53 protein-coding genes (1 of these 53 running past the window's edge) are annotated in these 55,330 nt (G+C 71.7%); 28 read left to right on the top strand and 25 right to left on the bottom strand.

Annotated features, from left to right (window positions below; all coding sequences use genetic code 11):
* Nucleotides 1–1,287: the 5' portion of a signal recognition particle protein gene (gene ffh / locus JI742_RS04605; protein WP_201824357.1), read on the bottom strand. Its footprint begins 108 nt before the window's first position; 1,287 of the gene's 1,395 nt are visible here — the first part of the coding sequence; the start codon lies at nt 1,285–1,287; its stop codon lies off the left edge, out of view.
* 77 nt (nt 1,288–1,364) lie between these two features.
* Between ffh and JI742_RS04610 the strand changes: the two genes are divergently transcribed.
* The 8 genes from JI742_RS04610 to JI742_RS04645 all read left to right on the top strand — a co-directional run bounded on the left by JI742_RS04610 (nt 1,365) and on the right by JI742_RS04645 (nt 11,844).
* On the top strand, nt 1,365–2,177 hold the full coding sequence (locus JI742_RS04610; protein ID WP_201824361.1) for a cytochrome C assembly family protein: 813 nt from the start codon (nt 1,365–1,367) through the stop codon (nt 2,175–2,177).
* Between the two features lie 12 nt (nt 2,178–2,189).
* Nucleotides 2,190–2,447 carry a PP0621 family protein gene (locus JI742_RS04615; RefSeq protein ID WP_201824363.1) on the top strand — a complete coding sequence of 86 codons (258 nt, stop codon included), beginning with the start codon at nt 2,190–2,192 and terminating at the stop codon, nt 2,445–2,447.
* Complete coding sequence (locus JI742_RS14120) at nt 2,422–4,188, top strand: sensor histidine kinase (RefSeq protein ID WP_201824365.1); 1,767 nt, start codon at nt 2,422–2,424, stop codon at nt 4,186–4,188. Before JI742_RS04615 ends, JI742_RS14120 begins: the two co-directional genes overlap by 26 nt.
* Before the next feature lie 8 nt (nt 4,189–4,196).
* Entirely contained in the window at nt 4,197–5,861 is a 1,665-nt protein-coding gene (locus tag JI742_RS04625) for a sigma-54-dependent transcriptional regulator (protein ID WP_201824367.1), read from the top strand.
* Nucleotides 5,858–6,469 (top strand): 1,6-anhydro-N-acetylmuramyl-L-alanine amidase AmpD, encoded by a 612-nt coding sequence (gene ampD, locus JI742_RS04630; RefSeq protein WP_201824369.1) that lies wholly within the window; start codon nt 5,858–5,860, stop codon nt 6,467–6,469. Before JI742_RS04625 ends, ampD begins: the two co-directional genes overlap by 4 nt.
* Nucleotides 6,470–6,927: 458 nt before the next feature.
* Nucleotides 6,928–9,810 (top strand): ribonucleoside-diphosphate reductase subunit alpha, encoded by a 2,883-nt coding sequence (locus tag JI742_RS04635; RefSeq protein WP_201824371.1) that lies wholly within the window; start codon nt 6,928–6,930, stop codon nt 9,808–9,810.
* Nucleotides 9,811–9,942: 132 nt separating this feature from the next.
* Nucleotides 9,943–11,139, top strand: a complete 1,197-nt coding sequence (locus tag JI742_RS04640; RefSeq protein WP_201824373.1) for a ribonucleotide-diphosphate reductase subunit beta — start codon at nt 9,943–9,945, stop codon at nt 11,137–11,139.
* 198 nt (nt 11,140–11,337) lie between these two features.
* Nucleotides 11,338–11,844 (top strand): histone, encoded by a 507-nt coding sequence (locus JI742_RS04645; RefSeq protein ID WP_201824375.1) that lies wholly within the window; start codon nt 11,338–11,340, stop codon nt 11,842–11,844.
* 120 nt (nt 11,845–11,964) lie between these two features.
* On the opposite strand, the gene JI742_RS04650 is transcribed toward JI742_RS04645, so the two are convergent.
* From JI742_RS04650 to JI742_RS04700, 11 genes are all read right to left on the bottom strand, one after another.
* The gene (locus JI742_RS04650) at nt 11,965–12,879 is read right to left on the bottom strand and encodes a carbohydrate kinase family protein (RefSeq protein WP_201824377.1); all 915 of its coding nucleotides are present in this window, start codon (nt 12,877–12,879) and stop codon (nt 11,965–11,967) included.
* A 26-nt stretch (nt 12,880–12,905) separates the two neighbouring features.
* Nucleotides 12,906–13,934 (bottom strand): zinc-ribbon and DUF3426 domain-containing protein, encoded by a 1,029-nt coding sequence (locus JI742_RS13850; protein ID WP_236676783.1) that lies wholly within the window; start codon nt 13,932–13,934, stop codon nt 12,906–12,908.
* Nucleotides 13,931–14,839, bottom strand: coding sequence for a 50S ribosomal protein L11 methyltransferase (gene prmA, locus JI742_RS04660; RefSeq protein WP_201824379.1), 909 nt, complete (start codon nt 14,837–14,839; stop codon nt 13,931–13,933). Before prmA ends, JI742_RS13850 begins: the two co-directional genes overlap by 4 nt.
* Before the next feature lie 13 nt (nt 14,840–14,852).
* Nucleotides 14,853–16,202, bottom strand: a complete 1,350-nt coding sequence (accC, locus tag JI742_RS04665; RefSeq protein ID WP_201824382.1) for an acetyl-CoA carboxylase biotin carboxylase subunit — start codon at nt 16,200–16,202, stop codon at nt 14,853–14,855.
* A 94-nt stretch (nt 16,203–16,296) separates the two neighbouring features.
* Nucleotides 16,297–16,758, bottom strand: a complete 462-nt coding sequence (accB, locus tag JI742_RS04670; RefSeq protein WP_201824384.1) for an acetyl-CoA carboxylase biotin carboxyl carrier protein — start codon at nt 16,756–16,758, stop codon at nt 16,297–16,299.
* A 72-nt stretch (nt 16,759–16,830) separates the two neighbouring features.
* Nucleotides 16,831–17,274 (bottom strand): type II 3-dehydroquinate dehydratase, encoded by a 444-nt coding sequence (gene aroQ / locus JI742_RS04675; RefSeq protein ID WP_201824386.1) that lies wholly within the window; start codon nt 17,272–17,274, stop codon nt 16,831–16,833.
* A 181-nt stretch (nt 17,275–17,455) separates the two neighbouring features.
* Nucleotides 17,456–18,019 (bottom strand): TlpA disulfide reductase family protein, encoded by a 564-nt coding sequence (locus JI742_RS04680; RefSeq protein WP_201824388.1) that lies wholly within the window; start codon nt 18,017–18,019, stop codon nt 17,456–17,458.
* On the bottom strand, nt 18,016–18,606 hold the full coding sequence (locus tag JI742_RS04685) for a hypothetical protein (RefSeq protein ID WP_201824390.1): 591 nt from the start codon (nt 18,604–18,606) through the stop codon (nt 18,016–18,018). Before JI742_RS04685 ends, JI742_RS04680 begins: the two co-directional genes overlap by 4 nt.
* 10 nt (nt 18,607–18,616) lie before the next feature.
* Nucleotides 18,617–19,435 (bottom strand): monofunctional biosynthetic peptidoglycan transglycosylase, encoded by an 819-nt coding sequence (mtgA, locus tag JI742_RS04690; protein WP_434057629.1) that lies wholly within the window; start codon nt 19,433–19,435, stop codon nt 18,617–18,619.
* Nucleotides 19,366–20,265, bottom strand: a complete 900-nt coding sequence (gene aroE / locus JI742_RS04695) for a shikimate dehydrogenase (RefSeq protein WP_201824394.1) — start codon at nt 20,263–20,265, stop codon at nt 19,366–19,368. Before aroE ends, mtgA begins: the two co-directional genes overlap by 70 nt.
* Nucleotides 20,262–22,292 carry a ribonuclease catalytic domain-containing protein gene (locus JI742_RS04700; protein ID WP_201826364.1) on the bottom strand — a complete coding sequence of 677 codons (2,031 nt, stop codon included), beginning with the start codon at nt 22,290–22,292 and terminating at the stop codon, nt 20,262–20,264. The genes aroE and JI742_RS04700 overlap by 4 nt, the downstream gene beginning before the upstream one ends.
* A 229-nt stretch (nt 22,293–22,521) precedes the next feature.
* Between JI742_RS04700 and JI742_RS04705 the strand changes: the two genes are divergently transcribed.
* On the top strand, nt 22,522–23,586 hold the full coding sequence (locus tag JI742_RS04705; protein ID WP_201824396.1) for a hypothetical protein: 1,065 nt from the start codon (nt 22,522–22,524) through the stop codon (nt 23,584–23,586).
* A gap of 42 nt (nt 23,587–23,628) precedes the next feature.
* Here JI742_RS04705 and fabG read toward each other — a convergent pair whose 3' ends face one another.
* From fabG to thiD, 6 genes are all read right to left on the bottom strand, one after another.
* The gene (gene fabG, locus JI742_RS04710) at nt 23,629–24,387 is read right to left on the bottom strand and encodes a 3-oxoacyl-ACP reductase FabG (protein WP_201824398.1); all 759 of its coding nucleotides are present in this window, start codon (nt 24,385–24,387) and stop codon (nt 23,629–23,631) included.
* Between the two features lie 78 nt (nt 24,388–24,465).
* Nucleotides 24,466–25,239 (bottom strand): YqiA/YcfP family alpha/beta fold hydrolase, encoded by a 774-nt coding sequence (locus JI742_RS04715; RefSeq protein WP_201824401.1) that lies wholly within the window; start codon nt 25,237–25,239, stop codon nt 24,466–24,468.
* Nucleotides 25,240–25,333: 94 nt separating this feature from the next.
* Complete coding sequence (locus JI742_RS04720; protein WP_201824403.1) at nt 25,334–25,693, bottom strand: YbaN family protein; 360 nt, start codon at nt 25,691–25,693, stop codon at nt 25,334–25,336.
* 57 nt (nt 25,694–25,750) lie between these two features.
* The gene (gene mpl / locus JI742_RS04725; protein ID WP_201824405.1) at nt 25,751–27,145 is read right to left on the bottom strand and encodes a UDP-N-acetylmuramate:L-alanyl-gamma-D-glutamyl-meso-diaminopimelate ligase; all 1,395 of its coding nucleotides are present in this window, start codon (nt 27,143–27,145) and stop codon (nt 25,751–25,753) included.
* Between the two features lie 112 nt (nt 27,146–27,257).
* Complete coding sequence (gene hemL / locus JI742_RS04730) at nt 27,258–28,577, bottom strand: glutamate-1-semialdehyde 2,1-aminomutase (RefSeq protein ID WP_201824407.1); 1,320 nt, start codon at nt 28,575–28,577, stop codon at nt 27,258–27,260.
* Nucleotides 28,578–28,645: 68 nt separating this feature from the next.
* Nucleotides 28,646–29,671 (bottom strand): bifunctional hydroxymethylpyrimidine kinase/phosphomethylpyrimidine kinase, encoded by a 1,026-nt coding sequence (gene thiD / locus JI742_RS04735; RefSeq protein ID WP_236676784.1) that lies wholly within the window; start codon nt 29,669–29,671, stop codon nt 28,646–28,648.
* Between the two features lie 169 nt (nt 29,672–29,840).
* Here thiD and JI742_RS04740 point away from each other — a divergent pair, with 169 nt between their 5' ends.
* From JI742_RS04740 to JI742_RS04755, 4 genes are all read left to right on the top strand, one after another.
* The gene (locus JI742_RS04740) at nt 29,841–29,993 is read left to right on the top strand and encodes a rubredoxin (protein WP_182665027.1); all 153 of its coding nucleotides are present in this window, start codon (nt 29,841–29,843) and stop codon (nt 29,991–29,993) included.
* Between the two features lie 99 nt (nt 29,994–30,092).
* Complete coding sequence (locus JI742_RS04745; protein ID WP_201824410.1) at nt 30,093–30,587, top strand: chemotaxis protein CheW; 495 nt, start codon at nt 30,093–30,095, stop codon at nt 30,585–30,587.
* Nucleotides 30,584–32,323, top strand: a complete 1,740-nt coding sequence (locus tag JI742_RS04750) for a hypothetical protein (RefSeq protein ID WP_201824411.1) — start codon at nt 30,584–30,586, stop codon at nt 32,321–32,323. Before JI742_RS04745 ends, JI742_RS04750 begins: the two co-directional genes overlap by 4 nt.
* Nucleotides 32,324–32,343: 20 nt before the next feature.
* Entirely contained in the window at nt 32,344–35,472 is a 3,129-nt protein-coding gene (locus JI742_RS04755; protein WP_201824412.1) for a hypothetical protein, read from the top strand.
* Here JI742_RS04755 and JI742_RS04760 read toward each other — a convergent pair.
* Both JI742_RS04760 and JI742_RS04765 read right to left on the bottom strand, forming a co-directional pair.
* Nucleotides 35,454–35,924 carry a tRNA (cytidine(34)-2'-O)-methyltransferase gene (locus JI742_RS04760; RefSeq protein WP_201824413.1) on the bottom strand — a complete coding sequence of 157 codons (471 nt, stop codon included), beginning with the start codon at nt 35,922–35,924 and terminating at the stop codon, nt 35,454–35,456. The two genes, JI742_RS04755 and JI742_RS04760, sit on opposite strands and share 19 nt — an antisense overlap.
* 21 nt (nt 35,925–35,945) lie before the next feature.
* Nucleotides 35,946–36,713, bottom strand: a complete 768-nt coding sequence (locus tag JI742_RS04765; protein WP_201824414.1) for a ComF family protein — start codon at nt 36,711–36,713, stop codon at nt 35,946–35,948.
* A 135-nt stretch (nt 36,714–36,848) separates the two neighbouring features.
* Between JI742_RS04765 and JI742_RS04770 the strand changes: the two genes are divergently transcribed.
* From JI742_RS04770 to JI742_RS04800, 8 genes are all read left to right on the top strand, one after another.
* The gene (locus JI742_RS04770; RefSeq protein ID WP_201824415.1) at nt 36,849–37,784 is read left to right on the top strand and encodes a methyltransferase domain-containing protein; all 936 of its coding nucleotides are present in this window, start codon (nt 36,849–36,851) and stop codon (nt 37,782–37,784) included.
* Nucleotides 37,785–37,907: 123 nt separating this feature from the next.
* A complete protein-coding gene (locus tag JI742_RS04775; protein WP_350309625.1) occupies nt 37,908–38,453 on the top strand; it encodes a DUF2244 domain-containing protein in 546 nt (181 codons plus the stop codon).
* A gap of 100 nt (nt 38,454–38,553) precedes the next feature.
* Entirely contained in the window at nt 38,554–39,669 is a 1,116-nt protein-coding gene (coxB, locus tag JI742_RS04780; RefSeq protein ID WP_236676925.1) for a cytochrome c oxidase subunit II, read from the top strand.
* Nucleotides 39,670–39,696: 27 nt separating this feature from the next.
* Nucleotides 39,697–41,322, top strand: a complete 1,626-nt coding sequence (ctaD, locus tag JI742_RS04785; RefSeq protein WP_201824418.1) for a cytochrome c oxidase subunit I — start codon at nt 39,697–39,699, stop codon at nt 41,320–41,322.
* A 28-nt stretch (nt 41,323–41,350) separates the two neighbouring features.
* Nucleotides 41,351–41,476, top strand: coding sequence for a cytochrome oxidase small assembly protein (locus JI742_RS13855; protein WP_236676785.1), 126 nt, complete (start codon nt 41,351–41,353; stop codon nt 41,474–41,476).
* Nucleotides 41,477–41,482: 6 nt separating this feature from the next.
* Complete coding sequence (locus JI742_RS04790; RefSeq protein ID WP_201824420.1) at nt 41,483–42,169, top strand: cytochrome c oxidase assembly protein; 687 nt, start codon at nt 41,483–41,485, stop codon at nt 42,167–42,169.
* On the top strand, nt 42,163–42,417 hold the full coding sequence (locus JI742_RS04795; protein ID WP_350309626.1) for a DUF2970 domain-containing protein: 255 nt from the start codon (nt 42,163–42,165) through the stop codon (nt 42,415–42,417). Before JI742_RS04790 ends, JI742_RS04795 begins: the two co-directional genes overlap by 7 nt.
* Nucleotides 42,418–42,498: 81 nt before the next feature.
* Nucleotides 42,499–43,380 (top strand): cytochrome c oxidase subunit 3, encoded by an 882-nt coding sequence (locus JI742_RS04800; protein ID WP_201824422.1) that lies wholly within the window; start codon nt 42,499–42,501, stop codon nt 43,378–43,380.
* A 114-nt stretch (nt 43,381–43,494) separates the two neighbouring features.
* Here JI742_RS04800 and JI742_RS04805 read toward each other — a convergent pair whose 3' ends face one another.
* Nucleotides 43,495–43,716, bottom strand: coding sequence for a twin transmembrane helix small protein (locus tag JI742_RS04805; protein WP_201824424.1), 222 nt, complete (start codon nt 43,714–43,716; stop codon nt 43,495–43,497).
* Nucleotides 43,717–43,816: 100 nt separating this feature from the next.
* Between JI742_RS04805 and JI742_RS04810 the strand changes: the two genes are divergently transcribed.
* The 5 genes from JI742_RS04810 to JI742_RS04830 all read left to right on the top strand — a co-directional run bounded on the left by JI742_RS04810 (nt 43,817) and on the right by JI742_RS04830 (nt 48,128).
* Nucleotides 43,817–44,560: an SURF1 family protein gene (locus tag JI742_RS04810; protein WP_201824425.1), complete on the top strand. Its 744-nt coding sequence runs from the start codon at nt 43,817–43,819 to the stop codon at nt 44,558–44,560.
* 31 nt (nt 44,561–44,591) lie between these two features.
* Nucleotides 44,592–45,224 carry an SCO family protein gene (locus JI742_RS04815; RefSeq protein ID WP_434057630.1) on the top strand — a complete coding sequence of 211 codons (633 nt, stop codon included), beginning with the start codon at nt 44,592–44,594 and terminating at the stop codon, nt 45,222–45,224.
* A 16-nt stretch (nt 45,225–45,240) separates the two neighbouring features.
* On the top strand, nt 45,241–46,434 hold the full coding sequence (locus JI742_RS04820) for a COX15/CtaA family protein (protein ID WP_201824430.1): 1,194 nt from the start codon (nt 45,241–45,243) through the stop codon (nt 46,432–46,434).
* Nucleotides 46,435–46,513: 79 nt separating this feature from the next.
* Entirely contained in the window at nt 46,514–47,437 is a 924-nt protein-coding gene (cyoE, locus tag JI742_RS04825) for a heme o synthase (protein WP_201824431.1), read from the top strand.
* A gap of 37 nt (nt 47,438–47,474) precedes the next feature.
* Nucleotides 47,475–48,128, top strand: a complete 654-nt coding sequence (locus tag JI742_RS04830; RefSeq protein ID WP_201824433.1) for an SCO family protein — start codon at nt 47,475–47,477, stop codon at nt 48,126–48,128.
* A 54-nt stretch (nt 48,129–48,182) separates the two neighbouring features.
* On the opposite strand, the gene rpoH is transcribed toward JI742_RS04830, so the two are convergent.
* From rpoH to JI742_RS04845, 3 genes are all read right to left on the bottom strand, one after another.
* Entirely contained in the window at nt 48,183–49,124 is a 942-nt protein-coding gene (rpoH, locus tag JI742_RS04835) for an RNA polymerase sigma factor RpoH (protein ID WP_201824435.1), read from the bottom strand.
* 197 nt (nt 49,125–49,321) lie between these two features.
* Nucleotides 49,322–50,227 (bottom strand): glycosyltransferase family 2 protein, encoded by a 906-nt coding sequence (locus JI742_RS04840; protein ID WP_201824437.1) that lies wholly within the window; start codon nt 50,225–50,227, stop codon nt 49,322–49,324.
* Between the two features lie 25 nt (nt 50,228–50,252).
* Complete coding sequence (locus JI742_RS04845; protein WP_201824439.1) at nt 50,253–51,590, bottom strand: glycosyltransferase; 1,338 nt, start codon at nt 51,588–51,590, stop codon at nt 50,253–50,255.
* A gap of 348 nt (nt 51,591–51,938) precedes the next feature.
* Here JI742_RS04845 and JI742_RS04850 point away from each other — a divergent pair, with 348 nt between their 5' ends.
* Complete coding sequence (locus tag JI742_RS04850; RefSeq protein WP_350309627.1) at nt 51,939–52,661, top strand: response regulator; 723 nt, start codon at nt 51,939–51,941, stop codon at nt 52,659–52,661.
* Nucleotides 52,662–52,709: 48 nt separating this feature from the next.
* On the top strand, nt 52,710–54,128 hold the full coding sequence (locus JI742_RS04855) for a sensor histidine kinase (RefSeq protein ID WP_201824441.1): 1,419 nt from the start codon (nt 52,710–52,712) through the stop codon (nt 54,126–54,128).
* Nucleotides 54,129–54,175: 47 nt separating this feature from the next.
* Here JI742_RS04855 and ychF read toward each other — a convergent pair whose 3' ends face one another.
* Nucleotides 54,176–55,270, bottom strand: a complete 1,095-nt coding sequence (gene ychF / locus JI742_RS04860) for a redox-regulated ATPase YchF (RefSeq protein ID WP_201824444.1) — start codon at nt 55,268–55,270, stop codon at nt 54,176–54,178.
* Nucleotides 55,271–55,330: the final 60 nt, after the last annotated feature.

Below are 55,330 nucleotides of genomic sequence, written 5' to 3' on the forward strand. Positions count from 1 at the left end.
GAACTGGTTCAGCAGGCGGTTGACTTCCTGCACCTGCACGCCGGCGCCGGTGGCGATGCGGCGCTTGCGGCTGGCCTTGATCAGCTCGGGCTTGCGGCGCTCCAGCGCGGTCATCGAATGGATGATGCCGACCATGCGGCGCATCTCGCGCTCGGCGCGGTCCATGTCGGCGCCGCCGGCCTGGGCCTGCAACTGCGCCGGCAGCTTGTCCATCAGGGCGCCCAGGCCGCCCATCTTGCGCATCTGCAGCAGCTGGTCGGCGTAGTCGTTCAGGTCGAAGCCGCCCGTCTTGACCTTCTCGGCCAGCTTCTGTGCCTGGGCCAGGTCGACGCCCTTCTGCACCTCCTCGACCAGAGCAAGGATGTCGCCCATGCCCAGCACCCGGCCGGCATGGCGTTCGGCGTCGAAGGCCTCCAGGCCGTCGATCTTCTCGGACACGCCGGCGAACTTGATCGGCGCACCGGTCACGCTGCGCACCGACAGCGCCGCGCCGCCGCGCGAATCGCCGTCGAGCTTGGTCAGCACGATGCCGCTGAGCGGCAGCGCCGCGCCGAAGGCCCGGGCGGTGTTGACCGCATCCTGGCCCTGCATGGCGTCGACGACGAAGAGCGTCTCGATGGGCTTGAGCGCGGCATGCAGGGCGCGGATCTCGGCCATCAGCGCCTCGTCGATCGCCAGCCGGCCGGCGGTGTCGACGATCAGCACATCGAAGTAATGGCGCTTCGCGTGGTCCAGCGCGGCCAAGGCGATGTCGACCGGCTTGTCGCTGGGCTGCGAGGGGAACCACTCGGCGCCAGCCTGGGCGGTGACGGTCTTGAGCTGCTCGATGGCCGCCGGGCGGTAGACGTCGCCCGAGACGGTCAGCACCTTCTTCTTGCGCTTCTCGATCAGGTGCTTGGCCAGCTTGGCGGTGGTCGTCGTCTTGCCGGCGCCTTGCAGGCCGGCCATCAGGATGACGGCCGGCGGCTGGGTGGCCAGGTTCAGCTCGCTGGGGCCGGCCTTGGGCTCGCCGTTCGCGTCCAGCTCGCCCATGGTCCGGGCCAGCTCCTTGTGCACCACGCCGACCAGGGCCTGGCCGGGGGTGAGCGAGCCCACCACCTCCTGGCCCAGGGCCTTGAGCTTCACGCGGGCGATGAAGTCGCGCACCACCGGCAGGGCGACGTCGGCCTCCAGCAGGGCCATGCGCACCTCGCGCAGCATCTCGGCGACGTTGTCTTCGGTGATGCGGGCCTGGCCGCGCATCGTCTTGACGAGGCGACTCAGGCGGTCGGAAAGGGCGGAGGCCATGGGGTCGGGAGCCGGGGAGCGAAGGGGGCCAAGTCAGCGCGGCGCGGCATCCGCGGGGCGCTCAGTACACTGGCTGCATGAGTGTAATTCCCGGTCTTGCGAGCGCAGGGGGGGCCTGGCTGGCCACCGCCAGCCTAGTGGCGGTGCTGAGCTATGCCGCCGCCGTGCTGCGCCCGCGGCCGGGCTGGGGCGGACCGGCCCTGCTCACCGCCTGGCTGGCCCAAGCCGTGGCCCTGCTGGTCCATGCCCTGGGCCTGGGCCTGAGCGATCCGGGCATGCGCTTCGGCTTTGCGCCGGCCCTGTCGCTCACCGTCTGGCTGGTGATCGCCGTCTATGCGGTCGAAAGCCGGGTGCTGCCACTGCCCGGTTTGCGGCGCGGCCTGGCCGGCCTGGGCGTGCTGAGCGTGCTGCTGGCCTGGGTCATTCCGGGCGATCTGCGGCCCGGCCTGTCCTCGCCCTGGGCGCCCTTGCACTGGCTGACCGGCATGGTGGCCTACAGCCTGTTCGCGATCGCGGTGCTGCACGGCATGCTCACCCGCCGCGCCGAGCGGGCCTTGCGCAGCCACGCCCGCCCCGCCAGCGTGGGCGGCCTGCCGCTGCTGCGGCTGGAGAAGCTGACCTTCCATTTCGTCGCGGCCGGCTTCGCGCTGCTGACGCTGACCCTGCTCTTCGGCGTGGCCTTCACCGACTGGCGCTGGGACCACAAGACCATCTTCTCGATGCTGGCCTGGGCGGTCTTCGCCGGCCTGCTGCTTGGCCGCCACACCCTCGGCTGGCGCGGCCGTGTCGCGCTGCGCTGGTTGCACGGCGGCGCGCTGCTGCTGCTGCTGGCCTATGCCGGCTCGCGCTTCGTGTCCGAGGTGCTGCTGGGCCGCGTCGGCGGCGCCTGAGGACCGCCGGCCATGGGTGTCTTCCTGCGGGTCCTGCTGGTCGTCGGCGCGGTGCTGCTGGTGATCAAGCTGCTGAAGTCGCGGCGCAAGCCGCCTGAGCCGCCGCCGCCGGCCCCGGCCGCCCGCCCGGCGGTGAAGTCGCCGGCCGAGATCGTCGCCTGCGCCCACTGCGCCCTGCGCCTGCCGCAGGCCGAGGCGGTTCAGGCCGGGGACGGCCGCTATTTCTGCGGCGAGGCCCACCGCCGTGCGGCCGAGCAGCGCCTCGACTGAGGCGGCCGGGCCCCCGACCGGGGTCGATGCCTCGCGCTTCGACCGCGAGGTCTGGCGCGAAGGCCTGCCACCCGATTCGGGCTTCCTCGGCCGCCAAGCGCGCCGCATCGCCACCGGCGAGGGCAGCGGCTTCGAGCGGCTCTACCGCACCTTCGTCGCAGCGCGCGCCCTGCTCGGCCTCACCCTGCTGCTGACCGGCCTGCTGGCCACCGAGTTCGCCGGCGCCGATCCGCGCATCCTGGGTCTCTGCCTGGCCCATGCCCTGCTGGCCTGCGCGGTCTGGCTGCTGCCGGTGCGCTGGACCGGCCCCATGCTCGACCGCGGCGTGCGCCTGCGCCACCGCGCCTGGCTGGCCACCCTGGGCGTGGACTTGCTGCTCTTCGGCGCCCTGCATGCCGTGGCCGGGGCCAGCCTGAACAGCGCCGCCCTGCTGGTGCTGCCGGCCTTGATGGCGGGTGTGCTGACGCCGCGCCGCCATGCCCTGGCGGTGGCCGCCGCCGCCTCGCTGATGCTGCTGGCCGAGGCCTTGCTGCGCGGCGGCGCCGAGCCGCTGATCGCCCTGAGTCGCGCCGGCCTGGCCGGCGGCGGGCTCTTCCTCGTCACCCTGCTCGTGCACGAAATGGCCGGCCGCCTGGCGCGCGAGGAGCGCACCGCCCGCAGCGGCCTGGAGCTGGCCCGCCAGCAGGCCGAGCTGAACCGCATGGTGATCGAGGAGCTGGAGGTCGGCGTGCTGGTGCTCGACCCGCGCGGCCGCCTGCGCAGCGCCAACCCGGTCGCCCGCAAGCTGCTGCCCGAGTTGCCCGAGTTGCACGGCAGCGCCACCGAGCTGCCGCCGCGCCTGGCCCGGGCCCTGGAGGCTGCCCGCCACGAGGGCCCCTGGCCCGAGGCCGGCCGCGACCTGCTGCCCGCCGAGGGCGAGCCCGGCCCGGCCCTGCGCCTGCGCCTGCGGCCCAGCCGCAGCGGCCACCAGTTGCTGCTTCTGGAGGATCTGCGCGCCGTGCAGTCCCGGCTGCGCGACGAGGGCCTGGCCGCGATGGGCCGCGTCACCGCCGGCATCGCCCACGAGATCCGCAACCCGCTGGCCGCGATCACCCAGGCCAATGCCCTGCTGGCCGAGGATCCGCCGCCCGGCCAGCGGGTGCGCCTGATCGGCATGATTGCCGACCATGCCGCGCGGCTGCGGCGCATCGTCGACGATGTGATGGAAGTGGCTGTCGTGCCGCCGACCGCGCCGCCGCCGCTGGAGGCCCGCGCCGCCTGCGCGGCCATTGCGCAGGACTGGCTGCAGCAGCAGCGCCTGCCGGCTGCGCCCGAGGGGCCGCTGCGGATCAGCCTGCCGGCGGGCCCGCTCTGGCTGCGCTTCGATGCCGAGCACCTGCGCCGCGTGCTGATCAACCTGCTCGACAACGCCCTGCGCCACAGCCGCCACGAGGCCGGCTCGCTCTGGCTGCAACTTCGCGAGGCGGACGCTGGCTGGGCCGAGCTGAGCCTGGCCAGCGACGGGCCGCCGATCACCCCCGAGGTGCAGGCCCATCTCTTCGAGCCCTTCCACTCCACCCGCAGCCGCGGCACCGGGCTCGGCCTGTACATTTGCCGCGAGCTTTGCGGCCGCTATGGCGCCCGCATCGACTACCAGGGCCGCCCCGCGACAGAGCGGCATCCCAAGGTCTTCCGCCTGCTGCTGCGCCGCCTGCCCCAGGCCCCGTCCAGCGCGGCGGCCCCGCCCGAAGCGCGTACCTGACGCCGTCCATGAGCGAGCCCGCCGGCCCCGCCGCCCCGCGCCACCGCCTGCTGGTCGTCGACGACGAGCCGGACCTGCTCACCCTCTACGAGCTGACCCTGCTGCGCGAGGGCCACGACATCGAGACCGCCCGCTCGCTGGAGGAAGCCCGCGAGCGCCTGGCCGCCGCCCGCTTCGACGTGCTGATCACCGACCTGCGCCTGCCCGACGGCAGCGGCCTGGAGCTGCTGCACGAGCTGGAGCGCGCCGGCGACCGGACCGAGAAGAGCATCGTCGTCACCGCCTACGGCTCGGCCGCGCATGCGGTGGAGGCGCTCAAGGCCGGTGCCTTCGACTACCTGACCAAGCCCGTCGACCTGCGCCAGTTCCGTACCGTCGTGGCCTCGGCCCTCGGGCGCGCCCCGGCCGGCGCCGCCCCGTTGACGCGCCCTGCGGCCGCGCCGGCCCGGCCTGCCGAACGCCTGCCCGCCGCGCTGCCGGCGGCTGCGCCCGGCCCGGCGGTCGGCCTGCCGCAGACCGCCTTCGAGCGCCTGCTCGGCCGCTCGCCCGCGATGCGCGCGGTGCGCGAGCGCATCGAGCGCGTGGCCCGCAGCATGGCGCCGGTGCTGGTGCAGGGCGAGTCCGGCACCGGCAAGGAGCTGGTCGCGCGGGCCATCCACGAGCGTTCCTCGCGCGGCGCCGGGCCCTTTGTCGCGATCAACTGCGGCGCCATCCCCGAGGCCCTGATCGAGGCCGAGCTCTTCGGCCACCGCAAGGGCGCCTTCACGGGGGCGCAGGAGGACCGGCCCGGCGTCTTCCAGGCCGCGCAGGGCGGCACGCTCTTTCTCGACGAGATTGGCGAGCTGCCGCTGCCCATGCAGACCCGCCTGCTGCGCGCGGTGCAGGAACGCGCGGTGCGGCCGGTCGGCGCCACCGCCGAGCTGCCGGTCGACGTGCGCCTGCTCAGCGCCACCCATCGCGACCTGGCCGCCGAGGTCGCCGCCGGCCGCTTCCGCCAGGACCTGTACTACCGGCTGAACGTGATCGAGATCCCCCTGCCGCCGCTGCGCGAGCGCCGCGAGGACTTGCCCCTGCTGGTCGAGGCCGTGCTGCAGCGCCTGGCCGCCGAAGCCGGCACCCCCCCGGCCGCGCTGGCGCCCGAGGCCCTGGCCGCCCTGGCCGTTCAGCCGCTGCCGGGCAATGTGCGCGAGCTGGAAAACCGCCTGCACCGCGCCCTGGCCCTGAGCCACGGCGGTCCCCTGGGGCCGGACGACCTGGACCTGCCGCCGGCCCCCGCCGGCGCGGGTGCGGCCGGGGAGCTTGCCGGGCTGGCGCTGCGCGCCGGCCTCGCCGTCGATGCGGACGGCTCGCTCCACTCGCCCACGCCTCCCGCACCGCCCGTATCGCCTGTCGCCCCGCCGCCGCCCACGCCCGAGCAAGTCGCCGCCACCTTCGCCGTCCTGCTGCAGGATCCGGTGCGCCTGCCCGAACGCCTGGAGCCCTGGCTCGACGGCATCGAGCGCCTGCTGCTGGTGCGGGCGCTGGAACTGCACCACGGCAACCGCACGGCAGCCGGCGCCCGCCTGGGCCTGACGCTGCGGCAGATGCGCTACCGCATGGCCCGGCTCGGCATCCTGCGGCCCGAGGACGGGGGCGAGCCCGGCGAGCCGCCGCGCCCCGGGGCGGCGTCGTGAGCGGCCCGCGCCTGGTCGAGGGCTGGTGGTCGGCAGCGGCCCGACGGCCCTCGCCGCACTGGAATGCCCGGCCGCCTGGCGCGGCCATCGAGCTGGCCCTGATCCACTCGATTAGCCTGCCGGCCGGCGTCTATGGCGGGGATGCGATCGAGCGCCTGTTCGCCGGCACGCTGGACCCGGCCGCGCACCCCAGCTTCGAGCCGCTGCGCGGGCTGGAGGTGTCCGCCCACGTCCTGCTGCGGCGCGACGGCAGCCTGCTGCAGTTCGTGCCCCTGCATGAGCGTGCCTGGCATGCCGGCCGCTCCGTCTGGCGCGGTCGGCCGAATGTGAACGATGTCTCGGTCGGCATCGAGCTGGAGGGCCTGGAGGGCCTGGCCTTCGAGCCGGCCCAGTACGCTGCCCTGGCCGGCCTGCTGCGCGGCCTGGCGCGGGCCCTGCCGCTGCGCGAAGTCGTCGGTCACCAGCATGTGGCGCCGGTGCGCAAGGGCGATCCGGGGCCGGGCTTCGACTGGTTGCTGCTGCAGGGTCTGCTCGGTCCGAGCCTTCCGTGTTTACCCGCAATCTGGCCGGCGGGCGAGCTCCCGCCCGCCGGGCCGCCGAAGGCCTGAAGCCAGCGTTCATGCGGCCTGGCGGCCTGGAATCGGCCGCCAAGCCAGCATCCATGCGGCTTCATGGGCCCGGGGCCGCAGCCGGCGTGGCCTGGCCCGCAGGGGCCGGCCCGCGCGGCTTGCCGGGGTGGCGACTTGTGGCGGTCACAAACCACATATAGCGTGGTTGTGCGGGCTGGGGGCGCTAGCTATAGTGGGCTGCATGCTATCCTGCGCCGTATGTTCCCGGCACCCGGCGTCGACTTCGCCGCTTGCGGGGGCCCTTGTTCTTGCGGGTCCTGCGCCCTCTGGCCGGTCCCGCTGCCCGTCTGGCGATCGCCCCCGAGCGGCCGGTCCCCCCACCCCCAAGCTGCTGCGTGCTCGCCCGGGCTGCCTGCCCCGGTGAGGTCGCGGCGTCGGGGCGTTTCACCCCTGTCGTCCCGGCCCTGCGCCGTCCCGACTCCATGAGGATCCTGCCCATGCAAACGAATCCCGCCCCCGCCGCCACCGGCGCCGCCCTGCCGGCCGCGATGCCCGCCGAGCGCAGCGCGCCCGGCTCGGCCTATGCCGGCTACCAGATCATCCGGCGCAATGGCGCGGTGGTCGCCTTCGAGCCGCACAAGATCGCCGTCGCGCTGATGAAGGCCTTCCTGGCCGTGCACGGCACCCAGGGCGCGGCTTCGGCCAGCGTGCGCCAGACGGTCGACGGCCTGACCGAGATGGTCGTGCGCGCCCTGCTGCGTTCGCGTCCGAGCGGCGGCAGCTTCCACATCGAGGATGTGCAGGACCAGGTCGAACTCGGCCTGATGCGCGGCGGCCACCACGATGTGGCCCGCGCCTACGTGCTCTACCGCGAGCGACGCGCGCAAGAGCGCGCCAAGCAGGGCCAGGACCAGCCGCCGGCCGGCGCGCCCGTGCTGCATGTGATGGATGCCGGCCAGCGCCGCCCGCTGGACCTGGGCCGCCTACAAGCCCTGATCGTCACCGCCTGCGCCGGCCTGGGCCAGGAGGTGCAGGCCGAACCCATCTTCGACGAGACCCTGCGCAACCTCTACGACGGCGTGCCCATCGACGAGGTCTTCAAGGCCGCCATCCTGGCCGCCCGCACCCTGATCGAGAAGGATCCGGACTACAACCGCGTCACCGCCCGCCTGCTGATGCACACGATCCGCAAGGAGATCGTCGGCGAGGAGTTGGACCAGCACGCCATGGCCGACCGCTATCCGGAGGCCTTTGCCGAGTTCATCCGCCGCGGCATCGTCGCCGAGCTGCTCGACGAGCGCCTGGCCCAGTTCGACCTGGCCCGCCTCGGCGCCGCGCTCAAGCCCGAGCGCGACTTGCAGTTCGACTACCTCGGCCTGCAGACCCTCTACGACCGCTACTTCCTGCACGTCAGCAAGCGCCGCATCGAGCTGCCGCAGGCTTTCTTCATGCGCGTGGCCATGGGCCTGTCGCTTGGCGAGATCGACCGCGAGGCCCGCGCCATCGAGTTCTACGAGGTGCTCTCGTCCTTCGACTTCATGTCGAGCACGCCGACGCTGTTCAATGCCGGCACCCGCCGCAGCCAGCTCAGCAGCTGCTACCTGACCACGGTGGCCGACGACCTCGACGGCATCTACGAAGCCATCAAGGAGAACGCGCTGCTGAGCAAGTTCGCCGGCGGCCTGGGCAATGACTGGACCCCGGTGCGCGCGCTCGGCAGCCACATCAAGGGCACCAACGGCGAATCGCAGGGCGTCGTGCCCTTCCTCAAGGTCGTCAACGACACCGCGGTCGCGGTCAACCAGGGCGGCAAGCGCAAGGGCGCGGTCTGCGCCTACCTGGAGACCTGGCACCTCGACATCGAGGAGTTCCTGGAGCTGCGCAAGAACACCGGCGACGACCGCCGCCGCACCCACGACATGAACACCGCGAACTGGATTCCGGACCTGTTCATGCGCCGCGTGCTCGAAGGGGGCGACTGGACCCTGTTCAGCCCCAGCACCTGCCCCGACCTGCACGACAAGTTCGGCCATGCCTTCGAGCAGGCCTACACCGCCTACGAGGCCAAGACCCAGACGGGCGAGATCACGCTGTTCAAGCGCCTGCCGGCCAAGGACCTGTGGCGCAAGATGCTCTCGATGCTGTTCGAGACCGGCCATCCCTGGATCACCTTCAAGGACGCCTGCAACGTCCGCAGCCCGCAGCAGCATGTCGGCGTGGTGCACAGCTCCAACCTGTGCACCGAGATCACGCTCAACACCAACGATCGCGAGATCGCCGTCTGCAACCTCGGCTCGGTCAACCTCGCCCGTCACCTCAAGGACGGCCAGGTCGACCAGGCCAAGCTGAAGGCCACCGTGCGCACGGCCATGCGCATGCTCGACAACGTCATCGACATCAACTACTACGCCGTCAAGAAGGCCCGCGACAGCAACCTGCGCCACCGCCCGGTGGGCCTGGGCATCATGGGCTTCCAGGACGCGCTCTACCAGTTGCGCGTGCCCTATGCCTCGGCCGAGGCGGTGGAGTTCGCCGACCGTTCGATGGAAGCCGTCTGCTACCACGCCTACTGGGCCAGCACCGAGCTGGCCGAGGAGCGCGGCCGCTACAGCAGCTACCGCGGCTCGCTGTGGGATCGGGGCATCCTGCCGCTCGACTCGCTGCGGTTGCTGGCCGAGCAGCGTGGAGGCTATGTCGAAGTCGACACCTCGGTCGCGATGGACTGGGACGCGCTGCGTGCCCGCATCGCCGAGCACGGCATGCGAAACAGCAACTGCGTGGCGATCGCGCCGACGGCCACGATCAGCAACATCATCGGCGTGGATGCCTCGATCGAGCCGAGCTTCGGCAACCTCTCGGTCAAGTCCAACCTCTCGGGCGAGTTCACCGTCGTCAATGAATGGCTGGTGCGCGACCTCAAGGCCCTGGGCCTCTGGGACGATGTGATGGTCATGGACCTCAAGCACTTCCAGGGTTCGCTGCAGGCCATCGACCGCGTGCCCGAGGAGCTCAAGCAGCTCTATGCCACCGCCTTCGAGATCGAGCCGGTCTGGCTGGTCGAGGCCGCCTCGCGCCGCCAGAAGTGGATCGACCAGGCGCAGAGCCTGAACATCTACATGGCCGGTGCCTCGGGCAAGAAGCTCGACGAGACCTACAAGCTCGCCTGGCTGCGCGGCCTCAAGACCACCTACTACCTGCGCACCACCAGCGCCTCGCACATCGAGATGAGCACGGTGCAGCGGCGCCAGCTCAATGCCGTGTCCAACGCAGCGGCCCCGCTGGCCGTGGTGGCCCCGGCCACCGTCGGAGCGGCGAGCGAAGCCGCCACCGACATCAAGTTCTGCGCGATCGACGATCCGGGTTGCGAGGCCTGCCAGTGAGGCCTTGAAGCGGACATGCCCCGGTGCCGTGCGCGGACGACGGATCGGGGCCACATTTCAGTCTGAATGCGGCCGACATCGCTTGTTGTTTTGAAGGCCGCAAACCGATAATTCGAGAACAGGAAGTCCATCATGTTGGTCTGGGAAGACGACAAGCGATCCACCCCCGCCGCGAAGCCTTCGACGATGCCGCCCTCGCTGCGCGATGGCCTCGCCGCAACGGCACCGATGAGCCCCATGGTCCGCCCGCTGGATGCGGCCATCGACCGTGTCCTGGCCCCGCAAGCCTCGGCAAGCACCGGGGAATCGGCCCGCCGCGTGAACGTCGCCGACAAGCGCATCATCAACGGCCAGACCGACGTCAACCAGCTTGTGCCCTTCAAGTACAAGTGGGCCTGGGAGAAGTACCTCGCCACCTGCGCCAACCACTGGATGCCGCAGGAAGTGAACATGTCGCGCGACATCGCGACCTGGAAGGACCCCAAGGGCCTGACCGAGGACGAGCGCCGCATCGTCAAGCGCAACCTCGGCTTCTTCGTCACCGCCGACTCGCTGGCCGCCAACAACATTGTGCTGGGCACCTACCGCCACATCACGGCGCCCGAGTGCCGGCAGTTCCTGCTGCGCCAGGCCTTTGAAGAGGCGATCCACACCCACGCCTACCAGTACATCGTCGAGTCGCTGGGCCTGGACGAGTCCGAGATCTTCAACGCCTACAACGAAGTCCAGTCCATCCGCGACAAGGACGAGTTCCTGATCCCCTTCATCGAGGCGATCATGGATCCGAACTTCCATACCGGCACGCCCGAGAACGACCAGCGCCTGCTCAAGAGCCTGATCGTCTTCGCCTGCCTGATGGAGGGCCTGTTCTTCTACGTCGGCTTCACGCAGATCCTCGCGCTGGGCCGGCAGAACAAGATGACCGGCGCGGCCGAGCAGTACCAATACATCCTGCGCGACGAGTCCATGCACTGCAACTTCGGCATCGACTTGATCAACGCGATCAAGCTCGAGAACCCGCAGCTCTGGACGGCAGCCTTCAAGGACGAGATCCGCGCGCTCTTCCTCAAGGCCGTCGATCTCGAGTACCGCTACGCCGAGGACACCATGCCGCGCGGCGTGCTGGGCCTCAATGCCTCGATGTTCAAGGGCTACCTGCGCTACATCGCCAACCGTCGCGCCACCCAGATCGGCCTGGAGGAACTGTTCCCCAACGAGGACAACCCCTTCCCGTGGATGAGCGAGATGATCGACCTGAAGAAGGAGCGCAACTTCTTCGAGACCCGGGTCATCGAGTACCAGACCGGCGGCGCCCTGTCCTGGGATTGAGATCGAGAGACACACCACGGCAGGCCCCACCGAATTCCGAGCCGGACTCCGCCGAGTCCCAAACCGCCCGTCCGGCTCGCTTCCCCATTCGCTGCAACGGAGCGCCCCGGGCCGAGCCCGCGGGCAGAACACCGGACGGCGAGTCGCTGCGGCCCCCTCGTGCCGTGGATGTTTGACCACCTGATCAAGGAGATTTCCATGGCAACTGCGAAGAAGACGGCAACCAAGAAGGCAGCCCCGGCCGACAAGAAGGTCGCGGTGAAGAAGACCGCGGTCAAGTCGGCCGCGCCGGTGGCAAAGAAGGCCGCTGCGAAGAAGACGGCCGTCAAGTCGGCTGCGCCGGTGGCGAAGAAGGTTGCGGCCAAGAAGACCGCGGTCAAGTCCGCTGCGCCGGTGGCGAAGAAGGCTTCCGCCAAGAAGACGGCGGTCAAGTCCGCTGCGCCGGTGGCGAAGAAGGCTGTGGCCAAGAAGGCTGCGGCGAAGAAGACGGCGGTCAAGTCGGCCGCGCCGGTGGCGAAGAAGGCTGCGGCGAAGAAGACGGTGGTCAAGTCGGCCGCGCCGGTTGCCAAGAAGGCCGCGGCCAAGAAGCCCGCTGCGAAGAAGGCTGCCGCCAAGAAGACCGCGATCAAGAAGGCCGCGCCGGCCGCGAAGACCACGCTGAGCCCGCAGGCGGCCTGGCCCTTCCCGACCACGCCCAAGCCCTGAGCCTAGGCTGCGCGCTTCAGGCCGGCCCGGGCGGGCTGCCTGAAAAAAGCAAGACCCGGCGAGCCCTGCTCGACCGGGTCTTTTTCATGGGGCCCGGCAGGGCCCCGCAGGCTCGCTGCCTCAGGCCGTGAGCCCGAGGGCGGCCGGGTCGAGGCTGTGGTTCTGCGGGCCGGCGCAGGCGATTTTGATCGCACCGACGCGGTTGCCCAGTTCGACGCAGCGGACCAGGTCCCAGCCGCGCTCCAGGCCGTAGAGCAGCGCGCCGCGGAAGGCATCGCCGCAGCCGGTCGGGTCGATCACGGCCTCGGCCTTGACGCCCGGCACCAGGGTGCGCACGCCCTGCTGCCAGATCTCGCAGCCTTCGGCGCCCAGGGTGACGATGAGGCCGCGCAAGTGGCCGCACGACAGCGCTTCCAGGCTCAGGCCGACGCGGTCGCTCAGCATCTTGGCCTCGTAGTCGTTCACCGCGACCCAGCTCGCCTGGGCGATGAAGCGCTTGAGGTCTTCGCCGTCGAACATGGGCAGGCCCTGGCCCGGGTCGAAGATGAAGGGGATCTGCGCCTCGGCCAGTTGCTGGGCATGCTGGATCATCGCGTCGCGGCCGTCCGGCGCGACGATGGCCAGCGCGATGTCCCCGCGCTCGGCCGGCACCGCGATGCGGTGCGCGAAGTTCATCGCGCCCGGGTGGAAGGCGGTGATCTGGTTGTTGTCCTGGTCGGTGATGATGATGGCCTGGGCGGTGTAGCCCTCGCCCACCGTCAGCAGCAGGTCGGCCGGCACGCCCCAGCTTGCCATGCGCTCGCGGTAGCCGGCGCCGTCGGCCCCCAGGGCTGCCATCACCCGCGGCTGACCGCCGAGCTTGGCCAGGGTGTAGGCGATGTTGCCGGCGCATCCGCCGAACTCGCGCTTGAGCGTCGGCACCAGGAAGCTGACGTTCAGGATGTGGATCTGCTCGGGCAGGATCTGCTGCGCGAAACGACCGGGGAAGGTCGTGATGGTGTCGAAGGCGAGCGAGCCGCAGATGAGGGCAGACATGGGCGCGTGGGGGCGCGGGGCCCCGTTCAGGGTTGGGGGGCGATCAGCACGCTGAAGCCGCCGGGGCGGGCGCCGTCGGGCAGATCGAAATCGCGTTGCATGCTCAGGCGCTGGCCCGGCGCCAGGGTGGCCGGCAGCGGGGCCAGGCTGTCGCGCTGGCGCAGGTCCGAAGGTTGCAGCACGCGACGTGCCAGCACGCCGCCCAGGCTGTCGTTGAGCGTCAGTTCCAGGGCCGGCACCGGCCGCTCGACCTTGCCCTCGTTCAGCAGGTCGACGATCAGGCGCTGGCGGGTGCCGGTGCTCGCGCCCTCGATGGGCTGGAGCTGCGGCGGCGGGTCGAAGCTGAGGGTACCGCCCGCGGCGGCCGAGGCGCGGCTGGACTTGCCCGTGGCGCAGAACAGCACCGCGCAGACCCGGTCCATCGTCGGGGTCAGCGCGGGCAGGGCCGATTGCAGCGCCGGCCGGAAGGCCCCGGCGATCTGCAAGAGCAGCAGCAGGGCCAGGCCCGTCACGGCCATCCACAGGCTGCTGCGATCGGCCGGACCATCGAGCGGGCGGGCGGGCAGCGGCAGCGGCCGGGGCGGGGCCTGGCGGCGCAGCGCCGGTTCAGTCGCAGCCGCAGCGGGGGCGCCGGCTGCGGCACTGGCGGCCTCGGCAGCGCGCGCCCAGGCGGCTTCGACCTCGGGATCGGGGGTGTAGAGCGACTTCGGTCCGGGCGCCTCCGGATCGAGCCAGCGCGGCAGGCCGGCAGGCTCCGGCGGCACGGCGGGCAGGGGCTCGAGCGGCAGGTCAATCTCCGAGACGGGCGCAGGCGCAGCAGCCGGCTTGGGCGCCGGGATCTCCAGCGTCTGATCGTCGTCGTGGCCGAGCTGGGGCGTCCAGGCCACGGGCACCGGCGGCGGCACCTCATGGTCCAGGTCGAAGAGGCCGTCGAGCGCGTTGAAGACCTCGTGGCAGCGACCACAGCGCACCCAGCCCTCGGAGGGCTTGATCTGCTCCTGCGCAACGCGAAAAACCGTGCCGCAACTGCCGCAGCGGGTTGCCAGGCTGCTCATCGTCGATCGCTCCTTCGGGCGTGCATCAGGATCCAGCCGTCTTCTTCGTCGGCCACGCTCAGCGCGAGGCCATGGGCCGCATAGGCCGCTTGCAATTCCTCGGCCTGCCGGGCCAGGATGCCCGCGAGCACGAGCTGCCCCCCGGGCGCCAGATGGGCCGCCAGCAGCGGGGCCAGCAGCTTGAGCGGCGAGGCCAGGATGTTGGCCAGCACCAGCGGGTAGCGGCCGCAGCCGGGGCCGGCCACATCGGGCAGACCGGGTCGCACGCTGACCCCGTTGGCCTCGGCATTCTGCGCGGTCGAGATGACGGCGGCGGGATCGATGTCCACCGCCAGCGTCTCGCCCGCACCGAACTGCCGCGCAGCGATCGCCAGGATGCCCGAGCCGCAGCCGTAGTCCAGCACCGGCTGGCCCGCGAAGGCCTTGGCATGGGTGGCGATCCAGCGCAGGCACATGCGGGTGGTCGGATGGGTGCCGGTGCCGAAGGCCAGGCCGGGGTCCAGGCGCATCACGGTGCGCGCGGCCGGCGGGGCCTCATGCCAGGTCGGTACGATCCAGAAGTCCGCCGTGATCGGCACCGGCGCGAACTGCGACTGGGTCAGCCGCACCCAGTCCTCGTCCGGCACCTCGACGATGGCCTGCAACTCCACGCCCTGCGGATGCTCGGCCAGCAGCCGGGTGGCGGCCTGGGTGGCTTCGGCCGTGTCGCCGAACAGGGCCTTGAGCACCGAGCGCTGCCAGGCCGGCCGGGGGGCGGGCATGTCCGGCTCGCCGAACAGGGCCTGCTCGGCCTCGGTGTCGGCGTCGGCGTCCTCGACCGAGACGGACAGGGCGTCCAGATCCATCAGCGTGTCGCTGAGGGCCTCGACCTCGTCTTCCGCCGCGATCAGTCGCAACTCGACCATGGGGTGCCTTCGTTCAGCGCTTGTGCTGCTGCATCCACTCTTCGAGGTAGTGGATGCTGGTGCCGCCCTCGATGAATTTGGCATCGGCCATCAGCTCGCGGTGCAGCGGGATGTTGGTCGAGATGCCTTCGATGACGGTCTCATTGAGTGCCGTGCGCATGCGCGCCATGGCCTGCTCGCGGGTGTCGCCATAGGTGATGAGCTTGCCGATCATCGAGTCGTAGTTCGGCGGCACCACATAGTTGGTGTAGGCATGGCTGTCGACGCGCACGCCCGGGCCGCCCGGCGGGTGCCACATCGTGATGCGGCCCGGCGAGGGCGTGAACTTGAAGGGGTCCTCGGCATTTACCCGGCACTCGATGGCGTGGCCGCGCATCTCGATCTGGCGCTGGGTGAAGGGCAGGCGCTCGCCCGCGGCGATGCGGATCTGCTGCTGCACGATGTCGATGCCGGTCACCAGCTCGGTCACCGGATGCTCGACCTGCACCCGGGTGTTCATCTCGATGAAGTAGAACTCGCCGTTCTCGTAGAGGAACTCGAAGGTGCCGGCGCCGCGGTAGCCGATCTTCTTGCAGGCCTCGGCGCAGCGCGCGCCCACCTTCTCGATCAGCCGGCGCGGGATGCCCGGCGCCGGGGCTTCCTCGATCACCTTCTGGTGGCGGCGCTGCATGGAGCAGTCGCGCTCGCCCAGCCAGACCGCATTGCGGTGCTGGTCGGCCAGCACCTGGATCTCCACATGGCGTGGCTGCTCCAGGAACTTCTCCATGTAGACGGAGGGATTGTTGAAGGCCGCACCAGCCTCCGACCGCGTCATCTGCACGGCATTGAGCAGGGCCGCCTCGGTGTGGACCACCCGCATGCCCCGCCCGCCGCCGCCGCCGGAGGCCTTGATGATCACCGGGTAGCCCAGGGCGCGGGCCTGGCGCACGATCTCCTTCGGGTCGTCGGGCAGCGCGCCCTCGGCACCCGGCACCGTCGGCACGCCCGCGCGGACCATCGCGGCCTTGGCCGAGACCTTGTCTCCCATCAGGCGGATCGACTCGGGCGTCGGGCCGATGAAGGCGAAGCCGCTCTGCTCGACGCGCTCGGCGAAGTCGGCGTTCTCGCTGAGGAAGCCGTAGCCGGGGTGGATGGCCTCGGCATCGGTCACCTCGGCGGCCGAGATGATGGCGGGCATGCTCAGGTAGCTCTGCGCCGAGGCGGCCGGGCCGATGCAGACCGACTCGTCGGCCAGGCGCACGTACTTGGCATCGCGGTCGGCCTGGGAGTAGACGATGACCGCGCGGATGCCCATCTCGCGGCAGGCGCGCTGAATCCGCAGGGCGATCTCCCCGCGGTTGGCGATCAGGATTTTCTTGAACATGGGGTCCGGGAGGGCAGCGGGTCGGCGCCGCGCGCCGGAAGGGCGCACGGCGCGGGGACAGGACGGGGGTGGAAGCTCAGCCTGGGGGCCGGCCTCACTCGACGAGGAAGAGCGGCTGCCCGTACTCCACCGCCTGGCCGTTCTCGACCAGGATCTTGACGATCCGGCCGGAAAACTCGGCTTCGATCTCGTTCATGATCTTCATCGCCTCGATGATGCAGATCGGCTGGCCTTCCTTGATCTCGTCGCCGAGGTCCGACAGCGGCTTGCCGCCCGGGCTGGACGAGCGGTAGAAAGTGCCCACCATGGGCGAGGTGATCTTGCGGCCGGTCTCGACCGGCGCGGCCGGCGCCTCGACGGCGACCGGCGCGGCCACCGCCACCGGCGCGGCCACGGCCACCGGGGCCGCAAGCGGCGCCGGTGCGGCCACCGGTGCCGCCGCGACCGGGCTGGCCTTGACGATCCGTACCTTGCCGTCGGCCTCGGTGATCTCCAGCTCTGAGACGTTCGACTCGGACACCAGGTCGATCAGCGTTTTGAGTTTGCGCAGATCCATGTCGGGTTCACTCCAGCGTTTTGTGGTTTCGTGGGGCGCCAGGCCGCCGGCCCCTTGGGACCGGGCGCGGCTTCAGCGCGGCCGGGCGCCGCGTTCGAGCGCGGCGCTCAGGGCCAGCCGGTAGCCGGTGGCGCCAAGGCCGAGGATCACGCCCTCGGCGAGGTCTGAAAAATAGGAATGGTGCCGGAAGGGCTCCCGGCGGTGCACATTGGACAGGTGCACCTCGATGAAAGGGATGGCCACCCCCGCCAGGGCATCGCGGATCGCGACGCTGGTGTGGGTGTAGGCGCCGGGGTTGATCAGGATGAAGTCCACGCCCTCGGCGGCTGCGGCCTGCACCCGGTCGACCAGGGCCCCTTCGTGGTTGCTCTGGAAGCTCTGCAAGCGTGCGCCGGCCGCCCGGGCCTGCTCGGCCAGTCCGGCATCGATCTCCGCCAGCGTCGTGGCCCCGTAGACCGCCGGTTCACGGCGGCCGAGCAGGTTCAGATTGGGGCCGTGGAGGACGAGGATGTGCATGAGATCGTTGCGGATGGACGGAACTTGCCGCCCTTTGCCAGCGCGATTGTGCCAGCGAAGCCGCCAGCCACCGGGCCGGCCCGCCGCATCGGCGTGGGCGGGAATGTACGCGCAAACCCGCGCTTCGCAAGCGCCGGCCGCCCCGGTCCGCCCGCCGCCAGCCCGCCCGGGGCCCGCTTGTTCAGCGCCCCAGCGTGGCCGCCCAGCCCTTCAGTTCGGCCAGCGTGGTCTCGCCGAGCTTGCGCCGCACGATGCGGCCGCTGGCGTCGAAGAGCACGGTGAAGGGCAGGGCGCCCTGGGTGTTGCCCAGCTCGCGCGACATCTCCGTGCCCTCCAGCCCCGCCAGCGCCACCGGAAAGCCCAGCGGCTGGCGCGCCAGGAAGCCGCGCACCGGCGTCGGTGCGTCCACCGCCAGGCCGATCACGCCCCAGCCCTGCGGCCGCATGGCGGTGTGGAAGCGGTCGATCTCCGGCAGCTCCTTGATGCAGGGCGGGCACCAGGTCGCCCAGAAGTTCAGCAGCAGGGGCTGGCCGCGGAAGGTGGCGGTGCGCAGGGTGGCACCGTCGGGCTGAGGCAGCTCCAGCGTCCAGAAGCGCGCCTCGGCCTCGCCCAGGGCGGGGCCCTGCGCGCGCAGGAAGCTGAGGAGCCCGGCGCTGCCGGCGGCCAGCGCGGTCGCCGCGATCAGCAGGCGGCGGCGGCCGCTGCCGCTTGCAGGGGCTTCGGACAGGGGCGGGGTCGCGTTCATGGCGCCGCAGTGTCGATCAGCCGGCGCAGCGCCGCCGCGTCGCCGCGGTCTGCCCGGCCCTGGCGGTCGGGGATCAGCGCGCCGCGCACATCGTCGCGGTCCAGGATGTGCAGTTGCAGCCCGACCCGCTCGCCCAGCGCCGGGCAGGGCAGCAGCAGCCGCAGCACGTCGACCGGCGTGCCGCGCGGCCCCTTGTGCTGGCCCAGCTCGTAGCGCAGGCCCTGGTTCATCAGCTCGATCTCGCAGGCCTTGCCGTCCTCGCAGTACAGGGCGAGCTGGATGTCCGACTGCCGGGTGGCCGTGCCGCGCCAGACGGCGCCCAGCAGCATGGGCCGGAAGGCGGCCAGGCGCTCCATCCAGACCAGGGCCAGCGCCCGCAGCGCGGCCAGCTCGGCCGGCTGGGTGTCGGCATGGAAGATCGCCAGGTGCTCTTCCACCGCGGCTTCGATCTGCGCCTCGCTGGGCAGGCCGGCATGCTCGGCGCCCAGGCTGCGGGCGGCCTTGCGCTTGGCGCGGGCATGGTCGAGGTCTTCCTCGACGATGTAGCGCGCGGCCAGGGCGGCGATCGCGTCCAGGGCGTCGTCCATCAGGGGCTCCTCAGGGCAGCTCGACCGCGCCCATGCGCGCGGCGACGGTGGCGGCGCGGCCGGCCACATAGGGCGAGCTAGGCCGCTTCTCGAAGCGCTTGGGCGCCGGCAGCATCACCGCCAGCCGTGCGGCCTGGCCCGGGCCCAGGCGGTCGGCCGTGCTGCGAAAGTAATGGCCGGCGGCGGCCTCGGCGCCGAACACGCCTTCGCCCCATTCCACATGGTTCAGGTAGATCGCCAGGATGCGGCGCTTATCGAGCAGGGCTTCGAGCATCAGCGTCAGCACCGCCTCCTGCGCCTTGCGCGGCAGGGTGCGTTCGCCGCTCAGGAAGAGGTTCTTGGCGAGCTGCTGGGTGATGGTCGAGCCGCCGACAACCTTGGGCGGCCGGGCCGTCGCCTGGCTGGGCCGGCGGGCCTCGGCCCGGGCCTGCGCACGCTGGTTGCGTTCCCAGGCCTTCTCGATCGCGTCCCAGTCGATGCCGTCGTGCTGAACGAAGCTCGCGTCCTCGGCGGCGATCACCGCGCGCTTGAGGTGCACGCTGATCTCGTCCGCATCGCGCCAGCTCTGGCGCCAGGGCAGCTCGCCGCGGGTCGACAGCAGGCGCCAGGCCTCGCTGCGCTGGAAGGCGGTGGAGGCCGGGTCGATCCAGGCCATGGCCGCGATCCGCAGCGCGAACACGAGCTGCAGCATCAGCCCCGCCAGCAGCAGCAGGCCGGCCAGGCGCAGCAGCGCGCGCGGCGGGCGCCAGCGGATCGTCCTCATGCCGCGTCCACACGCGCCCGCAGCACTTGCAGCACCGGGGCAGTGAGCGGCCGTTGACCGCGCCACAGCAGGAAGGCCTCGGCCGCCTGCTCGACCAGCATGCCCAGGCCGTCGCGGCCCTGCGCGCCGTGGGCGGCGGCCCAGTCCAGGAAGGGCCGGGCGGCCGGGCCGTACATCATGTCCAGGGCCAGCGCGCCGGGCCGCAGCACGCTGGCGGCCACCGGCACCGCCGCGCCGGCCAGGCTGGCGGCGCTGCCGTTGAGCACCAGGTCATGGCCCTGGCCGCAGTCGTCCAGCGGCGCGGCCTGCAGGCTCACGCCGTGGGCGGCGGCCCAGTCGGCATGGCTTTCGACCAGGGCCTGGGCCTTGGCCACCGTGCGATTGGCCAGCACCAGGCGGGCCGGCCGGGTCTCGATCAGCGGGCCCAGCACGCCCGCGCTGGCGCCCCCGGCGCCGATCAGCAGCAGCGATCGGCCGGCCGGGTCGAAGCCCGCATTCATGCAGACATCGCGGACCAGGCCGATGCCGTCGGTGTTGTCGCCCAGCCAGCCGCCCGCGTCGAAGCGCAGGGTGTTGACCGCGCCGGCCCGCGCCGCGCGCGGCGTGGTCTGCGCGGCCAGGCGCAGGGCCTCGAACTTGAAGGGCACGGTGATGTTGCAGCCGCCGGCCGGGCCGGGCGCCGGGCCGGCTTCGGCCTCGCCGGGCTCGGCCGGGGCCTGCAGGCGGCCGGCGGCGAAGGCGCGCAGCGTGTCGGCGAAGGCCTCGGGCGCGCAGTCCAGCCGGCCGTAGCGCAGCGCCTCGCCGGTCTGCGCGGCAAAGGCCGCATGGATGAAGGGCGAGCGGCTGTGCGCAACCGGGTGGCCGATCACCGCATAGCGGCCGGGCGCGGCACTCACGCCGCAGCCTCCGGCGTCGGCGCCGGGGCCGGCTCCGCCTCGTCCAGGTCGATGGCCAGGGCGAGGTGGGTGGGCGCGGCATCCAGTTCCTCGCCAGCGTCCTCGCCGGCCTCGTCGGCGGCCGGGGCGGCTTCGGTGTCCAGGCGGGCGACCAGGCTGGCATGCAGCTCCAGGGTCAGCAGTTCGCTGCCGGTGATGCGCACCCGCACGCGGGCGCCGCGCGGCAGCGGCTCGCAGCCCAGGGCGCGGAAGACCAGGGGCAGGGTGTCGGCCCGCACCAGCCCGTCCTTGAGCACGGTCGCTTCAAGCTCGGTGATCCCGGCCTGCTCCAGGTGGCGCATCGTCCAGTAGCGTTCCAGCCCGTTCTGGAACTGGTTGTAGGCGGCATGCGCGGCCTCGAAGCCGCTGACGATGGCGAACAGCGCGGCATCCTTGGGCTTGAAGGGCGCTTGCAGCGGCGCCATCGTGCCGTGCCGCGCGGCGGCGACGATCTGCCACTGGTTCACCAGGTCCACATAGCGGCGCAGCGGCGAGGTCGCCCAGCTGTACTGCTTGACCCCCATGCCCGCATGCGGCGCCGGCTTGGTGCCCATGCGCACCTTGATGCCCGGCGCCAGGCTGGCCTGGCTGCGGTAGATGGCCGGCAGGCCCATCTCGGCCAGCCAGCCGCCCCAATGGCTGTTGGCCAGGATCATGGCCTCGGCGACGATCAGGTCCAGCGGCGCGCCGCGGCGCCGCTCGCCGATCAGCACCGTCTCGCTGCCGTCGGGCAGGTGCTCGGGGTCCGGCGCCTCGGCACCGGCCGGGATCAGCTTGAAGCTGTAGTCCGGCCGGTTGAAGTTCTCGGGCTTGCCGCGCACTTGCTCGCGCTGCGCCTTCAGGTGCCGGGCCAGGCGCCAGCCGAAGGCCAGCTCGGGACCGAAGGGCAGGCCCTCGGGCGGGCTGCCCGCCGCGGCGGCGTCCAGCGCGGCTTCGGTCACCACCGCGTCCAGCCGGTCGTGGCGCAGGTTGGCGGCGATCGGCACCTGTTCCACCCGGGTCTCGGCGCCCAGCAGCGTCAGCGTGGCCTCGTCGAAGCGGAAGTAGACCGAGACGGCCGCGCAGTCGCGGCCTTCCTGCAGGGTGCAGGCCGCGACCACCGCATCGGGCAGCATGGTGATCTTGTGCCCGGGCATGTAGACCGTCGACAGGCGCTGGCGCGCCACCGCGTCCAGCGCACCGTTCGGCGCGATCGCCAGCGCCGGCGCCGCGATGTGCACGCCGAAGGTGATGGTGCCGCTGCCCAGGCCCTGCACCGAGAGCGCATCGTCGATCTCGGTCGTCGAGGAATCGTCGATCGAGAAGGCCGCCACCGCCGCGCGCGGCAGCGTCTCGGCCAGGGGCTGCGGCTGCAGCTCGGCGGCGAAGCCCGTGCCCTTGGGGAAGTGCTCGAAGAGGAAGCGCTGCCAGTGGAACTGGTAGGGGCTGGCGATCGCCCCGGCGGCGGTCAGCAAGTCCAGCGGCGCGCGCTGCGCCTGCTTGGCCGCGGCGACCACGGCCTTGTACTCGGGGCCGTTCTTGTCGGGCTTGAAGAGGATGCGGAAGAGCTGCTCCTGCACCGGCGCCGGGCAGCGGCCGGCGACCAGCTCGGCCGTCCAGGCCTCGATCTGCGCGGCCTGCGCGGCCTTGCGCTCGATCGCGGCCAGGGCCTGCTGCAAGACCTCGGCCGGCGCCTTGCGGAAGCGGCCCTTGCCACGGCGGTGAAAGTAGTGCGGCGCTTCATAGAGCCGCATCAGCATGGCCGCGCGCTGCACGGCATCGGCCGTGGCGCCGAAGTACTCGGTGGCCAGGGCCTCGAAACCGAATTCCTCCTCGGGTGCGGTTTCCCAGACCAGGTCCAGGTCGATCTCGGCGGCCTGCGGCGGAGCGGCGGCCATCAGCTCGGCCGGCTGCGGCTTGGCAAAGCGCAGCAGCACGTTGGCGGTCTTGACCTTGACCCGTTTGCCGGAATCCAGCTCGACTTGCATCGAGCTGTCGGCTTCGGACATCACACGGCCGGCGAGGAATTTGCCGGCCTCATCGAATAGGGCGTAGTTCACCGCCCGGATTGTCCCATCCGGCCGCCCCCGGGCCGGCCGGGGCGGCGCCGGGCCGCCCAGGGCTTGTTCCCGTTGGATCGGCTTCACGGCTGCGGCATAGTCCAGCGACCTCGCCCCGGCTGCGGAGGTCGGACCCCGCCGTCCCCCCGCCTGCCAGAACCTTCTCCGCCCTTTGCCCATGCACACCCCTGCCCGCTGCCTCGCCCCGTCCCTGCTCGTCGCCATGCTGGCGCTGCCCGTTCTGGGCGCGGCGGCCCCGGTGGCCGTGGATGCGCAGTTCAAGCCGGCCGAAGCTGCACCGCGGGTCTTCAAGGTCGGCAGCGGCAGCGCGCTCAAGGGCCTGCAGAAAGTGGCCCTGACCCAGCTCGCGGTCGAGTTCCTGACTTACGACACCCAGTCGGCCAGCACCTCGCGCTTTGCCACCAGCAACGTGGCCCATGCCCACACCTATTTCCACCTGGGCGGGGTCGGCGAGACCCAGTTCCAGGCCCTGGCCGAGCGCGCCCAGGCCGCTGTGATCGACAGCTTGAAGGCGGCCGGCCTGGAGGTGCTGCCGCCGGCCGAGTTGCACGCCGCCCCCGGCTACCGCAAGCTGGCCGATGCCGGCCAGGCCCTGCCGATGCGCGAATCGGGCCGCGTCGTCGTCGGCCCCGCCGGCACCGCCGTTTATGGCCTGAATCGCGGGCAGATCACCGCGCCCACTGCCCAGCGCAGCAATGCCCTGGGCGCGCTCGGCAACTTGGCCAACATCGGCAGCGGCTTGGGCTCCATGTCGGCCATTCCGGATTCGATGGCGCTGCAGAAGGAGCTGGGCGTCAACGGCTTGATCGAGATCCACCTGCGCGTGCACTTCGTCGAGCTGACGAACGAGAACAAAGGCTTCTTCGGTCGCAACGACGCCGCGGTGGTCAGCGCGCGGGCCTATCCGGTGATCACCGCCACCCATGTCGGCATCCTGACCGGCACCACCTACGCCACGATGACGCTCAAGGACCCGCTGGTGCTTGACCCCGCGGTCTTCGTCGAGGTCAAGGAGCGGCCGACGACCACCGGCGAGGCGGCGGCCGGCGTGCTCGGTGCGGTGCTCAATGCGGCAGCGGCCCTGGCCGGCGGCACCACCAACGCCAGCAAGAGCGCCACCTACGATGCCATCGCCGACCCGGCGCGCTACGAGGAGGTCGTCGGCCAGGGCCTGAAGGCCGTGGCCGAGATGGTGGCGCTGCAGGTCCAGTCCAACCGCTGAGGCGGCGGGCGCCGACCCGGCCGGTACCGGGTCGGGTCGGGCTCAGACGGTCAGGCCGCCGCCCACCTCGATGACCGTGCCGTGGATGTAGCTGGCCTCGTCGCTGGCCAGGAAGGCATAGACGTTGGCGATCTCCTCCGGCTGACCCAGGCGGCGCAGCGGCACGTCGGCGCGCATGCTGTCGAGCACCTTCTCGGGCACGGTGGCGAGGATGGGCGTCTCGACGAAGCCCGGCGCCACGGCATTCACGCGCACGCCCTTGGGGCCCAGCTCGCGGCTCCAGGTCTTGGTGAAGCCGATCACGCCGAACTTGGCCGCCGCGTAATTGGTCTGGCCGAAGTTGCCGTAAAGGCCGACCACGCTGGAGGCATTGAGGATCACGCCCGAACCCTGGGCCACCATGGTGTCGGCCACGGCCTGCGCGCAGTGGAAGACGCCGCGCAGGTTCACGTCGATCACCGCGTCGAACTGGGCCAGCGTCATCTTCTGCAGCCGGGCGTCCTGGGTGATGCCGGCGTTGTTGACCAGCACGTCAATGCGCCCGAAGCGCGCCAGCACCGCCGCCACGGCGGCATCGACCTGGGCGCGGTCGGTCACGTTCACGCTGTGGCCCAGCACCTGCGAGGCGCTGCCGGCGGCCTGGGCCGCCGCCAGGCACTGGGCCACGGCGGCATCGACGGCCGCTGGCTTCAGGTCGGCCACGACCACATGGGCGCCCTCGCGGACGAATTTCAGCGCGGTGGCCAGGCCGATGCCCTGGGCGGCACCGGTGATGAGGCAGATCTTGTTCAGCAGTCGCATGGCAGGCAGGTCGGGGAGGCGTCCGGCGGGGCGGACGTCGTCGGGGAAGGGAAGGCCCGCCCCAGCCGGCGCTCGGCCTCAGGGCAGGCCCGGAGGGTCGCCATCGCCCCGGACGACGTCAAGCCCGAGGAAATGCTGCACCGCGGCGAACACCGTGTCGAAATCGCTCAGCGCATGGTCGCCGCCCTCGCCGATCCAGCAGCGCGCGCCGGCGCAGTGGGCCTGCATCTCGGCGGCGTCCAGCACCTCGTCGCCGGTGGCGATCACGGCCAGGGTCTGCGCGCCCGGCCGGCCGCGGGCCGCCTGCATGGCGGCCAGGTCGGCCACGTCGGCGGCGGTGAAGACGATCTGGGTCGCCGGGTCGTGCCAGGACGGGTGGCTGCCGATGTGGCGCGCCAGGTCGCGGGCCGGGTTCACGGCCGGATTCAGCAGCACCGCGCGGCAGCCGCGCTCCTGGGCGATCAGGTCGGCATAGAAGCCGCCCAAGGAGCTGCCGATCACCGCCATCGAGGCCGCAGGCCAGGCGGCGACGGCATCGCGCACCTGCCGCAGCGCCTGCGCCGGCGTGCCGGGCAACTGCGGGCAGGCCCAGACCAGCGGCCGGCCGGCGGCCTGGAGCGCCTGCACCCGCGCCGCCACCCGCTGCGCCTTGAAAGAGGCCGGCGAGGACCGGAAGCCATGCAGGTAGAGCAGGTGGGTGATCGCCGGGCCGGCCGCGCGCGGCGGTACTTCGGCCGGCCAGCGGGCGGGGCGCGGGGCGGACGCTTCGGCCGGGGCGGGCGAGGCGGACGCTGAGGCTGAGGCAGCCGAGGCGGAAGCTTCGGCTGGGGCGGGCGAGGCGGGGGGCTTCATCGGGGCTGCGTTTCAGCTTGCACTGCGGGAGGCCCGGGGCCCTCGGCGGCGCGAGGGGCGCCCGGGCCGGCCGCGAACGGCGCTTCACACCCTCTCAGGCTTCGGGCCGCGTCGCGATCCACAGGCCGACCGTGGCGCAGGCCAGCGGCGGCAGCACGGCCCAGGCGCCGCGCTCGCGCAGCATCCAGGCGCCCAGCAGGGCGCTGCTCAGCAGCAGGCCCAGGGCCAGGCGCTTGGCCGGCCGGGCGATGGCGCCGCGCTCGCGCCAGCGGCGCAGGTTGGGGCCCAGGCGGGGATGGTCCAGCAGCCACTGCTCCCAGACCGGGTTGGCCTTGGCGAAGCAGGCGGCGGCCAGCAGCACGAAGGGCGTGGTCGGCAGCAGGGGCAGCACCAGGCCGACGAGGCCCAGGGCCAGCGCGATCAGGCCGACGGCGAGCAGCAGGCCGCGCTTCATTGCAGCACCGGCGCGGCCGACCTGCGCTGCGCCCGGCCGGCCGGCCGGCCGCGCCGCTCAGGCCGCGCCATCGCGCGCCAGGGCCTGCAGCAGCAGGCCGTGGATGCCGCCGAAGCCGCCGTTGCTCATGCACAGCAGGTGGTCGCCGGGCCGTGCGGCGCGCGCGATGCGCTGCACCAGGCCCGGCACGTCGCCGACGACGAGGGCGCGATCGCCCAGCGGCGCCAGCGCCTCGGCCGCATCCCAGTCCAGGCCGCCGCTGTGGCAGAAGGCCAGGTCGGCTTCCTCCAGCGCCCAGGGCAGTTGGGATTTCATGGTGCCGAGCTTCATGGTGTTCGAGCGCGGCTCGAAGATGGCCAGGATGCGGGCCTCGCCGACCTTGCGGCGCAAGCCGTCCAGCGTGGTGCGGATGGCCGTGGGGTGGTGCGCGAAGTCGTCGTAGACGGCAATCTCGCCGCCGCCGCGCGGCACCGTGCCGCGCAGCTCCAGGCGGCGCTTCACGCTCTGGAAGCTGCCGAGCGCGGCGCAGGCCGCCTCGGGCGCCACACCGGCGGCCTCGGCCGCGGCGATGGCGGCCAGGGCATTGAGCTGGTTGTGCTCGCCCAGCAGGCCCCATTCGACCCGGCCGGTCTGGCGGCCCGAGCGCAGCACGTCGAAGGCATGCGGCTCGCCGCGGGCGCGCCAGCCGGGCGCGTCGCCGCGCACGCCGAAGCGCTGCACCTCGCTCCAGCAGCCGCGCGCCAGCACGCGCTCCAGTCCGGCTTCGCGCGCATTCACCACCAGCCGGCCGCTGGCGGGCACGGTACGCACCAGGTGGTGGAACTGGGTCTCGATGGCGGCCAGGTCCGGGAAGATGTCGGCGTGGTCGAACTCCAGGTTGTTCAGCACCGCGGTGCGCGGCCGGTAGTGCACGAACTTGCTGCGCTTGTCGAAGAAGGCGGTGTCGTACTCGTCGGCCTCGATCACGAAGGGCGTCTGCGGGCCGACCGTGCCCAGCCTGGCGGAGACGCCGAAGTTCTGCGGCACGCCGCCGACCAGGAAGCCAGGCGCCATGCCGGCCTGCTCCAGGATCCAGGCCAGCATCGAGGTGGTGGTGGTCTTGCCATGGGTGCCCGCCACGGCCATCACATGGCGGCCGGCCAGCACCTCTTCGGCCAGCCACTGCGGGCCGCTGGTGTAGCGGGCGCCGGCATCGAGGATGGCTTCCATCAGCGGGAAGGCCCCCGGCCGGGCGCGCGAGACCACATTGCCGATGACGAAGACATCGGGCTTCAGGTCGAGTTGCTCGGCGCCATAGCCCTCGATCAGGCCGATGCCCAGGGCACGGAGCTGTTCGCTCATCGGCGGGTAGACGCCGGCGTCGCAGCCGGTCACGCGGTGGCCGGCCTCGCGGGCCAGGGCGGCCAGGCCGCCCATGAAGCTGCCGCAGATGCCGAGGATGTGGAGATGCATGGTGCGAAAGATTCTAGGAGTCGGCCCCGTCCGGCCCGGCGGGCACCGCCCGGTGCAGCCCTCCCCCCATGCAAAGCCCGGGCCGCGCGCAGGCGGCCCGGCGGCGGCGCGCTCAGCCGCGCAGCGCCTCGCCCGCGGCGGCCACGGTGGCGGCGATGTCCCCGGCCGTGTGGGCCGCGCTGACGAAGCCGGCCTCGTAGAGCGCGGGCGCCAGGTAGACGCCGCGGTCCAGCATGCCGTGGAAGAAGGCATTGAAGCGCGGGCCGTCGGTGGCCATCACCTCGGTGTAGTTCTGCGGCAGGCCGCCGGGGTGGGCGCTGAAGTCCTGCTCGGGCTTGGGGAAGAAGAAGCCGAACATGCCGCCTTCGCAGTCGCCGACCATGGGCACGCCGGCCGCGCGGGCCGCGCCCGTCAGGCCTTCGACCAGCTCGCGCGTGCGCGCCGTCAGCGCCTCGAAGAAGCCCGGGCGCTGGATCAGCTTCAGCGTCGCCAGGCCGCAGGCGGTGGCCACCGGGTTGCCGCTGAGCGTGCCGGCCTGGTAGACCGGGCCCAGCGGCGCCAGCTTGCCCATCACCTCTTTCGAGCCCGCGAAGGCCGCCAGCGGCATGCCGCCGCCGATGACCTTGCCGAAGACGCTCACATCCGGCGCGAAGCCGGGCAGGGCCTTGGCATAGATCGACTGGGCGCTGCCGAGCGCCACGCGGAAGCCGCTCATCACCTCGTCGAAGACCAGCAGCGCGCCGTGCTGCGTGCACAGCCGCCGCATGGCCTGCACGAAGGGCAGGCTGGCGCGGACGAAGTTCATGTTGCCGGCGATGGGCTCGACCATCACGCAGGCGATCTCGGCGCCGTGCGCGGCGAAGGCGGCTTCCAGCGCGGCCACGTCGTTGTAGGGCAGCACGAGGGTGTGCTGCACCACCTCGGCCGGCACGCCGGCGCTGGTCGGGAAGCCGAAGGTCGCCAGGCCCGAGCCGGCCTTGACCAGCAGCGCATCGGCATGGCCGTGGTAGCAGCCCTCGAACTTGATCAGCTTGCTGCGGCCGGTGGCGCCGCGCGCCAGGCGGATGGCGGTCATCGCCGCCTCGGTGCCGCTGGAGACCAGGCGCACCTGCTCGGCGCTGGGCACGAGCTTGAGGATTTCCTCGGCCAGTTCGATCTCGCGCTCGGTCGGCGCGCCGTAGCTGAAGCCCTCCAGCACGGCGCGCTGCACGGCCTCGACCACCTCGGGGTGGCCGTGGCCCAGGATCATCGGACCCCAGGAGCCTATGTAGTCGATGTAGCGCTTGCCGTCGGCGTCGAAGATGTAGGCGCCCTGGGCCCGCTGGATGAAGCGCGGCGTGCCGCCCACCGCGCGGAAGGCGCGCACGGGCGAGTTCACGCCGCCGGGGATGACGCGCTGGGCGCGTTCGAAGAGTTCGGTGTTGCGGCTCATCGGATCCATCGGTTCAGAAGGGGCAGCGCGGCCGGTGGCATGCGGCGCCGCCGGCCGGCTGCTCGGTCTCAGTGCATGCGGCGCTTGGGCGGCGGCTCGCCATCGGCCGGCAGGCCGGGGCCTCGTGCGGGGGCAGTGTCTTCGCCCTCGGCCCCGGCTTCGCCTTCGGGGTCTTCCTCGGGCAGGGCCCAGAAGAAGCGGTCGGGCACGACGCCGCCCATGCCGGGGCGGAAGCCGGCATCGAGCGACTGGTCGAGGAAGTTCAGCGCCTCGCCCACCGCCAGGTGCAGGTCCTGGCCGGCGGCCAGCAGCGAGGCCAGGGCGGCCGACAGGGTGTCGCCGGCGCCGACGAAGCTGGTGTCGAAGCGCTCGAACTTCTCGCCGGTGATCGCGCCCTGCGGCGAGGCCAGCACGTTGTCCATCCAGCCTTCGCTGCCGGGCTCGCCGGGCTGGGCGCCGCGGCTGGGCGGCAGCGCGATGCCGGTCACCAGCACATAGGGCGTGCCCTTCTCGGCGGCGGCCACGGCCAGTTCGCGGGCCGAGGGCGCGCGCTCGTTGTCCCAGTCGGGCAGCAGCAGCTCGCCCAGGGCCTGCTGGCTGCCGACCAGCACCTCGGCGGCCGGCAGGATCAGGTCGCGGAAGCTCTCCAGGTAGGCCTGCAAGTCATCCTCGTCATCGAACCAGGTGATGGCCGGCAGGTGGGCGACCAGGGGCACGTCCGGGTAGTCGCTCAGCACCTCGGCGACAGCCGAGACGCCCTCGGCGCTGCCGAGGAAGCCGACCTTCCAGGCCGAGATCGTCACGTCCTCCAGGATGCTGCGGGCCTGCTCGACGATGGTGTCGGGCTCCAGGGCCTGGGATTCGAAGACCTCGGCCGTGTCGCGCATCAGGATGGCGGTGATCACCGGCAGCGGGTGCGCGCCCATGGCGGTGATGGTCGCGACGTCGCCGCCGCTGCCGCCGGCACCGCTGGCATCGGCGGCGTTGAAGCTCATCACGCAGGCCGGCGGGGCGTCGGGATCGGTCTCCCCCGGTGCGCCCGGCGCGTCGGGGGCCTCCGGGCTCGGGGGGGCCTCGAACTTGGGTCGGCTCATGGTGGACAGCGCGCCACGGGGCGCTTCAGGCAAGAAAAAAGCCGGCCTTGGGGCCGGCGGACAGGAAGACGGGCCGGCGGGCCGGAAGCCGGTCGAGGGGCCGTCGATACAATCAGGTTCGATTCATTGTAGTGAGCGACCAAGCGCCGTGAGCGACCCTCAAACCTGGATGTGCCTGATCTGCGGCTGGATGTACGACGAAGCCGCCGGTGACCCCGACCATGGCATTCCCCCCGGCACGCGCTGGGCCGATGTGCCGATGAACTGGGTCTGCCCCGAATGCGGGGCGCGCAAGGAAGATTTCGAGATGGTCCAGATCTGAGCGATCTCGGTCCCGCCGCAGCCTGAAGGTGCCGCGGCCCCGCCGGAGCGCGCCCCGCCCGGGCGCCTTCCTTCCCTCCCCCCGTCCCTCCGCCCGCCCATGAGCGGTTCGCCGCCGTCCGACGCCGTGCCGAATCCGGTCGATGCCCCCTGCTGGCTGGCGGTCGAGGCCGGTGGCCATGGCCTGCTGCTGCCTGTCGAGCAAGTGACGGCCGTCCACCGCTGGCAGGCGCCGCAGCCCCTGCCCTGGGGGCTGGCGACGGCCTGGCTGGGCCTCGTCGAGCTGGACGGCCAAGCCTGCCTGGGGCTGGACCTGGGCGCCTGGCTGGGCGGCCCGCCGCTGGCCGGCCGGGTGGCCGAGCCGGTCTGGCTGAGCCTGCGGGCGGCCGGCTCCGACGCGCGCTGTGCCTGGGCGCTGGACCGCGTGGCGGGCCTGCGCAGCGCCCCTGAGCTGCCCCTGGCCGCGCAGGCCGCACCCGGCCCCTGGCCGCCCTTTGCCGGCCCCTGCCATCGCGATGCCCAGGGCCGCGGCTGGCAGGTGATCTGGCCCGAACGCATGCTGACCGACCCCCGCTACCTGGAGATCGCCGCGTGAGCGAGCGTACGTCCCCCGCCGCAAGCCCGGGCATCCGTCGCCTGCCGCCGCCGCCGCGTCGCGCCCCGCGGCGCTTCTTCATGGGCCTGGCCGCCCTGGGCCTGATCGGCCTGCTGCTCTGCGCGGCCTTCGCGCTCAAGGGCCTGAACCTGCATGCCGACCTGCGGGTCGGCCTGGCCGAGTTGAGCGGCCGGGCCGAGGCCCTGCGCCTGCGCGTCGAGCGCGGCGAGGAAGAGGCCGCGCGGGCGGCCCTGGCCGAGCTGGGCCAGACCCTGGACCCGCTGCTGCGCCTGGGCCTGCGCGGCCCGCAGGCCCAGGCGCTGGAGCGCCTGCGCGGCCGCGCCGACCGGCTCTTTCCCGTGGCGCAAGCCGCGTCCGCCCCCGCCGTGCAGGCCGAGCCGGCGGCCTCCGATCCGCCGGCCGAGGCAGCCGCTGCCCCGGCACCGGCCAGCGGCGAGGCCGCCGCCAGCAGCCCGCTTGAGCCGCCGGCCCGCGTCGCCGAGACCAGCCCCCCGCCCGCCCGCGCCGAAGCGGCCTTGCCGCCTGCGCGGTCCATGGCGGACTTCCTCGCCGTGCTGCGCGCCGAGCGCTTGCGTGTGGAGGCCATGCCGCCGCTGCCCTCCGAGCTGCTGGCGCTGGCCCTGATCTCGTTGCTGCTCGTGCTGGGCGGCCTGGGCGGCCGCGGCGCCGCCATCGGCCGCGAGCAGACCGAGCGGGCCGACCGTGCCGAGGCCTTGCAGGTCGAAGCCGAGGACCGCGCCCTGGCCCTGCGCCAGTCCGCCCATGAAAACGATCTGGCCCTGCGCCGCCTGGCGCCGCTGCTTCAGGCCCTGGGTGAGGGCGACCTGAGCCGGGTTCCGCCCCGAGAAACCGAAGACCTGGCCAGCCGCCATGGGGCCCTGCTGGGCGAGGCCCTGGCCGAGCTGCGCCACCTGATCGCCCAGGTGCAGGAGGCGGCCGAGCGCGTGCTGCAGGGCCAGAGCCGCCTTCAGGCTGCGGTGGGCGGCTTGAAGGCGGGCGCCGACGAGCTGCACGCACTGCGCGCGGCGCAGGCCGCGCTGCATGCCCTGGACGGCCCGCTTGCCGCCCTGGGCGGCCCGGCCCGGGCCCTGCGCGAGTTGGTCCAGGCCTGGCCCGACACCCTGGCCGCCCTGCGTGCCCTGCTGGCGCGGCAGCAGGCGGCGGGCGAGCCGGCGCAGGCCCTGGTCCTGGCCCTGGAGGGTCTGCACGCCAGGCTGCAAGTGCTTCAGGCCGACCAGCAGGCGCTGAACGACTGGCGGGCCGAGGCCGGCCGGCTGGGCCTGAACGCCGCCCTGCAGATGGCCCAAGCCGCCGGGCGCCCTCCGGCCGCCCTGGCCCAGGACCTGCTCGAGGCCCTGGGCCGGGCCGACCGCCTGCTGCAACCCTGGCTGGACGCCCGCTCGGCCTTGAGCGCGCAAGTCGAGGCCCAGCTCGACCTGGCCCGCCGCCAGGCCCGCGCCCTGGGCGCCGAGCTGCCGGCGGACTTGCAGGCCCGGCTGCTCGCCAGCGAGGCCCTGGTCGCCGGCCTGCCCACCGATCTGGCCGAAGCCGCCAGCCCGGCGCAGCTTGAGCCGCTGCGCGAGGCCCTGGCCCGCAGCCTGCACGGCGCCGAGGCCCGCCAAGCCGAGCTGGACCAGGGCCTGCGCCTGATCCAGGACCTGGCCACCCAGGCTGAAGGCCTGCGGGCCGCAGTGACCCGCTTCCGGGCCCCCTGAAGCCGGTCGGCCCCGAGCCCATGATTCCCCGCCCCCCTGGCCTGCGCAGCCCGGAAGGTCACGAGCTTCAACAGGCGCTCGAACCGCTGTTCGAGCGCCTGCACGATCTGCTGGCCGGCTCGCTCGCCGGGCTCGACCCGGTCGAAGCGGCCTTGCTCTCGGCTGCCTTCGCCGAGCATGTGCAGCCCCTGCGCGAAGCGGGTGTTCCGGTGGCGGCCCGGCTGCTGGCCCTCCTGCCGCCCCTGCTCGACCCGGGCCTGCCGGCCGAGGCCCTGCCGCGCGCGGCCATGCAGCGCCTGGCCGAAGCCATCGACACTGGCTTGCTGCGCGAGGCGGCGGGCGACCCGCCGGCCAGCATCTGGCCGGCACTGGCCGAGGACGCGCTGCTGCGCGAGCTGCTGGCCCGCGCCGGCCAGGCCCTGCCCAGCCCGGCCGAATGGTGGTGCCCGCCGGAATCGGCCGATTGGCAGGCCCTGCCGACCCCCGCCGCAGCCCGGCCCCTGAAGCTGGATGCGACCACCTTGCAGGCCTTCGAGACGGCCGTGCTCGACGGCCTGCACCCCGGTGGCGCCCGCGCCGCGGCGGCCCCGCAGCGCTTGCAGGCCCTGTGTGCCGGCCTGGCCGCCGCCGCGCCCGAAGCGGCGGTGGGAAGCTGGCGCATGGCGGCCGCCACGATCGAGGCCGAGCGCTGCGGCCTGCTGGCGCCCGAAGCCCTGCCGCCGCGCCTGCCCTCGCGCCTGCTGTCGCAACTGCGCGCGGCGCTGCGCGGCCAGGGCGACACCGCGCCCGTGCCGGCCCTGCCGCCGGCCCTGGCCATCGAGCTGGGCTGGGCCTGCGTCAGCGCGGCCGATCCGCTGGGCGATGAGGCGCCCGAGCTTCAGGCCCTGCGCCGCGCGGCCGGCTGGTTGCCCTGGCACCCGGCCTTCCGGCCCTTGCCGACGATCCGGTCGGTGGCCGACTGGCTGCCGGCCGAGGCGCTCGACCTTCCCGCCCTGGCGCCGCAGGATGCCGCGGACGGCGACGCCTGGCCGGACGACACCCTGCCCATGCCGCTGGCCGAGGCCCCGGCCTTCGCCCCGGCCGTCGCACCCGCGCCGTCGGCCTGGGCCGAGGTGGACCTGGGCTTCGACCCCGAGCCCGAAGCCCCTGCCGAGTCGGACGAGGCGCTGGACGAGGCACTGCTCAAGCCCCTGCCGCGCGCTGCCGCGCTGCCGCCGCCCGCCTTCGGCTCGGCCTTGCCTGAGCTGAGCCTGGACCTGTCCGACCCGCTGCCCGAGGCGCAGGCCGAGCCGCCGGTGCCCCCGGCCGTCGCCGAGCCCCTGCCGGTCGCCCCGACGGCCGACGCGCCGCCGCCCGAAGCGCCGCAGGATGCGCCGCCCGAGGCGCTGGACGACGCGCCGAACCACGCACCGCCCGCGGCCCCAGCCGAAGCGCCGAATGACGCACTGCCCCAGGCCCCGGACGAAGCGCCGCCCCAGGCGCCGGACGATGCCGAAGCCCACCGCCAGATCGGCCCGCTGCGCCTGCCCATCGTCCGCTTCAACCAGTTCCTGCATGAGGCGGACGAATCCTCGCGCCGGCTGAACATGGCCCTGGCCGAGTGGGCCCATGCCGGCTGCGGGGCGCCGGGCGAGGAGGCTTTGCTGGCCGCCCGGCAGCTCGCCGACGAATCGGCCGCCCTGGGCCTGGACGAGCTGGCCGGCCTGGCCGCGCAACTGCTGGCCCTGGGCAGGCAGCTCGCCAGCCTGCCCGCCGACCGGGCCGGGCCGCGCGCCGAAGCCCTGGGCACGCCGGCCTTGCTGGTCGAGGCCGGCGAGCAGCTTCGCCATCTGCTGCATCAGTTCGCGGCCGGCTTCCTGCGCCATCCGCCGGCCGAGATGCGCGAGCGGCTGGACCGGCATCTCGCCGAGCTGCAAGCGCCCCTGCCGCCTGAGCTGCCGGCGGCCGAGGCCGGCCCCTCGGCCGAGGCGGGCGCTGTCTCTGCGGTCGAAGTGCGCCAGGACTGGATCGACTGGCCTACCTGGGCGGCCCGGGCCGGCACGCCGCAGCCCGCGGCCCCGGCCCTGGGTGCGGCACCCGCGCACGGCCCCCTGCTTGCCCTGGCGGCGCCCTTCGATGGCGTCGCCGCCGCCACCCAGGCCCTGGCGGCGGCCCAGCGGCAACTGGCCGGGCTGCTGGCCGGGCCGGGCTCGGTCCTGGATCCCGCCTTGCGCCAGCCGATCCAAGCCGCCTTGCAAGCCAGTCAGCGCGCCCTGCACGCCCAGGCCGGTGCGATCGAGCGCCTGGAGCAGGCCCTGGACACCGCCCGTCGCATGCCCTTCGCCGAATGGGCCGAGGCCTTGCGCGCGCCGGTCGAGGCCGCGGCCCAGGCCCTGGGCAAGCCGATGCGCTTCAGCATCGACGGCGGATCGGACCGGGTCGAGCCCCAGGCCCTGGCCCGCTGGCAAGCTTGGGTCCAGCGCCTGCTGCTGCAAGCGCTGGAGACCGGCCTCGAAGCGCCCCTGGTGCGTGCAGCCGCCGGCAAGCCGCCGGTCGGCACGGTGCTGCTGAGCTGGAGCCGCCGCGGCGCGCACGAGGCCGAGCTGATGGTGGGCGACGACGGCGCCGGCCTGCCCGATCCGGCGCTTGACGCCCTGGCCGACCCGATCCGGGCCCTGGGCCTGAGCCTGCATGTCGAGACCCTGCGCGGCGCCGGCCGCCGCATGACGCTGCGCGGGCCTTGCAGCTTGCCGACCGGGCCCTGGCTGGGCCTGCGCCTGGCGGGCGGGTTGCGGCTGGCGCTGCCCGCGGACCGGATGTCAGCGGCCCAGGATGCCGTGCCGGCCGCCTGGCGCCTGCTTGCCTCGGGCTGCCCGCTGATGTGGCAGGGGCGGCGGCTGCCGGCCCTGGGCCTGGGCGAGGTGGTCCCGGCGGACCGGCTGACGCTTCCCGATCGGCCGCAGATGCTGGCCGTGCAGGCCCCGGTCGGCGAGGGCCTGCTGGCCCTGGAGGTCGCGCCGGTGGCGGTGCAGGCCCTGCAGCAGCCGCTGCCGGCGGGGCTGTCGCGCTGGCCCGAGGCCCTGGGCCTGGGCCGCGATGCCGAGGGCGGCCTGTGGCTGCGGCTCGACCCCGCCGCCATGCGGCGGCTGGATCAGCCCCCGCCGGCGTAATCCAGGCTGCGCCAGGCGTTGAAGACAGCCACCGCCACGGCATTGCTCAGGTTCAGGCTGCGCTGGCCGGGCCTCATCGGCAGCCGCAGGCGCTGATCGGCCGGCAGGCTGTCGCGCAGGGCGGGCGGCAGGCCGGCGCTTTCGCTGCCGAAGACGAGGCAGTCGCCCGCCTGCCAGCGCGGCGCGTCGAAGCGCCGTTGCGCGCGGGTGGTGAAGGCGAAGAGCCGGTCCGGGTCGGGTTGCTCGGCGGTCAGGAAGGCGGCCCAGTCGCGGTGCACCTGCACGGGCGCGTACTCGTGGTAATCCAGGCCGGCGCGCTGAAGCTGGCGGTCGTCCATCGAAAAGCCCAGTGGCTCGATCAGGTGCAGCGCGCAGCCGGTGTTGGCCGCCAGGCGGATGACATTGCCGGTGTTCGGGGGAATCTCCGGCGCGACGAGGACGATGCGGAACATGGCCGGAGTGTCGCCGCCGCTTCAGGCCGGGCCGCCTGCGCCGGGCTCGGGCGTGCGTGCCAGCACCCAGGCCTGCACCGGCTCCAGGCCGGCGGCGTGCAGGCTGCGGCAGGCCTCGGCCAGGGTGGCGCCGGTGGTGATGACATCGTCGACCAGCACCGGCAGGTGCCGGCGCAGCCGGGGCAGGGCCTCGGGCCGGACGAGGAAGGCGCCGCGCACATTGGCCGCCCGGGCGGCGCGGTCCAGGCCGCGCTGCGAGGGATGGTCGATCACCCGTAGCAGCAGGTCCTCGCCCAGCGCCAGGCCGAAGCGCCGCGCCAGGCCGCGCGCCAGCAGGCTGGCCTGGTTGTAGCCGCGCTCGCGCAGGCGGGCGGCCGAAAGCGGCATGGGCAGCAGCAGCGGCGGCGCCGGCCCGGGGAGGGGCTGGCCGTCGAGCACCCCGGCCAGGGCGTCGACCAGGGTGGGCGCCAGGTCCAGCGCGGCCTCGAACTTGAAGGCGGCGATCAGCCGGTCCCAGGGCGGCGCATAGTCCACCGCCACGTGCAGCCCGGCCCAGGGCGGCGGCTGGCGCAGGCAGCTTCCACAGCGCGCGGCCTGCGGCGTCACCGTACCCGCACCCGGACGGCCGCAGCCGGCGCAGCGCCACGCCGGCCGCCCCTGCGCCGCCCGGCAGGCCGGGCAGAGCCGGCCGCAGCGCCCCAGGGCCGCCCCGCGGCAGACGGCGCAGCGCGTGGGCCAGCCCGCCAGGCGCAGGCCCGGGGCTTGCTGGAGCAGGGGGGTGTCGGGCATGGCCGGCGGGGCGGAAGGGGGGCTTCCTATACTGCGCCGCCTTGCGCTGCCCGGGGGTCCCGCATCGGAGCGGGGCACTGGCCACATCCCGCCGCCGTCCCGGCCCTGCCGCGCCTGTCCTGCCTGCCGTCCTCGATGTCTCCCGCCCCGTCCCCCGCGCTTCCCGATCCGGCTTCGCCCGATCCGCTGGCCGTGCAGGCGCACTGGCGGCGCGCTGCGCGCCAGGCCGAGGCGCCCTGGCTGCATGGCGAGGTGGCCCGCCGCATGGGCGAGCGCCTGGGCTGGATCAAGCGCCAGCCGGCCCAGGTGCTGGAGATCGGCGGCTGGCTGGGCGCCGGCCGCGCGGTGCTGCGCGGGGCCTATCCCAAGGCGCGGCTGACGGCGGTGGAGCCGACCGAAGCGCTGCGCGCGCGCCGCGCCGCCCTCATCGAGCGCCGCTGGTGGCGCTGGCTGGACCGCGGGCCCGAGGAAACCGTGCACCGGATCGCGGCCGATGCGCCCCTGCCAGGCCCGGTGGACCTGGTCTGGTCCAACCTGGGCCTGCACTGGTCGGCCGACCCGCAGGCGGACTTCAGCCGCTGGCGGGCCGCGCTGGCGCCCGAGGGCTTCCTGATGTTCTCCGCCTTCGGCCCGGACACCTTGCGCGAGCTGAGCGCCCTCTACCGCAGCCTGGGCTGGGCGCCGCCCGCGCACCGCTACATCGACATGCACGATCTCGGCGACGCGCTGCTGCACGCCGGCCTGGCCGATCCGGTCATGGACATGGACACCCTGAGCCTGGCCTGGCGCGAACCCGCCGACCTGCTGCGCGAGCTGCGCAGCCTGGGCGGCAACGCCTGCCGCGAGCGACCGGCCGGCTGCCGCACGCCACGCTGGCGGGCGCGGCTCGAAGCCCTGCTCGCCGAGCGGCTGCGCGGGCCGGACGGCCGGCTGCAACTGAGCTTCGAGATCGTCCAGGGCCATGCCTTCCAGGCCTTGCCGCGGCCGGTTCGTGGCGCGCTTGCGACGGTCTCCGTCGATCAGCTCCGTGCGAGCGCCCGGCGGACCGGCCGGCCGCCGGGCAGCGATTGAGTCTGGCAAACAGGCTCGGCTAGAATCCGCGCGCCTTTGAACTAGGGGTGGGTTTGACCCCAGCCACGAGGCTGCTGTGCAGAGGAGTGGTTGGAGATGTCGTCAGCGTCGGGTCCTGCAAGCGTGCCGCCGAAGTCCTTGCGATTCGGTCGCCTCTACACCGGAAGCGGGCCTGCTGGCGAAGAATCGGGGACCGCGTCGGGCTGGGCGGCCGAGTGGGTGCTGAAGCGGAATTGCTCTTTGCGGCCGGGCCAGTTGCTGGTGTTCTACCTGTCGCTGTGCCTGGTGTCCCTGCTGATCGCCGGCTACTTCTGGCGGCAGGGCGCCCGGCCGGTGATGGTGTTTGCCGGCATAGAGTTGCTGGTGGTGGGTCTGGCGATGCTGGCCTATGCGCGACATGCGGGCGACCGCGAGCGTGTGGAGCTGGCCGCGGGACGCCTGACGGTCGAGTGGCAGCACGGTGCCCGGTCGGGGCGCATGGAATTTGCCGCGGAGTCGGTGCGGATCGACGATGGCGGGCCCGGTCGGGCCCTGATCGGTCTCTCGGCCCTGGGGCGTGAAGTGAAGGTGGGGCGTCATGTGCGCCCCGAGCTGCGCAGGCAGCTTGCAGAAGAGCTGAAAGCCACACTTCGGTGGGGCACGGGTTGGTCCGGTGCAAACTTGGGCTGAGGTCGTGGGTGGGACAGTGGAAGCGAGCAGGAAGATGACGATCGAAGCGATGTGGGATGCCGCGCGTCGGCAGATGGTCCGGGCCACGGTCGGGGCGTCGATGGCCCTGGGCAGCGGCATGGCGATGGCCCAGGCCGGTGACCTGCCGGGCGGACCCAAGGTCAATCAGCTTGACCTGCATGAGCCGGTCACCTCGATCGCCTCGCAGCAGTACGACCTGCACATCCTGATGCTGATCATCTGTTCGGTGATCTTCATCGCGGTCTTCGGCGTGATGTTCTATTCGGTGTTCAAGCACCGCAAGAGCCTGGGCGCCAAGCCGGCCAACTTCCACGAGAGCACCACGGTCGAGATCATCTGGACGATCGTGCCCTTCCTGATCGTGATCGGCATGGCCCTGCCGGCCACCAAGATCGTGGTCGCGATGAAGGACACCACCAATGCCGACCTGACCATCAAGGCCACCGGCTACCAGTGGAAGTGGGGCTACGACTACCTCAAGGGCGAAGGTGAAGGCATCAGCTTCCTGTCGACCCTGGACAACCGCCAGCGCGTGATGTCCGACACCGGCAAGCCGGAGGGCGACAACTACCTGCTGCAAGTCGACAACCCGCTGGTCGTGCCGGTCAACAAGAAGGTCCGCATCGTCACCACGGCCAATGACGTGATCCATGCCTGGATGGTGCCGGCCTTCGGCGTCAAGCAAGACGCGATCCCCGGCTTTGTGCGCGACACCTGGTTCAAGGCTGAAAAGACCGGCGACTTCTACGGTCAGTGCGCCGAGCTGTGCGGCAAGGAACACGCTTACATGCCGATCCACGTCAAGGTGGTCAGCGAAGAGGAATACACCGCCTGGGTCGACGGCAAGATGAAGGCCGCTGCGGCCAAGGCCGACGATCCGGCCAAGGTCTGGGAAATCGCCGACCTGGCGGCCCGTGGCGAGAAGATCTACGCCGCCAACTGCGTCGCCTGCCACGGTGCCGGCGGTGAGGGCGGTGTCGGCAAGAAGCTTGATGGCTCTGCCCTGGTCCTGGATGCAGACGCTGCCAAGCAGATCGAGGTGATGCTTAAGGGTGCAGGCAACGGCTTGATGCCGGCGTGGCCGCAGCTCTCGGACACTGAGATTGCCGCCGTGATCACCTACACCAAGAACAAATGGTCGAACCAGACTGGCCAGGTTGTCCAACCTGCTGCCATCCTGGCCGCCCGTCAGTAATCCCGCCCGCCGTTAGAGAGGTATTCGATGAGCGCAGTACTCGATTCCCACGGTCACGCCCACGGGCATGATGACCATGCCCACGACCATCCGCACGGCTGGCGGCGCTGGGTCTTCGCGACCAACCACAAGGACATCGGCACCCTGTACCTGCTGTTCAGCTTCACGATGCTGATGATCGGCGGCGTGCTGGCCCTGGGCATCCGCGCCGAGCTGTTCCAGCCCGGCCTGCAACTGGTGAACCCCGAGCTGTTCAACCAGTTCACCACCATGCACGGCCTGATCATGGTGTTCGGCGCGATCATGCCGGCCTTCGTCGGCTTCGCGAACTGGATGATTCCGCTGCAGATCGGCGCCTCCGACATGGCCTTCGCGCGGATGAACAACTTCAGCTTCTGGCTGATGATCCCCGCAGCGCTGATGCTGGTTGGCTCCTTCTTCATGCCGGGCGGCGCCCCGGCGGCCGGCTGGACGCTGTATGCCCCGCTGACCCTCCAGATGGGCCCCTCGATGGATGCCGGCATCTTCGCGATGCACATCCTCGGTGCCTCGTCGATCATGGGTTCGATCAACATCATCGTCACCATCCTCAATATGCGTGCCCCCGGCATGACGCTGATGAAGATGCCGATGTTTGCCTGGACCTGGCTGATCACCGCCTACCTGCTGATCGCGGTCATGCCCGTGCTGGCTGGCGCGATCACCATGACGCTGACGGATCGCCACTTCGGCACCAGCTTCTTCAACCCGGCGGGCGGCGGCGACCCGGTGATGTACCAGCACATCTTCTGGTTCTTCGGTCACCCCGAGGTCTACATCATGATCCTGCCGGCCTTCGGCATCGTGAGCCAGATCGTCCCGGCCTTCGCCCGCAAGAAGCTGTTCGGCTACACCTCGATGGTCTACGCGACCGCGTCGATCGCCATCCTGTCCTTCATCGTGTGGGCCCACCACATGTTCACGACGGGCATGCCGGTCACCGGCCAGCTGTTCTTCATGTACGCGACCATGCTGATCTCCATCCCGACCGGGGTGAAGGTCTTCAACTGGATCGCGACGATGTGGAAGGGCTCGATGACCTTCGAGACCCCGATGCTGTTCGCCGTCGGCTTCATCTTCGTGTTCACGATGGGCGGCTTCACCGGCCTGATCCTCTCGGTCGCGCCGATCGACATCCAGCTGCAGGACACCTACTACGTCGTGGCCCACTTCCACTACGTGCTGGTCGCCGGTTCGCTGTACGCGATGTTCGCCGGCTATTACTACTGGGCGCCCAAGTGGACGGGTGTGATGTATTCGGAGACGCGCGGCAAGATCCACTTCTGGGGCTCGCTGATCTTCTTCAACGTCACCTTCTTCCCGATGCACTTCCTGGGTCTGGCCGGCATGCCGCGTCGCTACGCCGACTACCCCATGCAGTTCGCCGACTTCAACATGCTGGCTTCGATCGGCGCCTTCGGCTTCGGTCTGATGCAGGTCTACTTCTTCATCTTCATCGTGCTGCCCGGCATGATGGGTAAGGGTGAGAAGGCGCCGCAGAAGCCCTGGGAAGCCGCTGAAGGCCTGGAGTGGGAAGTGCCGTCGCCGGCCCCCTTCCACACCTTCGAGAACCCGCCGAAGCTGGACGCCACCGCGACCCGCGTGATCGGCTGATCTGCACACGATCCCGAGGACCGATCCGATGGCTGCCGCTCCGCAGGACCCCAGGCAACGCAAGAGCAATCTGCGTCTGGGCTTGATCCTCGCCTCCGTGGCGGCGGCCTTCGCGATCGGCTTCGCAGCCAAGATCGTGATGCTCGGGGGCTGACGCAGCATGGCCTCCGACAAGACACCGGCCCGCGCGGGCTTCCTGGCCGCGCTGCGCGCGGACAACCTGCGCATGCTGGGCAAGCTCGCCCTCGTGGCCGGCCTGATGTTCGGTTTCGGCTATGCGCTGGTGCCGGTCTACAAGGCCATCTGCACGGCGCTCGGCATCAACGTGCTGACCCTGGCCGAGCAGAATGCGGCGGGCCACCGGGCCAAGGCGCCTCCGCCCAACAGCCAGATCGACCGCGCCCGTACCATCACGGTCGAGTTCGACGCCAACGCCCGCGGGCCCTGGGAGTTCAAGCCGGCCATCCGCTCGATGGACGTGCATCCGGGTGAACTCGTCACGGTGATGTACGAGTTCCAGAATGTGCAGAACCGGACCATGGCCGCCCAGGCCATCCCCAGCTACGCGCCCAAGCAGGCCACCGCGCATTTCAACAAGCTGGAGTGCTTCTGCTTCAGCGAATACGTCCTGAAGCCGGGCGAGCGCAAGCAGTGGCCGGTGGTGTTCTACATCGATCCCAAGCTGCCGCGCGACGTCCGCACCATCACGCTGAGCTACACCTTCTTCGAAGTGGGCGGCAAGGTCCCGGCCGCGCCCGCGGGCGGTGGTCTTCAAGGTCGTGCACCGGCTCAGGCCCTGAGCCTGCTGGCCCTCGCGTCCGAACACCTGGACGTGCAGCCGTGGTGAAGCCCGAAGACACCCTCCCGGACCGTTCGCTGCGCGCCGCGGCCCAGCGCCGGGGTTCCTTCGTCCAGACGGCCAAGGCCGTGGCCTGGTCCTTCTTCGGTGTTCGCCGTTCCAAGGACCAGGAGCAGGACCTGAGTACGATCAATCCCCTGCATGTCATCGTCGCTGGCATCGTCGGCGGGCTGATCTTCGTGATCGCCCTTGTGGTGCTGGTGCGCGCCATCGTCGGCAGCGGTGCAGCGGCTTGATCGGAGAGAGATTGTTTGAGAGGAAGAGCGTCAAGCGGCAGCCGCCGCTGACGGGGAAAGAAGACTGAGTCAGGAGAAAAGATGTCGGCAAGCAGCCACGGGCAGACGCCCTACTACTACGTGCCCGGACCGTCGCGCCATCCGGCGATGGCCGCGTTCGGCCTGTTCTTCGTGATCCTCGGCGCAGGCCAGTGGGTCAACGGCTCGTCCTGGGCGCCGTATGCGGTGGCCTTCGGCCTGCTGTGGTGGGCCGTCGTGCTCAAGCAGTGGTTCGGCGACGCGATCCGCGAGAGCCAGGGCGGCCTCTACAGCGACCGCATCGACGTGTCCTTCCGCTGGAGCATGAGCTGGTTCATCTTCAGCGAGGTGATGTTCTTCGCGGCCTTCTTCGGTGCGCTGTACTGGGCTCGCATGCACGCCCTGCCCAACCTGGGCAGTTTGGAGGGTGCGCTGCTGTGGCCCGACTTCAAGGCCGCCTGGCCGAGCGCGGTTCCCGGCGCCACCGGCGCGCCGGCCGATCTGGTCGAGCCCTTCAAGACCATGGGCCCGTGGCCGATCCCGACGATCAACACCGCGCTGCTGCTGACCTCCGGCGTGACGCTGACTATCGCCCACCACGCGCTGCGCGAAGGCCACCGTGCCAAGACCATCCTGTGGATGTGGGCCACCGTGCTGCTGGGCATCGTGTTCCTGGGCTTCCAGGCCTACGAATACATGCACGCCTATGCCGACCTGAACCTCAAGCTCACCAGCGGCGTCTACGGCTCGACCTTCTTCATGCTGACCGGCTTCCATGGCTTCCACGTCTTCGTGGGCATGCTGATGCTGCTGTTCATCACCCTGCGCTTGCAGAAGGGTCATTTCACGCCCGATCGTCACTTCGGCTTTGAAGGCGCGGCCTGGTACTGGCACTTCGTCGACGTCGTCTGGCTCGGCCTGTACATCGTCATCTACTGGTTCTGAGGCGGCTTGCGGATCGCGTCCTGCGCGATTCCGCCGCAGCAGCAAGAAGGGGCGCCGCGCGGCGCCCCTTTTTCTTGCAGACCCGTGGCCCAAGCCACGGAACCTGCTGCGGTTTCAGGGACTCAGGGGCAAGCCGGTCGGGCGGATCCAGCCCATCTGGTAGCCGATGAGGATGCACAGGAAGAGCGCCACCGACAGGCCGATGCGCCACGTGAGCGCACGGGCCATGCGGCTGGTCTTGGGCTTGCCGTCCCGCCCCTCCCGGAGCATGGCGTGACCGGCGCTGGCCAGCGCGATGAGGATGCCGATGAAGGCGACGACGATCAGGAATTTCATGCCGGCACTTTAGGCCATCGCCCCGCTACCTGCCGGCGGCTCCCTCCATCAGCCCCGAGCGATCACGCCCCTGCTTCCTTCCGTCGCCGCGCTTCGACCCATGTCCGCCCCGTCCGCTCCGCCTGCCTCCCGTCGCGCGCGCCTCGTCGTCACCGTGGCGGCGGTGCTGGCTTTTGCCCTGACGGCCCGACTCGGCGTCTGGCAGCTCGACCGCGCCGATCAGAAGCTCGCCCTGCGCACCGCCGTCGAGCAAGCCGAGGCCCAGCCGCCGCTGGATGCAGCCGGCCTGCTGCCCGGCCCGGACGCGCTGGCCACGCAGTTGCACCGCCACGTGGTGGTCGAGGGCCGCTGGTTGCCCGAGCACACCGTCTTCCTGGAAAACCGGCAGATGGACGGCCAGCCCGGTTTCTTCGTGCTGACGCCGCTGCTGCTGCCGTCTGGCGACGCGCTCGTCATCCAGCGCGGCTGGGCGCCGCGGCACCGCCTCGACCGCAGCCTCACACCCGAAGCGCCGCTGCCCGAAGGCCCCGTCCGCCTGCTGGGACGCATGGCCCCGCCCCCGGCCCGGTTGGTCAGCCTGGGCGACGAGGCCGGCGGGGCGCTTCGGCAGAATCTCGACCTTGCCGAGCATGCCCGCGCCACCGGCCTCGCCCTGCGGCCCTACACCCTTTACCAGCTTGACGAGGCAGCCTCGCCCCAGGACGGCCTGCGCCGCGACTGGCCCCGACCGGCGGTCGGCGTCGACAAGCATCACGGCTATGCCTTCCAGTGGTTTGCGCTGGCAGGTCTCATTTGGGTTCTCTATGTCTGGTTCCAGATCCTCCGACCCCGCCGCCGCCGCTGAGTCGCCCCGGCCCGAGCCCCTGAGCTTCGCCGTGCATGCCCTGGACGTGCCCCAGGCAGAGGCCGCGCGGGCGCGCAGCGGCCGACTCAAGATGCTGGCTGTGCTGCTCGTCTGCGCGGCGCCGGTCATCGCGTCCTACCTCACCTACTACGTCATCCGGCCCGAGGGGCGGATGAACACGGGCGAGCTGATCGAGCCGCAGCGGCCCATCCCGCCGGCAGCCGACCTGCCCCTGAGCACCCTGGCCGGCGAGCCGGTACGGCCCGAGTCGCTGCAGCAGCAATGGTTGCTGATCGCCGTCGGCGGCGGCGCCTGCGATGCACGCTGCGAGCGCCAGCTCTACTTGCAGCGCCAGTTGCGCGAGACCCTGGGCCGCGACAAGGACCGGGTCGACCGCGTCTGGCTGATCGACGATGCCGAGCCGGCCCGCGAGGTGCTGCTGCCTGCGCTGGAGGGCGCCCATGTGCTGCGCGCGCCGGCCGAAGCCCTGAACACCTGGCTGCCGGCCGCTGCCGGCCAGTCGCCCCGCGCGCACTTCTTCCTGGTCGACCCGCTGGGCAACCTGATGCTGCGCTTCCCGGTCGATGCCGACCCGTCCAAGGTCAAGCGCGACCTGGAGCGCCTGCTGCGCGCCTCCAAGAGCTGGGACCGCGCCGGTCGCTGAGCCGCAGGAGCCACGCATGGACACCGTCGATCTCGTGAACTGGTCGCCGCTGGCGCAGATGGCCGGCCTCGGCTTGCTGATTGCCGGCCTGCCGCTCGCCTGGGTGGCCTGGCGTCACCGCAAGGGCGGTCCGGAGGCCCGGCGCCGCGCCCTGGTCTGGGTCACCCTCTTCCTGACCTTCGACCTGGTGCTGTTCGGCGCCTTCACCCGACTGACCGATTCCGGCCTGGGTTGCCCCGACTGGCCGGGTTGCTATGGCGAGGCCAGCCCCCTTGGCGCACGCGCCGAAATCGATGCCGAGCAGAGCCTGCGGCCCGATGGCCCGGTCACCCTCCGCAAGGCCTGGATCGAGATGATCCATCGCTACCTGGCCACCGGCGTCGGCGTGCTGATCATCGCGATCACCGTGGGCCAGGTCCGCGCCTGGCGCGCACAGCGTGGCCGCGGCGGGCCGGCTGAGGGCGAGACCGCCGCCCAGCCCCTGCTGGCGCTTTTCACCCTGGCTTGGGTCTGCCTGCAGGGTGCCTTCGGCGCCTGGACGGTCACGCTCAAGCTCTACCCCGCGATCGTCACCGCCCACCTGCTCGGTGGCCTGACCCTGCTCGGCCTGCTGACCGCGCTGGCGGCCGGGCCGGAGCGCGCCCGCTGGCTGCCGCTGGCTAGCCCGGGCCTGCGGGCCGCCCTGTGGGGCCTGCTGGCCCTGGCCGTGGTCCAGATCAGCCTGGGCGGGTGGGTCAGCACCAACTACGCCGTGCTGGCCTGCACCGACTTCCCGACCTGCCAGGGACGCTGGTGGCCGGCCATGGATTTCGAGCACGGCTTCGCGATCTTCCGGCCGCTGGGCACCGGCAAGGACGGCGATTGGCTGCCCTTCGAGGCCCTGACCGCCATCCACGTCACCCACCGCCTGGGTGCCCTGGTGGTGCTGGGCGCCATGCTGGCAACGGCCCTGATGCTGTTCCGGCGCGGTCCTGAACTGCGCCCGGCGGCGGCCAGCCTGGCCGGCCTGGCGGCCTGGCAGCTCGCGTCCGGCGTGTCCAATGTCGTGCTCGGCTGGCCGCTGCTGGCGGCGGTGGCCCACACCGGGGGCGCGGCGGTGCTCATCATGGTGCTGCTGCGGACCTTGTTGCGCCTGAGCCCGGGCCGCTCGCCGGCTGAAGTGGCCGGGCCTGCGGTCCATCCGGTCCGGGATATGGCCCGCGCTCCCTAGAATCGCGGGTTCGCTCCTGTCCCATCGGCCTGCTGCCGGCGGGGCGCCCCCGGCCCTGCATCGACCTCCCCGAGTCCCTGTGTCCACCCCGCTTTCCGCATCTGCGCTGCCGGCGCCTCCGGCCCGCTGGCGCCAGTTCATGGCGCTGACCAAGCCGCGGGTGGTGCAGCTCATCGTCTTCTGCGCGCTGATCGGCATGCTGCTGGCCATCCCGGGCTGGCCCGGCGCCCGGGGCTGGCAGCGCGTGCTGCTGGCTTCGGTCGGCATCTGGCTGGTGGCCAGCGCGGCGGCCGTCTTCAACTGCATGGTCGAGCAGACCATCGATTCGAAGATGAAGCGCACCGCCTGGCGTGCGACCGCCAAGGGCGAGCTGGGCGTGGCCCAGACCCTCAGCTTCGCCACCGTGCTGTGCGCGGCCGGCATGGCCCTGCTGTGGTTCGAGGTGAATCCCCTGACCGCCTGGCTGACCTTCGCCACCTTCGTCGGCTACGCCATCGTCTACACAGTGGTGCTCAAGCCCATGACGCCGCAGAACATCGTGATCGGCGGCGCCTCGGGCGCGATGCCGCCGGTGCTGGGTTGGGCGGCAATCCGCGGCGAAGTCGGCCCCGAGTCGCTCATCCTCTGCCTGATCATCTTCCTCTGGACGCCGCCGCACTTCTGGGCCCTGGCCCTCTACCGGGTCGAGGACTACGCCCGCGCCGGCCTGCCCATGCTGCCGGTCACCCATGGCAGCGAGTTCACCCGGCTGCAAATCTGGCTCTACACCCTGGTGCTGTTCGCGGCCACGCTGCTGCCCTTCGTCTCGCGCATGAGCAGTTGGCTCTACCTGGCGGCGGCCGTCGCGCTGGGCCTGCGTTTCTGCCAGTACGCCTGGCGCCTGAAGCAGGCCTACAGCGAGCCGCTGGCCCGCGCCACCTTCCGCTTCTCGATCTGGCACCTGTCGCTGCTGTTCGCCGCGTTGCTGCTCGATCACTACCTCAAGCCGCTCTGGCTGGCTTGAGCGGCCTGTGCCCTTGCCTGTTCCGAAAGCCCCCCGCATGAAGCTGTCCGTCGCCTGCCATCCCCGCCTGCGCCTTCTGGCTGCCGGCCTGCTGATCGCGCTGGGCGCCAGCCTGGCGGGCTGCGACGATGCGGGCGGCCCGGGCTCGGCGGCGCCCCAGGCCGGCTCGTCGAGCTTCAAGGCAGTCGACATCACCGGGCTGGACTACGGCAAGTCGCTCAAGCTCAGCGATCCGGAGGGCCAGCTCCGCAGCCTGGCCGACTACGCCGGCAAGCTGGTCGTCGTCTTCTTCGGCTACACCCAGTGCCCCGACGTCTGCCCCACGACCATGGCCGAGCTGGCGCAGGTCAAGAAGCAGCTCGGTGCCGAGGGCGACAAGCTGCAAGCCATCTTCGTCACCGTCGACCCGGAGCGGGACAGCGCCGAATTGCTCAAGGCCTACATGGCCTCCTTCGACCCGGCCTTCGTCGCGCTGCGCGGCACGCTGGACGAGACCAAGGCCGTGGCCCAGGGCTTCAAGGTTTTCTACCAGAAGGTGCCGAACAAGGACGGCAACGAGGGCTACACCCTGGACCACACCGCCGGCGCCTATGTGTTCGACATGCAGGGCCGCACGCGGCTCTTCGTGCGCTACGGCACGCCGATCGAAGCCTGGCTGGCCGATCTGCGCATCCTGCTGGCAGGCGGCTGAGCGGCGCGGCCGTCGCGCCGCGCCCGTCCCGGGGCGGCGGCGGACGCTGAAGGTTCAGACCCCGGCCAGGGCCTTGCGCATCTTCTTCAGCGCAGCCACCTCGATCTGGCGGATGCGCTCGGCGCTGACGCCGTACTCGGCCGCAAGCTCGTGCAGCGTGGCGCCGCCCGAGCCATCGTCGGCCACGTGCAGCCAGCGCGATTCGACGATGCGGCGGCTGCGCGCATCCAGGCCCGACAGGGCTTCGCGCAGGCCGTCGCTCGCCAAGTGGTCGCGATGCGCCAGCTCCAGCATGCGGCTGGGCTCGCTGTGCTCGTCGGCCAGCCAGGCAATCGGCGCGGCGGGGCCGTCCTCGTCGCCTTCCGACGGCTCCAGCGCGACCTCGCCGCCGGCCATGCGGGTTTCCATCTCGATCACGTCCTCGCGCTTGACTTGCAGCGTCTCGGCGACCTGATCGATCTCGGCCTCGCTCAGGCCCTGGCGGTGGCTGTCCCCCAGCTCGGCCCGGGCCCGCAGGCCCTGCTTGATCGAGCGCAGGTTGAAGAAGAGCTTGCGCTGCGCCTTGGTCGTGGCCACCTTGACCAGGCGCCAGTTGCGCAGGATGTAATCGTGGATCTCGGCCTTGATCCAGTGCAGCGCGTAGCTGACCAGGCGCACGCCCTGCTCGGGGTCGTAGCGCTTGACGGCCTTCATCAGGCCGACATTGCCTTCCTGGATCAGATCGCCCTGCGGCAGGCCGTAGCCCAGGTACTGGCGCGAGACGGAGACGACCAGCCGCAGGTGCGAAAGCACGAGCCGGCCGGCCGCAGCGAGGTCGCCGTGGTCGCGCAGGCGGCGGCCGCAGTCCTGCTCTTCCTCGGCACTGAGCATCGGAAGCTGGTTCACCGCGCGGATGTAGGCCTCGAGGTTGCCCAGCGAGGGCACCATGGCCCAGGGGTCGCGCAGGCTCAGCGCGGCGGCGCTGGCAGATGTCGGAATCGGCGTCAGGGGGTTCATCGGCAGTCTCCTCGCCAAGATGTTAGCACTCGGACTTTTTGAGTGCTAAGGCGCGGCAAGCGTTCCGCTGTGCCTGCCCTGGAGAGGTCAATCCAGGCCGGCGGCCCGGGGGACAAGTACTTGGCGCGCGCATCCCGGCTCCGCCCACAGACTTGTCCACAGTTTCCGGGGACAAGTTCCCGGCCCGCGCTGCCGCTTCAGGCGATGCCCTTGGCCCGGTGGATTTCCTCGATGGCCCGCCGCTTGCCGACCAGCAGCGCGCGCATCTGGTAGGCGCGCAGGAAGCGGCGGAACTCAGGGTCCTCGTAGCGCGGCTTGCCGGCAAGCGCGCTGCGCAGCCAGCCCCAGATCACGGCCAGGCTGCCCAGCAGGAAGGGCTTCTCACCGATCCGGCTCAGCGCGCTGGCGCTGAGGTAGAGCAGGCCGGTGCCCATGAAGTACTGGCCGAAGCCGTGGCGCATGCGGCCGGTGTAGATGCTCTGCTGGCTGGACCCCATCGGCCGCAGGTGGATGAAGCGAAGCTCCGGTTCATTCCAACTGCAGGCGATCCAGCCCTTCATCCGGCAACGGTGGCAGTCGATGCCGTCCCACATCACCTCGCGCACGAAGCCGCCGATGTCCTTGAAAGCGCTGACGCGGTAGAACTTGGTCATGCCCAGCGAGGTCTCGTCGCCGTGGTTCTCGTCGCGCAGCGTGCCGTGTTCCTCGACATAGGCCTTGCCGCTGCAGGTGGCGATGCGCGGATTCGCCTCCATGCGCTCGACCAGGATCTCGAAGTAGCGCAGCGGCAGGCGCAGGTCCAGGTCGAGCTTGCAGACGTAATCGAAGTCCTCCGGCACGATGGTTTCGTAGCCGGCGTAGAAAGCCTCGATCACCCCGGGGCCGACGGCGCGACGGCCTCGGTCCTGGCGGGTGACGATGCGGATCCAGGGATGGCGCGCGGCGTACTCGGCCAGGATCTGTGGCGTCTCGTCACTTGAACCGTCGTCGACGATCACCCAGAGCGCCGGCGTGAGCGACTGCCCGACCACGGTGTCCAGGGTCTGCCGCATGTACTTGGATTCATTGCGGCAGGGCGAAATCAGGGCATAGCGGCGGCTCATGGGGGGGCGTCCTGTGGATCAAGGTTCAGCCGTGCCGGGGCAGCGCGAAGGCGGCCAGCAGGCGGTCGATGTTTTGGGCCATGCCGAACTCGGCCATCACATGCTGGCAGCCGTCCCGGCCCAACTGCGCACGCAGTGCGTCGGAATCGATCAGGCGCGCGATCTGCCGCGCCAGGTCGGCCGCGTCGGCCGGTTCGGCCAGCAGGCCGCTTTGCTCGTGCATGACCAGCTCGGGAATGCCCGAAAGCCGGGTCGAAACCACCGGCAACGACTGCGACATGGCCTCCATCAGCACGACGGGGATGCCGTCCATGTCGCCGTTGCGGTCTTCCTTGCAGGCCAGCACGAAGCTGTCGAGCGCGTTCATCCAGTCGGCCACCTGCTCGTGCGAGAGGCTGCCGTCGAAGCGCACGGCCTCGCCCAGGCCGAGGGCAGCCGCCTGGGCCTCCAGCGCCGGCCGCAGCGGGCCGTCGCCGGCCAGGCGCAGGACGACGGCTCGACCCTCGGCGCGCAGCCGCGCAAGCGTCTCGATCAGCACGTCGAAGCCCTTCTTCTCGACCATGCGTCCCAGCGAGCCCAGCACGAAGGGCTGGCCGGCGGCACCTGCCGGCCGCGACCGCGGGCTGAAACTCACGCCGCAGCGCACCAGGCTCAGTTGTGCCGGGGGAATGCCGAGCGCGCGCAAATACTTCAGGTTGTGCTCGGAAATCGTCAGGAAGCGCTTGGCGCGCGCTGCCTTGCGCTGCAGCAGCAAGCCCCGCTCGAAGATGTCGTTGGCATGCGCTGTCACCGTGAAGGGAAGCCCGGACAGCGCCGCGGCATACATCGCAATCTGCGCCGGGACATGCGCGAAGTGCACGTGGAGGTGGTGACAGCCCTCGTCTTGCATCAGCCGAGCCAGACGGGCACCGGCCAGGAACTGGTAGGCCAGCTTCCAACTGGCCGGCTTGAGCAGGCCGCAGGCCACGAGATCGCCCGCCAGTTGCCCGAGCGCGCCGAACAGGCCTGGGCCAAAGCGCGGCAGGCTCAGCAAAGCGCCCAGGGCGAACCGGGCGGGGTGGGTGTCGTACAGAACACGGACCCGCTCGCTCAGGCGGGCCTGGTCGGCAGCCGGGCGCGCCGGCCGGTGCACGGAAATGGGCACAACGCGCAGGCCGCGCCGCTCCACCGCGTGAAGTTCCTCGTAAACAAAGGTGGCGGAGAGCGAGGGAATCTCGGGCGCGAGATAAGCGACGACCTGCTTCAATTCGGTAGCGACAGGGCAGGAGGGGGAGGACACCATGGTGACTCGGTCTGTTTCTGCCTGACACGCATGTGCTGGACACGGGGCATGGCCGGACCCGGAAGCGGCTTGCAGGCCCACGCCCGCTTGGCATGTCATTCGTCGGTCCGTGCAAACCCTCGGGCGATGGTAGCTTGACCGCATTCGGCGTTCGGTGGGATCCGCAGGCGGGTCGACCTGCGACCCGCACAAGCGTGCCGGATGCAGCACATCACATGCCACCACGGGGCCCACGCCGCTTCGGCAGCCCTTGGGCCCATGCGACCCGGCCCTGGCCACCCAGCCAGGTCGCAGGCTTGCAAGCGGTTGACGCCCCGGTCCCGGGCCGCCGCAAGGCCGGCTTGGGACCGGGAGGGCGCTGCTAGAGTGCCGGCTCCCTCACGCGCCCGAATGGGCGCCCGAGACGGCCCGTCCCCAACCCAGCCTGCCGTGACCTCTACGCCCCCCTCGTCTGCTGGCGCCCTGCACATCCTGCTTGCGGAGGACGATCCGGCCGTGGCCGACACCACCTCCCGCGCGCTGCGCTCCCAGGGCTGGTCGGTGGACACCACCGCGCGCGGCGAGCCAGTGCCGGCCTCGCTCAAGTCCGACCCCTACGACCTGCTGATCCTCGACATCGGCCTGGCCGGCATCGACGGTTTCGAGACCCTGCGCCGGGTGCGCGAGGCCGGCATCGAGACCCCGGTGCTGGTGCTGACCGCCCGCGATGCCATCGAGGACCGCGTGCACGGCCTGGAGACCGGCGCCGACGACTACATGGTCAAGCCCTTCTCGCTGGCCGAGCTGGTGGCGCGCGTGCGTGTGCTGACCCGCCGCCACCGCAGCCGCCGCGACAGCGAGCTGACCATGGGCTCGCTGCGCATGGACCTGGTCGCCCAGCGCGCCTGGATCGGCAGCCAGCCGGTCGAGCTGTCGGTGCGCGAATGGGCGGTGCTCGAGTACCTGCTCGGCCGCGTCGGCCACGTGGTCGCGAAGGAGCAGATCCTTCAGTCGATCAGCGGCTGGGGCGAGCAGCTCTCCGAGAACGCCGTCGAGGTCTATGTCTCGCGCCTGCGGCCGAAGATCGAGCCGGCCGGCCTGCGCATCCGCGCCGTGCGCGGCTTCGGCTACCTCGTCGAGGAACAGCCCGAGCTGTTGCCGCCGCTGACCTGATCGCGCCTGCGGGCCGCCGGGCATCCCGCGCGACCCCGCCCGCCTGCCATGTCGCTCAGCCTGCGCGCCCGATTGCTGCTTGGCACCCTGACCCTCACGGCCATGGTGGTGCCGCTGCGGGTGATCATCGACCTGCGCGCCGGCACCCATGCCAGCGAAAGCGCGGCGGATGCCGCCCTGGTCGATCTCGGCCGGGCCCTGGCCGCCATCGTGCCGATGGCGGATGCGCCGCCCCCTGCCAGCGAACCGGGCAGCAGCCAGGCCTTCGAGCGCCTGCTGCGCTCGCACAGCCCCGAGCGCATCTGGTGGGCCTTGAGCGACGCGCAGTCGCGCTGGATGCAGGGCGATGTCGCCATCCGCAGCCTGCGCCTGCCGGGGCCCTGGCCGCCCGAGGCGCCGCGCTGGGGCGATGCCATGCTGGATGGCCAGACCCTGCGCCTGGCCGAGCTGCCGGTCGACTGCATGCAGGCCCAGCCCTGCGTCCTGCGTCTGGCGCAGACCACCCAGCGCCGCCATGCCGCCCGGCGCGAGGCCCTGCACGTCGCGCTCATCCAGGGCCTGGCCACGGCCGTGCTGCTGGGGGGCGGCCTGATCGCCGTCATCGCCTGGACGCTGCGGCCCCTGCGCCGCCTGCGCGCCGACCTGGCGCTGCGCCCCCTGCATGCGCCCCAGCCGGTCGACCGCGAAGGCCTGCCCGACGAGCTCAACCCCCTGCTCGACGGGGTCGACCAGCTCATGCAGCGCGCCGCCGCCGAGCATGAGCGCCAGCGCCACTTCATCGCCGACGCCGCCCACCAGCTTCGCACCCCGCTGACCGCCCTGCGCACCGAGGCCGAGCTGGCCCTGCTCGCCGCTCCCCGGGACCAGGAGGCCGGCGGCGGCCTGGTGCGCCTGCACCGCTCCGCCCTGCGTGCCGCGCGCCTGGCCGACCAGCTCCTGCTGCTGGCCCGCACCGAGGCCAGCCAGGGCGAGCCCGGCGGCGACGAACGCTTCGACCTTCGCGCCGTCGTCCACGATGCCGCGCGCGACTGGGTGCCGCGCGCCCTCGAACGCCATGCCGACCTCGGCTTCCACCTGGAGGAGGCGCAGGTGCTGGGCCGGGCCTACCAGGTGCGCGAGCTGCTCGCCAACCTCATCCACAACGCGCTGGAATACGCCCAGCCCGCCGACGGCTCGCCGCTGCGCATCACCGTGCGCTGCATGGCCCTGGCCGCGCTCGGGGAGCCCGCGCGCGAGGCCCTTCTGGAGGTCGAGGACAACGGCCCCGGCATCCCGCCGGAGCAGCGCGAACAGGTGCTCGAACGCTTCTTCCGCGCACCGGGCGCGCCGGGCTCGGGCAGCGGCCTGGGCCTGGCCATCGTGCGCGACATCGCCCAGGCCCACCATGCCCGCCTCATCCTCAAGGACGGCGAGGGCGGCCGGGGCCTGTGCGTGCGCCTGATCTTCCCGCTGGCCCGGCCCGAGTGAGGGCGTGAGGGCCGCCGCCGGGCCGCCGCGGCGCCCGGCCCGCGGGTTCAGACGTTGAACAGGAAGTTCATCACATCGCCATCCTTGACGATGTAGTCCTTGCCTTCGGCGCGCATCTTGCCGGCGTCCTTCGCGCCCTGCTCGCCCTGGAAGGCGAGGTAGTCGTCAAAGGCAATGGTCTGGGCACGGATGAAGCCGCGCTCGAAGTCGGTGTGGATCACGCCGGCCGCTTGCGGCGCGGTCGCGCCGATGGCCACCGTCCAGGCCCGCACTTCCTTCACCCCGGCGGTGAAGTAGGTCTGCAAGCCCAGCAGCTTGAAGGCGGCGCGGATCAGGCGGTTCAGGCCCGGCTCGTCCTGGCCCATCTCGGCCAGGAAGATGGCGCGGTCCTCGTCTTCCATGCCGGCCAGCTCGGCTTCGGTCTTGGCGCAGATCGCCACCACCGGCGCGTTCTGCTTCTCGGCATAGGCCTTGAGGCGGTCGAGGAAGGGGTTGTTCTCGAAGCCGGTCTCGCTGACGTTGCCGACGAACATCGCCGGCTTGGCCGTGATCAGGCACAGCGGCTTGAGGATGACGCGCTCTTCCTTGCTGAAGTCGATCGAGCGCACCGGCTGTGCCTCGTTCAGCGCGGCCTGGCATTTCTCCAGCACCTTCACCAGGGCGGCGGCTTCCTTGTCGTTGCCGCTGCGGGCGGCCTTCACATAGCGGTGCAGGCTCTTCTCGACCGTGCCGAGGTCGGCCAGGCACAGCTCGGTCTGGATCACCTCGATGTCGGCGATCGGGTCGACCTTGCCGGCCACGTGGATGACGTTGTCGTCCTCGAAGCAACGCACCACGTTCACGATCGCATCGGTCTCGCGGATGTGGCTGAGGAACTGGTTGCCCAGGCCCTCGCCCTGGCTGGCCCCGGCGACCAGGCCGGCGATGTCGACGAACTCGACGATGGCCGGGACGATCCGCTCGGGCTTGACGATGCCGGCCAACGCTTGCAGGCGCGGGTCGGGCAGCTCGACCACGCCGACATTGGGCTCGATGGTGCAGAAGGGGTAGTTTTCGGCCGCGATGCCCGCCTGGGTCAGGGCGTTGAAGAGGGTGGACTTGCCGACGTTGGGCAGTCCCACGATGCCGCACTGGAGGCTCATGGCCGTGTACCTGTCACAGGTGAATGCAAAACATTGATTTTAGGGACCGGCCCGGCACAG

The sequence above is a fragment of the Piscinibacter lacus genome (assembly GCF_016735685.1).
Classification (GTDB): Bacteria; Pseudomonadota; Gammaproteobacteria; order Burkholderiales; family Burkholderiaceae_C; genus Aquariibacter; species Aquariibacter lacus.

What these genes read in the sequence shown, in the direction of transcription:
- JI742_RS04610 (WP_201824361.1), top strand. Translation starts at nt 1,365, where the DNA reads ATGAGTGTAATTCCCGGTCTTGCGAGCGCAGGGGGGGCCTGGCTGGCC.
- JI742_RS04615 (WP_201824363.1), top strand. Translation starts at nt 2,190, where the DNA reads ATGGGTGTCTTCCTGCGGGTCCTGCTGGTCGTCGGCGCGGTGCTGCTG.
- JI742_RS04625 (WP_201824367.1), top strand. Translation starts at nt 4,197, where the DNA reads ATGAGCGAGCCCGCCGGCCCCGCCGCCCCGCGCCACCGCCTGCTGGTC.
- JI742_RS04635 (WP_201824371.1), top strand. Translation starts at nt 6,928, where the DNA reads ATGCAAACGAATCCCGCCCCCGCCGCCACCGGCGCCGCCCTGCCGGCC.
- JI742_RS04640 (WP_201824373.1), top strand. Translation starts at nt 9,943, where the DNA reads ATGTTGGTCTGGGAAGACGACAAGCGATCCACCCCCGCCGCGAAGCCT.
- JI742_RS04645 (WP_201824375.1), top strand. Translation starts at nt 11,338, where the DNA reads ATGGCAACTGCGAAGAAGACGGCAACCAAGAAGGCAGCCCCGGCCGAC.
- JI742_RS04650 (WP_201824377.1), bottom strand. Translation starts at nt 12,879, where the DNA reads ATGTCTGCCCTCATCTGCGGCTCGCTCGCCTTCGACACCATCACGACC.
- JI742_RS13850 (WP_236676783.1), bottom strand. Translation starts at nt 13,934, where the DNA reads ATGAGCAGCCTGGCAACCCGCTGCGGCAGTTGCGGCACGGTTTTTCGC.
- prmA (WP_201824379.1), bottom strand. Translation starts at nt 14,839, where the DNA reads ATGGTCGAGTTGCGACTGATCGCGGCGGAAGACGAGGTCGAGGCCCTC.
- accC (WP_201824382.1), bottom strand. Translation starts at nt 16,202, where the DNA reads ATGTTCAAGAAAATCCTGATCGCCAACCGCGGGGAGATCGCCCTGCGG.
- accB (WP_201824384.1), bottom strand. Translation starts at nt 16,758, where the DNA reads ATGGATCTGCGCAAACTCAAAACGCTGATCGACCTGGTGTCCGAGTCG.
- aroQ (WP_201824386.1), bottom strand. Translation starts at nt 17,274, where the DNA reads ATGCACATCCTCGTCCTCCACGGCCCCAATCTGAACCTGCTCGGCCGC.
- JI742_RS04680 (WP_201824388.1), bottom strand. Translation starts at nt 18,019, where the DNA reads ATGAACGCGACCCCGCCCCTGTCCGAAGCCCCTGCAAGCGGCAGCGGC.
- JI742_RS04685 (WP_201824390.1), bottom strand. Translation starts at nt 18,606, where the DNA reads ATGGACGACGCCCTGGACGCGATCGCCGCCCTGGCCGCGCGCTACATC.
- JI742_RS04700 (WP_201826364.1), bottom strand. Translation starts at nt 22,292, where the DNA reads ATGTCCGAAGCCGACAGCTCGATGCAAGTCGAGCTGGATTCCGGCAAA.
- JI742_RS04705 (WP_201824396.1), top strand. Translation starts at nt 22,522, where the DNA reads ATGCACACCCCTGCCCGCTGCCTCGCCCCGTCCCTGCTCGTCGCCATG.
- fabG (WP_201824398.1), bottom strand. Translation starts at nt 24,387, where the DNA reads ATGCGACTGCTGAACAAGATCTGCCTCATCACCGGTGCCGCCCAGGGC.
- JI742_RS04715 (WP_201824401.1), bottom strand. Translation starts at nt 25,239, where the DNA reads ATGAAGCCCCCCGCCTCGCCCGCCCCAGCCGAAGCTTCCGCCTCGGCT.
- JI742_RS04720 (WP_201824403.1), bottom strand. Translation starts at nt 25,693, where the DNA reads ATGAAGCGCGGCCTGCTGCTCGCCGTCGGCCTGATCGCGCTGGCCCTG.
- mpl (WP_201824405.1), bottom strand. Translation starts at nt 27,145, where the DNA reads ATGCATCTCCACATCCTCGGCATCTGCGGCAGCTTCATGGGCGGCCTG.
- hemL (WP_201824407.1), bottom strand. Translation starts at nt 28,577, where the DNA reads ATGAGCCGCAACACCGAACTCTTCGAACGCGCCCAGCGCGTCATCCCC.
- thiD (WP_236676784.1), bottom strand. Translation starts at nt 29,671, where the DNA reads ATGAGCCGACCCAAGTTCGAGGCCCCCCCGAGCCCGGAGGCCCCCGAC.
- JI742_RS04740 (WP_182665027.1), top strand. Translation starts at nt 29,841, where the DNA reads ATGTGCCTGATCTGCGGCTGGATGTACGACGAAGCCGCCGGTGACCCC.
- JI742_RS04745 (WP_201824410.1), top strand. Translation starts at nt 30,093, where the DNA reads ATGAGCGGTTCGCCGCCGTCCGACGCCGTGCCGAATCCGGTCGATGCC.
- JI742_RS04755 (WP_201824412.1), top strand. Translation starts at nt 32,344, where the DNA reads ATGATTCCCCGCCCCCCTGGCCTGCGCAGCCCGGAAGGTCACGAGCTT.
- JI742_RS04760 (WP_201824413.1), bottom strand. Translation starts at nt 35,924, where the DNA reads ATGTTCCGCATCGTCCTCGTCGCGCCGGAGATTCCCCCGAACACCGGC.
- JI742_RS04765 (WP_201824414.1), bottom strand. Translation starts at nt 36,713, where the DNA reads ATGCCCGACACCCCCCTGCTCCAGCAAGCCCCGGGCCTGCGCCTGGCG.
- JI742_RS04770 (WP_201824415.1), top strand. Translation starts at nt 36,849, where the DNA reads ATGTCTCCCGCCCCGTCCCCCGCGCTTCCCGATCCGGCTTCGCCCGAT.
- coxB (WP_236676925.1), top strand. Translation starts at nt 38,554, where the DNA reads ATGGCCCTGGGCAGCGGCATGGCGATGGCCCAGGCCGGTGACCTGCCG.
- ctaD (WP_201824418.1), top strand. Translation starts at nt 39,697, where the DNA reads ATGAGCGCAGTACTCGATTCCCACGGTCACGCCCACGGGCATGATGAC.
- JI742_RS13855 (WP_236676785.1), top strand. Translation starts at nt 41,351, where the DNA reads ATGGCTGCCGCTCCGCAGGACCCCAGGCAACGCAAGAGCAATCTGCGT.
- JI742_RS04790 (WP_201824420.1), top strand. Translation starts at nt 41,483, where the DNA reads ATGGCCTCCGACAAGACACCGGCCCGCGCGGGCTTCCTGGCCGCGCTG.
- JI742_RS04800 (WP_201824422.1), top strand. Translation starts at nt 42,499, where the DNA reads ATGTCGGCAAGCAGCCACGGGCAGACGCCCTACTACTACGTGCCCGGA.
- JI742_RS04805 (WP_201824424.1), bottom strand. Translation starts at nt 43,716, where the DNA reads ATGAAATTCCTGATCGTCGTCGCCTTCATCGGCATCCTCATCGCGCTG.
- JI742_RS04810 (WP_201824425.1), top strand. Translation starts at nt 43,817, where the DNA reads ATGTCCGCCCCGTCCGCTCCGCCTGCCTCCCGTCGCGCGCGCCTCGTC.
- JI742_RS04820 (WP_201824430.1), top strand. Translation starts at nt 45,241, where the DNA reads ATGGACACCGTCGATCTCGTGAACTGGTCGCCGCTGGCGCAGATGGCC.
- JI742_RS04830 (WP_201824433.1), top strand. Translation starts at nt 47,475, where the DNA reads ATGAAGCTGTCCGTCGCCTGCCATCCCCGCCTGCGCCTTCTGGCTGCC.
- rpoH (WP_201824435.1), bottom strand. Translation starts at nt 49,124, where the DNA reads ATGAACCCCCTGACGCCGATTCCGACATCTGCCAGCGCCGCCGCGCTG.
- JI742_RS04840 (WP_201824437.1), bottom strand. Translation starts at nt 50,227, where the DNA reads ATGAGCCGCCGCTATGCCCTGATTTCGCCCTGCCGCAATGAATCCAAG.
- JI742_RS04855 (WP_201824441.1), top strand. Translation starts at nt 52,710, where the DNA reads ATGTCGCTCAGCCTGCGCGCCCGATTGCTGCTTGGCACCCTGACCCTC.
- ychF (WP_201824444.1), bottom strand. Translation starts at nt 55,270, where the DNA reads ATGAGCCTCCAGTGCGGCATCGTGGGACTGCCCAACGTCGGCAAGTCC.